The following is a 56,916-nucleotide window of genomic DNA, read 5'->3' as shown; positions in this document are numbered from 1 at the left end:
AGCTGGTTCAACTTCACCTCGCGCACCGCCATCGCCCGCCTGGGCGCCAAGCAGGACGGCGTGCTGCGCAACCACAAGCGGCACGCCGACGGCACGCCGCGCGACACCGTCATCTTCTCCATCATCGATACGGAATGGCAGGGCGTGAAGCGCCACCTGCAGTACCGCCTGGACAGCCACGCATGAACGATTCGACTTTCACCCTGGGCATCGTCGGCGCCCGTGGCCATACCGGTGCCGAGCTGATCAAGCTGGTGGCCGCACATCCGCGGCTGAAGCTGGCCTTCGTGTCCTCGCGCGAACGCGCCGGGCAGCGCCTGTCCGACCACCATCCGGAGTTCCAGGGCGAGCTGCAGTACGAGAATCTGGACGCCGACGCGGTGGCCGCCAAGGGCGTGGACGCGGTGATCCTGGCCCTGCCCAACGGCCTGGCCGCACCGTTCGTGGCCGCACTGGAAGCGGCGAAGCCGGACACCGTCATCGTCGACCTGTCGGCCGACTACCGCTTCGACAACAGCTGGTACTACGGCCTGCCGGAGCTGACCCGAGGCCGCTACAACGGCCAGAAGCACATCAGCAACCCGGGCTGCTATGCCACGGCGATGCAGCTGGCGGTGCATCCGCTGCTGGACCTTCTGGCCGGCCCGCCGCAGTGCTTCGGTGTGTCCGGCTATTCCGGCGCCGGCACCACGCCGTCGGACAAGAACAACGTCGAACTGCTCGCCGACAACCTGATGCCTTATGCGCTGACCAACCACGTGCACGAGCGTGAAGTGTCGGTCCAGCTGGGCGTGGCGGTTGAATTCATGCCGCATGTCGCGCCGCATTTCCGGGGCATCACGCTCACCGCCAACCTGTGGCTGAACCGCGTGCAGACCCGCGAACAGATCGTCGAGCGTTTCCAGCAGGCCTATGCGGGCGAACCGCTGATCGAGGTAGTGGATGAAGCGCCGTGGGTCAGCCGCATCGCCGGCCGCCACGGTGCGCAGGTCGGTGGCTTCACCCTGGCCCCGGGCGGCAAGCGGGTGGTGGTGGTGGCGACCCTGGACAACCTGCTCAAGGGCGCGGCCACCCAGGCCATGCAGAACCTCAACCTCGCGCTGGGCATCGACGAACTGACGTCGATCCCGCACTGAACACGTATTCCGGAGCCCCCATGGCAGACCTTCTTTGGCAGAAGCCCGGCGTCGCCGTCGACGCCCAGATCCAGACCTTCCTCGCCGGCGATGACGTGATCCTCGATCGCGAATTCTTCCTGCACGACATCGCCGCCAGCGCCGCGCATGCACAGGGTCTGCAGCACATCGGCATCCTCAGCGCCGATGAACTGGCCGGCCTGCTGCGCGAGCTCGACGTGCTGGCGCAGGACTTCCGCGAAGGCCGCTTCGTGCTGGACACGCAGTACGAAGATGGTCATTCGGCGATCGAAGCGCGCTTGACCGAACGCCTCGGCGATGCCGGCCGCAAGATCCACACCGGCCGCAGCCGCAATGACCAGATCCTGGTCGCCACCCGCCTCTGGCTGAAGGAGAAGCTGCAGCGTGTGGCCCAGCTCAGCGCCGAGGTTGCCAAGGTCGCGCTGGACCGTGCGCAGGCCGAGAAGGATCTGCCGATCCCCGGCTACACCCACATCCAGCGTGCCGTGGTGTCCTCGGCCGGCATGTGGTGGGCCGGCTGGGCCGAGGCCTTCATCGACAACGCCATCCGCGCGCGCGACACCCATGCGCTGGTCGACGCCAATCCGCTTGGCACGGCTGCCGGCTACGGTGTGAACCTGCCGCTGGACCGTGAGCACACCACGGCCGCGCTCGGTTTCGCCCGCATGCAGGTCTCGCCGATCTACGCGCAGCTGTCGCGCGGCAAGTTCGAACTGGCCGCGCTGGAAGCGCTGGGCGGCGCCACGCTGGACCTGCGCCGCATTGCCTGGGACCTGTCGCTGTTCACCAGCGCCGAGTTCGGCTTCGTCGCGCTGCCGGCGCAGTACACCACCGGCAGTTCGATCATGCCCAACAAGCGCAATCCGGACGTGATCGAGCTGATGCGCGCGACCCACGCCAGCGTCGCCGCCGCGCGTACCGAGATCGAGCAGCTGCTGTCGCTGCCGTCGGGCTATCACCGCGACCTGCAGTCGTCCAAGGGCGCCATCTTCCACGGCTTCGGTCGCGGCCTGTCGGCGCTGGAACTGCTGCCGGCGCTGCTGGCCAACCTGGAATGGCGCGACGACAAGGTTCGCGCGGCAATCGACTCGGGCATGTACGCCACCGACGTGGCGGTGGAAGCGGCGGTGGCCGGCGTGCCGTTCCGCGAGGCCTACAAGGCTGCTGCCGCCGGTGCCGACAGCGCAGGGCAGGGGCGTACTCCGGAAGGCAGCCTGGCCGCACGCGTATCGCCGGGTTCGGCCGCCGACCTGCGCCTGGACGAACTGCACGCGCGCTGGCAGGCGCTGTCCTGATGGCCGGCACCGTCTACCTGGTGCTGGCCATGCGCCGGCCCGATTTCAACGCCGCCGCCGTGCAGCCGCACCGTGACTTTCTCGATGCGTTGCAGGCACAGGGCAAGCTGCAGCTGACCGGCGGTTTTGCCGATGGCAGCGGTGGCGCCTATGTGCTGTGCAACGTGGACAGCCTGGCGCAGGCGCAGGCCATCGCCGCCACCGATCCGCTGGTGACGATGCAGGCCTCCGCGCTGACCGTGCACGAATGGAACACCCGCTGAGAGCCTGACCGATGATCCAGCACGCTGCCCACGTCGCCTCGCCGTTCCCCGAACAAGCGCTGCCGCCGTGGCGGCGTGCGGTGCTGAAGGTCGGCAGCAGCCTGCTGGCTGCCGATGGCGGCGGCCTGTCACCTCGCCACGCGCTGGGCCTGGCACAGTTCGTGTCGGCCAATGTACTGGCCGGGCGTGAGGTGGTGATCGTCTCCTCCGGTGCGGTTGCGGCGGGGCGCGCGATCCTGCCGCGGGCCGATGAGCCGGGCGCAGCGATGGCAGCGCGGCAGGCGCTGGCTGCGCTCGGTCAGGCGCAGCTGATCGGGCTCTGGCAGCGCTTCTTCGAGCGCCCCGTGGCGCAGGTGCTGCTGACCCACGACGACCTGCGCAACCGCCGCCGCTACCTCAACGCACGCGCCACGCTCAATGAGTTGCTGCGGCTGGGCGCGTTGCCGGTGGTCAACGAGAACGACACCGTGTCGGTGGACGAACTCAAGCTCGGCGACAACGACAACCTGGCTGCCACCGTGGCCGCGCTGGTCGATGCCGATGCACTGTTCATTGCCACCGACATCGACGGCCTGTACAGCGCGGACCCGCGCACCGTGGCCGATGCGCGGCCACTGCACGACGTGCCGGAACTGAGTGACGAGGTGCTGGCGATGGCCGGCGGCGCAGGGTCGCGCGCCGGTACCGGCGGCATGCGGACCAAGCTTGAGGCGGCGGCCAAGGCGGGTCGTCTCGGCATCGAGACCTACCTTTTCAACGGCCGCAGCAGCGACGTGGTGCGTGCACTGGCGCAGGACCGCCTGTTCGGCACCCGCATCCACGCCGCGCGCAGCCGCGAGGCGGCCCGCAAGCACTGGCTGCGGCATGCACCGCTGACCGAAGGCGCGATCGTGATCGATGCCGGTGCGGCACAGGCCATGCGCGAGAAGGGCGCCTCGTTGCTGCCCGGTGGCATCACCGGTGCGGAGGGCACGTTCCGGCGTGGCGATATGGTGCAGGTGTGCTGGAATGCACCACAGGGCCGTGTCTGCATCGCCCGCGGTGTCAGCCAGTACGCCGCCGATGATGTGCGCCGGATCGCCGGTCGCCATTCGCGCGACATCGAGGCCGTGCTGGGCTACAACTACGGTGGCAGTGTCGTCCATCGCGACGATCTGGTGCTGCCATGACCGGTTTGAAGGACACCCCGATGAGCGAAATCGAAGCGCAGGCGCGTGCCTGCCGTGACGCGGCCCAGATCGTTGCCGGCCTCGACAGTGCGGCGCGCCGCACGCTGCTGCTGGCGATGGCCCAGGCACTGGAAGTGAATGCCGGGCTGATCCTGGCCGGCAATGCGCGTGACCTCGCCGCCGCGCGCGACAAGGGCGTTGGCAGTGCCATGCTCGACCGCTTGGCGCTGGACCCGGCACGCCTGTTCGCGATGGCCGAAGCCGTGCGTGAGGTCGCCGCGCTGCCCGATCCGGTCGGCCAGATCACCCGCGACGATGTGCGTCCAAACGGCATCCGGGTGCAGAAGGTGCGCGTGCCGCTGGGCGTGATCGCGATGATCTACGAAGCCCGCCCGAACGTGACCGCCGAAGCGGCCGCGCTGTGCCTGAAGGCCGGCAATGGCGTGATCCTGCGCGGCGGTTCCGAGGCGATCCACTCCAACACCGCCATCGCCCAGGCGCTGTCCGGCGCATTGAAGGCCAACGGCGTACCGCCGGCTGCGGTGACCGTGCTGACCGACCTGCGCCGCGAAGCGATGCTGGGACTGCTGCAGTTGCATGAGCTGATCGACCTGGCCATTCCGCGTGGCGGCGAAGGCCTGATCCGCTTCGTCGCCGAGCATGCGCGGGTGCCGGTGATCAAGCATTACAAGGGCGTGTGCCATCTGTTCGTGGATGCCAGCGCCGACCTCGGCAAGGCCATTGACCTGCTGGTGGATGGCAAGTGCAGCCGCCCTGCAGCCTGCAACTCGCTGGAAACGCTGCTGGTGCACCGCGAGGTGGCCGAAGCGTTCCTGCCCCGCGTGGCGCAGGCGCTCGGCGAGCGCGGCGTGCAGCTGCGCGCCGATGCGCAGGCGCAGCCGCTGCTGCCGGGCAGCATGTTGGCCACTGAAGACGACTATGCCGCCGAGTTCCTTGATCTGGTGCTGGCGGTACGCGTGGTTGACGATCTCGACGCTGCCATTGCGCACATCCGTGCCTACACCTCCGACCATACCGAAGTGATCGCCACCGAAGACGCGGGCAACGCCGAGCGCTTCGTCACTGCGCTGCGCTCGGCGGTGGTGATGGTCAATGCGTCCTCGCGTTTCTCCGACGGCGGCCAGCTGGGCCTGGGCAGCGAGATCGGCATCTCCACCACGCGCCTGCACGCGTACGGCCCGATGGGGCTGGAGGCACTCACCGTCGAACGATTTGTCGTGCGCGGTGAAGGGCAGACCCGCAAATAGATCCACGCCATGCGTGGATGCTCTTCGCGGTAGACCCCGGTGCCGACCAAGGTCGGCACCCACCAGGCCCAAGCGCCGACTGAGGTCGGCATCTACCGTGCAGCAGGGCTACACCACCTCGCGGCGGATGCCGATCGGCCGCGCGTGATCGTCCATGTGCAGCGTGGCGGCCTTGCAGCCCAGCAGGCGCTCGGCCAGCCCGGTGCTGGCCCCCAGGTCGGCGGCCACTTCGTTGAGGCTGGCCAGCGGCCGCGGCAGGCGCCGGTCGTGGCCGCGGAAGCGCGCGCGGTTGTACTCGGCCCAGCCGATCAGCAGTACGCTGGCGCACAGCAGCATCAGCGGCAACGCCACCAGCACATAGGGGTCGAACTGGCTTTGCCGTTCGTACAGCTGCTGCCAGGCCAGCTGGCCGCCGACCAGCCACGACACCAGGGTGACCAGTGGGGCCCACAGGTAGAAGTAGAACCCCCAGAACGCGAGGGTGACGAAGCCCCAGGCGGTGCGTTGGAAGCGTGGTTGGCGATGCGGCTTGCGGATCATCCGCGAGTCGAAGCGGTTGGACGGGCGTTGTGCGTTCATCGGATCCCCCGATCGGGACTGGTCCAGGTGGCGCGCTTGCTGCGACGGCGCAGCAGGGTTTTCGGCAACGCCACCAGGGTGGTGGAAAGGCTGATCAACCAGTACGCCATCGGGTACCAGATGACCCAGAAGTAGTTGCGTCCAATCTGTGTTTCGTAACGACGGTCGATGATCAGGCTGCTGGCGAACTGCAGCAGGCAGACCAGGGCCAGGATCACGCCATGCCACTCCGGCAGCAGGCTGGCGATATGCAGTTGCGGGGGCAGTTCGATGAACTTGCCCAGCGCCCACAGCACCACGATGAACAACATGGTGTAAGCCCAGATCACGCTGAGCACGTACTCCAGCAGTACGCCCCACATGCGCCGCTCCTTCCAGTGCAGCAGCGAGCGGGCGTGGCGCAGCATCACCTCCACGCCGCCCTGGGCCCAGCGCAGCCGCTGCCGCCACAGCCCCTTCAGGGTTTCCGGCATCAGGATGAAGCATAGTGCGTTGGGTTCGTAGCGGATGTCCCAGTGCGCGCGCTGCAGGCGCCAGCTGATGTCGATGTCTTCGGTCACCATGTCATCGGACCACCAGCCGACCTGGTGCAGGGCGGTGCGGCGGAAGCCGGCGATCACGCCGGAGATGGTGAAGATGCGCCCGTACACCCGCTGCGCGCGCTTGATCATGCCGATGATCGAGGAGAACTCGGCCACCTGCAGGCGTCCGAGCAGGGTGGAGCGGTTGCGGATGCGCGGGTTGCCGGTGACCGCGCCGACCCGGTTGCCGCTGACCAGGTGCCAGATCATCCAGTGCAGCGCGTGTTCTTCCAGCATCGCGTCGCCGTCGATGCACACCAGGTATTCCGAGCGTGCGGCGAGCGCCCCCATGCGCAGCGCATTGGCCTTGCCGAGGTTGCGGTCCAGGTGCAGCACGCGCAGCCGTGGGTGCTTTGCCGCCAGGGCGTCCAGCCGCGCACCCGTGTCGTCGCTGCTGCCGTCGTCGATGGCGATCACCTCATAGTCGGCCGGGTAGCGCTGGGCCAGCGCCGCGCCGAGTGTGTCGTCGAGGTTTGCCGACTCGTTGTGGCAGGGAATCAGCAGGCTCGCGAACGGTGGATCGACCATCAGCGGCGGGTCGTTGCGTGGGCGCGAATGGCGTTCGCGCCGGAAGTAGTAATACAGGCCGCCCGACATCCAGAAGAATGCCATCACCATCGGGTAGTAGAAGGCGAACTGGAACAGGACCTGCAGCAACGGATGCATGTCCATGTCACTTCTCCGGGTACGGGAAGTTGCCGGCGGACATTGCCGCGCGGGCATCGCGGGTGGAGGGCTGGTCGGCGATGAAGTCGTCCGGGTACCAGGCGAAGTGGTGCACGCCCTGCGCCTGCAACTGGCGGATCTGCGCGCGCAGTCGCTCGGCGGGAATCGGTTGCCCGCTGCGCCAATCGACGGTCTGCAGTTCGAACAGGGTGTGCTGCAGCTGTGGGTCATGTGCACGCACCGCGGCCAGCAGCTGGTCGAGCCAGCGCTCCGGATGCCTGCTGCCTTCCATCCACGGCATCGCCATCAGTGCGGTCTGGTCGTAGGCCTTGTTGAACAGGTCCAGGCGCTGCGCGAACCAGGCTTCGCTCTGCGGGCGCAGCACCGGCTCCGCGTACAGGTTGCGCACCGTGGCCAGCTTCGGCCGCCAGCGCTGCGCGCTGTTGCGCAGCGCCAGGGTGAAGTCGATCAACGCCTGCGTGCGTGCGCTGCCCCCATCGCCGGGTGCCAGCGTGGGCAGCTCGGTATCGCGCAGGTAGCCATCGTCATGGAACAGCAGGCCCTCGAAGTAGGAGTTGACCGCCAGATCCTCGTAGAGGTCGAGCATGACCTGGCGCGCCTGGGGATTGGTGAAGTCCAGCCGGTACATGCCGTCGGCATCGCCGTTGTGGATCGCCAGTGCCTTGCGCTGCACGGGGTCGGGCAGCTCGAAGCCGAGCACCGGCAGCCATGCGTAGACCTTCACCCCCGCGCGCGATTTCAGCTGCCAGGCGACGCGACTGAACAGGTCCGCGCGCATCGGCATGTGGCGGTTGGGGAAGTACAGTGCATCGGCGGTGTTGTTGCCGTCCGGATCGGCGAACGCCTGCAGGTAGACGTGCGTCGGTGCGATGCGCTTGACCCGCTCGATCAGTGCATCCAGATTGCGCGCCTGCTGTGCGGGCTCGGGGTCGTAGACATCATCCAGGTCGATCTGCAGGGCACGGATGCCATCGAGTGCGACGTCGCGGCGCAGCTCGTAGGCCAGTCCTTCCACGGTCGGGTTGTCGCTGACCAGGAAGCGCGCCAGGCCATGCAGGTCGCTGGCCACCGGCGTGCTGCGGCCCTCCAGATCGAAGGACACCGGCATGCCCAGCTGCTCGGCGATGTCGTTGCTCAACTGGTTGTAGGCCGCGTATGGCCAGACGATGGCGCGCGGGCGCACGCCCAGATGCTGCTCGATGCGCTGCACGCTGCGCGAGAGATCGGCGCGCAGGCGTTGCGCGTACTGCGTCTCGCTCTCATAGCTGCGCGTGGCGGGGTTGTAAACGCGGGTCACGACAGCCGGGGTGGAGTTCCCCTGTGGGTTGGCGAGCACCCCGTGGTGCAGGTCGTCGGTATGGCTGGCCACTTCGATCAGGCCGCTGTCGTGCATCTGCTTCAGCTGTGCCCAGGTGATGAAGTCGTCGCGGCCGAACGGCCGGTAGCCATAGTCGATGGTGCGGCCAGGTGCCATGTCCACGTAGTCGGTGATCACCGCCACCAGCGCCGGATAGCGGTAAGCCTGCAGCAACGGGAAGGCCTTGTCGTAGACGCTGCGCAGGCCGTCATCGAAGGTCAGCAGTACCGGTTTCGGTGGCAGCGTGGCGCGCCCCAGGGAGGCGTCGATCACCTGCGACAGCGACACCGGGTGGTAACCGTGTGCCCCCAGCCAGTCCAGATGGGCGGCGAAGTTCTGCGTGTTCACCGCATAGGTATCGGCATCCCCCTTGGCTGCGACCTGGTCGCGGATGTCGTGGTAGCTGAGGATCAGCAGGCCGTTGTCGATCGCATCGAGATGCAGGGCCTGCTGCGCGAAGGCCGGCGGCGCAGCCGACAGCAGCAGGAGCACGATCAGGCGCAGGATGCGGGTCATGTCAGTCTCCCCAGCGCAGTGCGGCTTCGAAGCCGATATGGCGTTCGCGATGGCCGTCGTAGACCGGCCGCGACCAGCGCACGCCATACTCGAACACGCGGCCCTGGCCCAGCTGCCACTCGTGCATGTATGACACCGACGGCACCAGTGCACTGCCGAAGCCCTCCTGCCAGTAATCGCCCAGCGAGACGGTCAGCCGGTGGCGGAAGTGGCGTTCGTAGTGGCGCCACAACTGCTGGTCGATGCGCAGGCCGATCTCGACCATGCGATCACGCTTCGGGTTGAAGTAGGGAGCATCATCACGGCTGCCGCGACTGGTGTAGGCACTGCCCAGGCTATCGATCAGCCACCGTGGGCGTGTCAGTAGCCGCTGCTCGACGCTGGTGCTGAACAGTTCGCGATGGTTGCCATCGTCGTAGCGGAAGCGGCTGGCGCCGAACATCCAGTGCGTGCGTTCGCTGCGCCGGTAGTCGACCTGCGCGCTGACGCTGTCGGCAGTGATGCCGGCCACGCGCGCCTGCATTGATGCATCCGGATCATTGCGTGCGGCGGTCAGTCCGGCATGCCAGTAGTCGTTGAACTGCCAGCCCGCGCCGACGCGCAGGCCGGTATCACCGATGTGGTCGTTGGCGCGCAGCACTGCAGCTTCCGCATCCAGACGGCCGAATCGGTAGCGTACGCCCGCGCCCAGCCACAGCGGGTCGATGCGCTGGTCCTGGAAATCGACCGAGCGCCGGTCGGCGAAGGCGAACAGCCGCCAGCGATCGTCGAGTACGGGTGTCTGGACTTCCATGCCATAGCGGCGGTCGTCGTTGCCCAGTGGCGAGGTGCCACCACCGCCGGAACTGCGTCCGATGTCGGTCCATGCCTTCAGCTGCCAACCGCGGTGCGCGCGCCAGGCCTGGTCCATGCGTTCGACGGCGGGCTGGGTGGGGTAGCGCGCGACCAGATCGTCGTGCAGCGGTCGCGCCAGGTCATCGCGTTGCAGGGCGACGTAGGCTTCCTGCATGCCCAGCCGTGGCTCGATGTCGCGCGGGTCCAGCGCATGCGCCATCTGTTGCCGTTGCAGCGCCCTGCGTGGCCAGCCGCGCATCATGTACATGCTGCCCAGCGCGCTCTGCAGGCCGCCGTTGCCCGGTGCGATGTCGACCATCGATTCCAGATCGCGCTGCGCGGTGGGCAGGTCACCGCTGTAGGCGCGCACCATCGCCAGGTTGAGGTCGGCTTCGTAGCGCGACCAGTTTGGATACGGCGACTTGCCGTTGCTCCAGCGCCAGGCAGGTTCCTTGTCGCGCCACGCCTGCAGCAGGTCGACGGCCTTTTCCTGCTGCTCGCTTTCCAGGTAGGCGTAAGCCAGTTCCGAATGCGAGGCGTCGCGCGTCGGATCGCCTGCGACGGCCGCCTGCAGCACCGGAATGGCTTCTTCCGGATGCAGCGTGCCCATCAGCGAATCGCCGACCGCAGGCAGAACATAGTCGGGCAGGGCATGGCCTTCAGCCTGCAGTGCGCGGGCTTCCTCTCGCACCTGCGCATGGCGGCCCAGCCGGTTGAGCAGGATCAGCCGGTCCATGCGGATGCGCAATGGCGCCTGCACAGGTGGGGTGCCTTCGCTGCCCAGATAGCGCTGCATGCGCGCCAGGGTCGATTCGGCTTCTTCCAGCCGGCTGTCTTCGCTGCTGCTGTAGGCCAGGTTCCAGACCACCAGCTTGGCCAGGTAGTCGCCTTCGATGCGTTGCTTCTGAGCAGCGTCGAACAGTTGCGGGCGCTGCTGGTACAGCTCCCAGGCGCGCCAGGCATTGCCGATGTCGCCCAGGGTCAGCACGCGCAGCTTGAACAGCAGGTCGTCGTTGGGCTGCTGCTGGCTGGCGCGCTCGATCGCGCCGAGCGCATCCAGCCAACGGGCCTGGTCGCGGTAGCGGCCGATCTCGGCCAGGGCCGCCTCGCGGTCAGGCGGGGCAGCGCTGCTGGCCCAGGCCAGGGCGGTACAGGCAAGGCCGACGCAGAGCGCCAGCCGGCGGTGGACAACCATTGGGGACCCCCTTGGCTTCCGAACCAGACAACCTGAAAAATGTGACGCACATCACATGCCAGATTTTGGGATGGCCGTGGCCTGCGTCACTCCCCTCGCGAACTCCCATCCAGCAGGGATGGGCGAAACCAGGACAGCGACCTGCAATGTCTTGTCTGAAACGAGAGTCCCCCGCACACCGAGTGGTGGCCTGGGCGGCGCTGCCGCCCCCATGCCCGATGCCGGCACGCGGCAAGGATGGGCATTCGTGGGCACTATCCGCCCGGAATTGTCAGCCCGGCGTCAAAATGCGCAGACGGGCTGACGAGCGGTAGGTGGGGCCGGTTGCGAGGCCCCACGTGGCTTACCAGAGGTCTTCCAGCTTGCGCGGCTTGCAGGCCACCCAGGAGGCGCACAGCATCAGGGTGGCGCAGCCGAACAGGAAGCTGAATGGGATCGTCCAGCCGTCGCTGACGGTGTGCAGCCAGCCGACCAGGAACGGCCCCAGGCAGCTGAAGCTGTAGCCCACGCCCTGCATGAACCCGGACAGCGCGGCCGAGCCGGTGGGGGTGCGGGTGCGCAGGTTGATCAGGGTCAGCGCCAGCGGGAAGGTGGACGGACCGACGCCGAGCAGGCAGGCCCACAGCAGCGGCGCCTTCATCGGGGCCACAAGCAGGCCGGTGAAGGCGATCACGAACGAGAAGAAACCGATCAGCACCAGCGGGAACGGGTTCTGCAGGCGCACCGCCATCGACGGAATGACCAGCGACGGCAGCAGGCCCAGTGCCGAGAACACGGCGACCATCACGCCGCCGAACGCGGGCGTGCCACCGGCCTCGACCACGATGCGCGGCAGCCAGGTGAACATCGAATAGGTCATCAGCGAGGTCATGCCGAACATGAGCGTCATGCTCCAGCCCAGCGACGTGCGCCAGACCTTGCCGTGCGGCTGTGCGGTGGGATCGGTGGCGTCGGCCTGCGGCTTCGGTGCGCGCCTGGCCAGCAGCAGCCACGGCAGGGCGGCGGCCAGCGCCAGCAGCGCCCACATGCCCAGCGACACGCGCCAGCCCGCAGCATTCGCCACCGGCACTGCCAGCAGCGCCGGCAGCATCGTGCCCAGCTGCAGCACGCTGATGTACAGCGTGCTCATGGTGCCAACCTTGTTGGCGAAATAGCGCTTCACCAGCGGCGGCACCACCACGTTGCCGATGCCCATGCCGGCCAGTGCAACCACCGAACCGAGCAGCAGCGTGCCGACGTTGCCGGCGCTGGAACGCAGCAGCAGGCCGGCCATCGCCATCACCATCGCCAGCAGCGTGGTGCGTTCCAGGCCCAGGCGCCGCGCCAATGCCGGCGTGGCCACGCCGAACAGCGCGAACGAGGCGGTCGGCAGCATGCCCAGCACGCCGGTCATGGTGGTGCCGAAGCCGAACTGCTGGCCGAGCACGTCCAGCAGCGGGGTGATCGAGGTGACCGCAGTGCGCAGGTTGACCGCTGCCAGCAGGATCGCGGCAAACGCGAGGACACGACCGTGCAGCAGCGACGGCGAATCGGAAGGGGAGGAACTCATCGGTGGTCCTTGCAGGTGTCGCACGCCGCAGCAACGGCATGCAGCGCCGGCATCGGTCTACGCCGAAGCGGCAGGTGGGGGGGCTGCAGGAGGGCCGGCAGCGCGGCCATTGTACGTGCGCTGCGCGGCAAGGTCCCGTCACGCGGGCGGCCTGGCGCTTGATACAAAAAAACCCGGAGGACAGTGATGTCTTCCAGGCTTCTTGGTGACCACCGAAGTGGTCGGGGAGACAGGATTCGAACCTGCGACCTCTACGTCCCGAACGTAGCGCTCTACCAGACTGAGCTACACCCCGAAGGGAGCCGCCTATTCTAGCGATTCACCCCGATGGCGGCAAGGGGTGAATGCTGTTTTCTTCACACTGCCGAAGCAGTACCACTTCAGGGAACAAAAAAGCCTGGACGACTTCACCAGGCTTCAATGCGACCACTTGAGTGGTCGGGGAGACAGGATTCGAACCTGCGACCTCTACGTCCCGAACGTAGCGCTCTACCAGACTGAGCTACACCCCGAAGGAGCCGCCTAAGATACCGTGTGAAGGCCAAGGCGGCAAGGTTTTTTTACAGCTCAGCGACGATTTTCTTTCTCGATGCGGTTCTGCTCGCGGGCTTCGAACCACATGCCATTGAGGATGGCCACCGTCGAGGCGAGGCCGGCGCCGAGAATCCAGGCGAAATACCACATGATCAGTCTCCTTCATTCCGGGTAGGTGCCGACCGTTGGTCGGCACACGTGCAAGCAATCAATATGCGTTCGGGTTGTTGCCCATCTCATCGGTGGTGGTCTTGCCCTTCAGCACGCGATACACCCAGGTGGTGTAGGCGAGGATGATCGGCAGGAACACCGCCGTGGCCAGCAGCATGATCCACAGGGTCAGGTGGCTGGACGAGGCATCCCACACGGTCAGGCTGGAAGTGGGCTGGCTCGAGGACGGCAGCAGGAACGGGAAGATGGCGAAGCCGACGGTCAGGATGATGCCGGCGATGGCCGCACCGGAGGCGATGAAGGCCAGGCCACCGCGACGGGCCCGCAGCAGCACCGCACTGGCCAGCAGGCCGGCCAGGCCCAGCAGCGGGGCCAGGATCGTGGCAGGCATCGTGCTGTAGTTGCGCATCCAGCCACCGGCGGCACCGAGTTCGGCCGCCTTCAGCAGCGGATTGGTGGCGCCATCGGTGACCACCTGCGAGGTGATCTGGTAACCCGGCAGGCCAAATGCCACCCAGGCGCCACCGACGGCGAACAGCACGAAGGCGATGATCGCCGCGATGCTGCCGAAGCGGGCTGCACGCTCGGCCACCGGGCCGTCGGTCTTGATCACCAGCATGGCGGCACCGTGGGCGACCAGCATCGACACGCTGAGCAGGCCGGCCAGCAGCGCAAAGGGCATCAGCAGGCCGAAGAACGAGCCGGTGTAGAAGATGCGCATGCTGTCATCGAAGTGGAACGGCACGCCCAGCACCACGTTGCCCACCGCCACGCCCATGATCAGCGCCGGGATGAAGCCGCCGATGAACAGCGCCCAGTCCCAGGTGTTGCGCCAGCGCTCGCTGGGCATCTTGCTGCGGAACTTGAAGCCGACCGGGCGCAGGATCAGGGCGAACAGGATCACGAACATCGCCAGGTAGAACCCGGAGAAGCTGACCGCATACAGCGGCGGCCAAGCGGCGAAGATCGCACCGCCACCAAGCACCAGCCATACCTGGTTGCCTTCCCAGACCGGGCCGATGGTGTTGATCACCAGCCGGCGCTCGGCATCAGTGCGGGCGACGAAAGGCAGCAGGGTGCCTACGCCGAGGTCGAAACCATCCATCACGGCGAAGCCGATCAGCAGGATGCCGAGCAGCAGCCACCAGATCACGCGCAGCGTGGTGTAGTCCAGAAGAATGAAATCCATCTTGGTTCTCCTGCCTCAGGCCTGGCCGGCGGCCGGCGCCGAGGCATTGTGGGAAGCATGCGGCTGGGGCGACTGCAGCGACGGCAGTACCTCGTCCGGGCCCTTGCGGATCGCCTTGAGCATCAGCTTGATCTCGACCACGATCAGCGCGGTGTAGATCGCGGTGAAGCCGGCCAGGGTCAGCACGATTTCATGCAGGGCCAGGCCCGATGCCGCATAGAAGGTCGGCAGCACGCCGTCGACCGCCCACGGCTGGCGACCATATTCGGCGACGAACCAGCCACACTCGATCGCGATCCACGGTGCCGGCAGCGTCCACAGGGCCAGCTTGAGGAACCAGCGCTTGTCCTGGAAGTTGTTGCGGCAGGAGTAGTAGAAGGCCAGTGCGAAGAAGGCGATCAGGTAGAAGCCCAGGCCGGCCATCACGCGGAAGGTCCAGAACAGCGGCATCACGCGCGGAACGGTGTCCATCGCCGCCTGCGAGATTTCCTGCGGGGTGGCGTTGAGGATGTCATCGCGGTAGCGCTTGAGCAGCAGGCCGTGGCCCAGGTCCTGCCAATGGCGGTCGAACATTTCGCGCGCCTCGACGTCGTTCTTGTTCGCACGCAGGCGTTCCAGCGCACCGTAGGCCAGCTGGCCGCCGCGCACGCGGTGTTCGGCGCGCTCGACCAGTTCCAGGATGCCCGGAATCGGCTGGTTCAACGAGCGGGTGGCGATCAGGCCCATCAGGTACGGGATCTTCACCGCGTAGTCGTTCTGGTGGGTTTCCTGGTTCGGGATGCCGAAGGCGGTGAAGTCGGCCGGCGCACGCTCGGTCTCCCACATCGCTTCGATCGCGGCCAGCTTCATCTTCTGGTGCTCGCTGGCGGCGTAACCGCTCTCGTCACCCAGCACCACCACCGACAGCGAGGACAGCAGGCCGAACGCCGCGGCCACCGCGAACGAACGGCGGGCCAGGTCCTTGTGCTTGTTGCGCAGCAGGAACAGGGCGCTGATCGCCATCACGAACACCGCGCCGGTCACGTAGCCGGCGCTGACGGTGTGCACGAACTTGGCCTGCGCCACCGGGTTGAACACCACGGCCATGAAGTCGACGACTTCCATGCGCATGGTTTCCGGGTTGAACACTGCGCCGGTCGGGTTCTGCATCCAGCCGTTGGCGATCAGGATCCAGATGGCCGACAGGTTGGTGCCCAGCGCCATAAGCCAGGTCACCATCAGGTGCTTGACCTTGGTCAGGCGGTTCCAGCCGAAGAAGAACAGGCCGACGAAGGTGGCTTCCAGGAAGAAGGCCATCAGGCCTTCGATGGCCAGCGGCGCACCGAAGATGTCACCCACGTAGTGGCTGTAGTAGGACCAGTTCATGCCGAACTGGAATTCCATCACGATGCCGGTGGCAACGCCCATGGCGAAGTTGATGCCGAACAGGACGCCCCAGAACAGGGTCATCCTGCGCCAGATCTCCTTGCCGGTCATCACGTACACGCTCTCCATGATGGCCACCATGAAGGACAGGCCGAGGGTGAGCGGTACGAATAGGAAGTGGTACATCGCGGTCAGCGCGAATTGCAGCCGCGACAGTTCTACGACTGTCTGATCAATCATGGCCTGGCTACCTCGTGGATAGTGCCGTTGCAGGTGGCGGGAAGGGTGGTCTACGACGTGAATGATGTGACCGACTACTTCAAACAGCCTTGATCCAGATCAATGTATGAACAGGTGCCCCGGTTGATCGTATGCCAACCTGATGAAGACTGCGACCGCTGGCCGCAGAGGCCGGCTATTGCCTGCGCCTACAATGCCGTGTCTCCCCCGTTGCCCGTGAAGACCCCTTGAGCGCTGCCGAAACGACCCCCGACGGCCTGTCCCCGGAAGCTGAAACCGCCCGCCAGCGGCGTGCCCGCACGGCCTGGCTGGCCGATCTGGCACGCTCCGCCCGGGGCCGCCAGCGTCTGGCAGCCCTGTGCATCAGCCTGTCCGGCGCGCTGTTGATCGGCCAGGCCGCCGCCATCGCCTGGCTGGTGCAGCAGGTACTGGTTGAGCGCGCACCGCTGGCCTCGGGGCTGCCGGTGCTGGGTGGGCTGGCCGTGATCCTGGTGCTGCGCACCTTGCTGGGCAGCGCCACCCAGGCCGCTGCCGGTGACGTGGCCGATGCCGCCCGCCTGGCACTGCGCGAACGCGTGTTCGCGCGCCTGCTGGGCCATGGCCCGCTGTGGCTGCGGCAGCGCCGCACCGGTGAACTGGGCGAACTGATGCTGCACCACGGTGATGCGATCGAGAGCTATTACAGTGGCTTCCTGCCGGTACGCACCGAAGTGGTGGTGGTGCCGCTGCTGATCCTGGCCGCCGTGGCCTGGGTCGACTGGGTGGTGGCACTGATCCTGCTGTTCACCGCGCCGCTGGTGCCGTTCTTCATGATGCTGGTGGGCTGGGGCGCTGAAGCCGCCGGCCGCGCGCAGCTGGGTGAGCTGGCGCGCATGAGCGGTCATTTCGCCGACCGGATCAAGGGCCTGGGCCTGCTGCGCCTGTATGGCCGCGGTGACGCCGAGCTGGAGGGCATCGAGGCTGCCGCCGAAGGCGTGCGCGTGCGCACGCTGAAGGTGCTGCGCATCGCGTTCCTGTCGTCCACGGTGCTGGAATTCTTCGCCTCGGTGAGCGTGGCGATGGTGGCGCTGTACCTGGGCCTGAGCTATCTGGGCATGATGTCGCTGCATGCAGCGGTGCCGACGCTGGGCGCGGGCCTGTTCTGCCTGCTGCTGGCGCCGGAGTTCTATGCGCCGCTGCGACGGCTGGCCGCGCACTACCACGATCGTGCCAATGCACTGGCTGCCGCCGCCGAAGTGGAGCGCCTGCTGCAGTCGCTGCCGGACGAGCAGGGCCTGATCGAAAACGAGGTTGCACCGCTGGCAGTCGAGCCGGCCGAGGCCGCCTTGCCACCACTGCAGGCACAAGGGCTGGTGCTGCGCCCGTTGGGTGCGCCGCAGGATGTGCTGCAGGATCTGGACCTGCTGCTGGAGCCGGGCCAGCGCCTGGCCCTGGTCGGTCCCAGCGGCTCCGGCAAAAGCACGCTGTTGGAGGCGCTGGCCGGCTGGTTGCCACCGCGTGCCGGCAAGCTGCAGTTGCGGCCCGGCGTGCAGGTCGCCTATGCCAGCCAGCGACCGTACCTGTTCCATGGCAGCATCGCCGAGAACCTGCGCCTGGCCGATCCCGGCGCCAGCGATGCGCGGTTGCGCGCGGTGGCCGAGGCTTCGCAGGTCCTGCAGTTCGCGCAGCGCCTGCCGCAGGGATTGGACACGGTGATCGGCGAGCGCGGCTTCGGCCTGTCCGGTGGCGAAGCCCGCCGCATCGGCCTGGCCCGCCTGCTGCTGCGTGACCCGCAGGTGCTGCTGCTGGATGAACCCACGGCCTTCCTCGATGCCGATACCGAAGCGGCCCTGCTGCGCAGCCTGGCCGCGTATGCACGTGGCCGCAGCGTGGTGGTCGCCACCCACAGCCCGGCGGTGATCGCCTGGGCCGACCGTTGCCTGCTGTTGCCGGAAGGCCGCCTGGTCGAGCCGGCACAGGCGGTGCGCGCATGAGCCGTTCGCCCGATTCGTTGCGCGCGGTGTTCCTGCGCCATCGCCCGCGCCTGTTGCTGACCGTGCTGTTGCTGTGGACCACGATGCTGGCAGGCACCGCGTTGCTCGGCCTGTCGGGTGGCTTCCTCACCGCAGCCGCGCTGGCAGGTGCAGCCGGCCTCGGCCAGGGCTTCAATTTCTTCTCACCGTCGGCCGGAATCCGCGGCCTGACCATGGCGCGCATCGTGTCGCGCTACTTCGAAAAGCTGGTTGGCCACGATGCCACGCTGCGCATTGCCCGTGACCTGCGCGTGTGGTTCTTCCGCCGCGCGTTGCCACTTGCCCCGGCACGGTTGGGGGCTACGCGTACCGGCGAGCTGCTGGCGCGGCTGCTGGGGGACATCGGCGAAGTGGATGGGCTGCTGGTGCGCGCGATCGGGCCGCTGGTGGCGCTGGGCGCGCTGTCACTGGTGGCGGTCGCCTCGGCGGCGCTGATCCTGCCCTCGGCAGCGATGCTGCTGGCGGTGCTGGCACTGCTGATCGCCTTCGGTGTGCCGTGGCTGGGCGTGCGTGGCCACGACGATGAAGAGGCGGACCGTGCCGCGCACCGCGCCGCATTGCGCACCGCCGCGTTCGAAGGGCTGGAAGGGGCCGGTGATCTGGCCGCGCTGCATGCCGATGCGGCCTGGCAGCTGAAGGTGCGCGTGGCCGCCAAGCAGCTGGCCTCGCGGGATCGTCGTCGGCGCTGGCGCCTGATCGCGGCCTCGACCCTGCACGGCCTGGTCGCCGGGCTGGGGCTGGTGGCGATGCTGGCGTTGGCCCTGCATGCGGCCGAACAGCAGCGCATCGCGCCGGAAATGGCCGCAGGCCTCGTGTTCCTGACCGTGGCGCTGATCGAACTGTGGGCCGGCATGGGCCTGGCCTGGCAGTCGCTGCAGTCCGGGCGCATTGCTGCCGATCGCCTGCAGGCCATCGTCGAACAACCGCCGACGGTGCAGGATCCGCAGGCGCCGCAGCCGGTGCCGCAGGCGGCGCGCGTGCATTGGGATGACGTGCACTTCCAGTGGCCCGGCGCGGCGCGGCCGGTGTTATCCGGCCTGCAGCTGACCTTGGCGCCGGGCGAGCGGATCGCGATTCGCGGCGACAGCGGCAGTGGCAAGACCACCCTGTCGAGCCTGCTGCTGCGGCTATGGGATCCGCAACAGGGGCGAATCACCTATGGTGGCCGTGACCTGCGCGACGTCGCCCAGGCCGAGTGGCACCGCCAGCTCGCCTGGCTGCCGCAGAACGCACCGGTTTTTGCCGGCACGGTGGCCGAGAACCTGCGGCTGGGTGATCCCGATGCCAGCGATGCCGCGTTGTGGTCGGTGCTGCGTCGCGTGCGCCTGGGTGACTGGGCCGAGCGCAACGGTGGCCTGCAGGCCTGGGTCGGCGAGAACGGCGCAACGATGTCGGCAGGCCAGGCGCGACGGCTGGCGCTGGCGCGCGCGCTGTTGCGCACTGCGCCGATCCTGCTGCTGGACGAACCGACCGAAGGCCTGGACGTGGATACCGCACGTGCGTTGCTGCAGGACCTCTCCGGGTTGCTGGACGGGCGCAGCCTGCTGATGATCACCCACGACGACCTGCCGGACGGCGTGGTGGATGCGCAGTACCGGGGGGGTGTGGGGTGTGTGGTACGCGAAGCGTGAAGGGTTGGGCCGGCCGCGGGCCGGCAACCTCATGGCGCTTGATATGGATACGCAATTGCCGGCCAGCGGCCGGCACTACCCATTCGAACGGTTACCGCGAGAACTCGCGCAGCATCACCGCGATCGAGGCCACGTTGGCCAGCACGCACAGCCAGAACACCCACTGAAATCCGGCTTTGCGATGCTTGTGGCGGAACAGCGCCTGGCCCAGCAGCGCGCCCGGCCAACCGCCGGCAAAGGCCAGCAACTGCAGTGTGCGCTCGGGAACACGCCACTGCTTTCGCTGCGCCGCGCGCTTGTCGTGGCCGTACAGGCCGAACGACACCGCGCTGGCGAGCAGGCACCAACCGCCCAGCCACAGCGGCAGCACGCCGCTGACCGTCAGTGCGATCAACGCACCGAACGCGGCCAGCGCGAGGTTACGCCGCCATGCCACTTACAGCGCGTCGAGGAAGCCGCGCACGGCCGGGCCGAAACGCTCGAAATCGACGAGGAAGGCGTCATGGCCCTGTGGCGACTCCAGGCCGATGAAGCGCGCGTCGGCACCGCCTGCGCGCAGGCCGTCGGCGACCTGTTGCTGCTGCTGCACCGGGAACAGGATGTCGGTGTTGGCGCCGATCGCCAGCGCCTTCTCCACCCGGATCTTCGCCAGACCGGCCAGCACATCACCGTCGGCGTATTCGGCCAGGTCGAACCAGTCCATCGAGCGGCTCAGGTAGAGGTAGCAGTTCGGATCGAAGAAGCGCACGAAGCGCCGGGCATGGCCTTCCAGGTAGCTTTCCACCTGGAATTCCAGGCCGAACGGATCGTCGTCGGCCTGGTCCGAATCCAGCCGCACGCGGCCGAAGCGGCCATCCCATTCCAGTGCCGAGCGGTAGGTGATCACGCCCAGCTTGCGCGCCATGCGCATGCCGGACTCGGGGTACTCGGCATCGTCGTAGCGACCGCCATTCCAGCGCGGATCAAGGCGGATCGCCTCGCGCTGCAGCGAGCGGATCGCGATCGAGAACGGCAGTGCCTGCGCGCTGCCGGAAATGTTGACGTGGCTGCGCGCGATGCCCGGGTGCAGCATCAGTACCGCCAGCGCGGTCATGCCGCCCATTGAATTGCCGACCACGCAGGCCAGCTGTTCGATGCCCAGTGCACGCACGACTTCAATGGCGGCGCGTGCGCCGTCTTCGATCGACAGCTCGGGAAAGTCCAGGCGGTAGGGTTCGCCGTTGGCAGGATTGAGCGAGGCCGGACCGGTCGAGCCCTTGCAGCTGCCCAGCGAGTTCACGCAGACCACGAACCAGCGGCCGGTATCGATCGGCTTGCCCGGGCCAACCATCGTTTCCCACCAGCCTGGTGCCGGGTTGGCCTCGTTGGCCGCCGCATGCGCGTCCGGCGACAGCCCGGTCACGATCAGGATCGCGTTGCTGGCGTCGGCAGCCAGTGTTCCCCAGGTTTCGTAGGCCACGCGTGCGCCATGCAATGCGCCACCGCGCTTGAACGGGAATGGCGAGGGCAGGGCGTGGAAGCGGGTGCCGGGCGGGATGAATTCGGTCATGCAGTCATTCTAGCGGGGCCGCATGTGGAGCTGGCGACACGCTGGTTTCCATCGGCGATGCCCCCGGCAGTGCCGTGCGGCGCGTCAAGGGAACCGCAGTTCCACCACGCCTTGATGTGGCAGGCTCACCTTCACCGGAACGCTCTGCAGGTCGTCCTCGCTGCGGTTGGCGCTGCCGCTGCGCGAGATGCGTGCCAGCACTTCCACTTCGCGATGGGCCGACAGCGGTGCGGTGGGCATCGGGCTGTCACCGTCGCCCAGCCCGACCGTGGCCGGGAAACCTGCCAGGGGCAGCTTGCGCGCGGCCACCGGCATCGGCGGTCCACCCACGGCGCGGGCCAGTACGAACACCTGGGTGCTGGCGGGCCACTCGGCGTTCTCCAGCGCAGGCAACTGCACGCGCACCTGCAGCAGCGCCGGTGGCGCCGCAGCGGCGGCATCGGGCGCCTGGCCGGCGGCCTCGCGGGCGATGGCGATCTGTGCCTGCAGCGCCTGCGCAGCACCCGGTTCAAGCCGTGGCAGCAGGCCGCTCCAGACGTCGGCAGCCTCGGCATTCTTTCCGCGTTGGCGCAGGGCGATGCCCAGTAGCCAGCTGGCGCGCTCGGCGTCCGGGGCCAGCGTGCGCGCCTGCTGCAACCAGGCCATTGCGGTGTCATCGAACTGCTTGCCGGCATCAGCCTGCGCGCGTGCTTGTGCGGCTTCCACCAGCACGCCCGGATCATCCGGTGCCAATGCGGCGGCCCTCGCGAAGGCGTCTGCCGCGGCCGAGACATTGCCCAGTTCGGCCTGCGACCGGCCCAGCAGTGCCCAGCCATCAGCCCGCTGCGGGTCGCGCTTCAGTGCGTCCTGCAGGGCCTGCACGCCATCGCGCAGGGTGGCTGCCGATGGCGTCGGTTGTACCTGTGCCGCACGCGGATCACCAACCAGCAGATACAGGCAGGCACCGGCCACGCCCAGCGCGAGCACGCCCACCACGAAACCGCGGCGACCGTGGTGGCGCAGCGGCCACAGCACCAGCGCCGCCATCAGTGCGGCCACCAGTCCAGCCAGCATCGGCAGCCAATGGCTCACCATCCGTCTCCTTCATCGGTCTTGCTGGCGGGGGCGGCAGCAACCGTGCGGCCACGGCGGCGGACGATGCCCAGTACCACCAGCGCGCCGGCGCCCAGCACCAGCAGCGGACCGCCCCACAGCAGCCAGGTGCCCGGCTGTAGAGGCGGTTGATAGAGCACGAACTCACCGTAGCGGGCGACCAGGAACTGCTTGATCTGCGCGTCGTCGTGGCCCTGCTGCATCAGCTGCAGCACCTCGCGGCGCAGGTCCTGCGCGATCTGCGCGTTCGAATCGGCCAGCGACTGGTTCTGGCACTGCACGCAGCGCAGTTGTGCGGCCAGGTCATGGAAGCGGCGTTCTTCGGCGCCATCGCGGAACTGCAGTGGCTGCGGATCATGCAACGGCTGCTGCGCCAGCACGGCCAGGGGCAGCATCAGAAGCAGCAATGCCAGCAGCCAGCGCATGGGCTCAGGGCGCCGTGTGCAGCGTGCTGCCGGCATTGCCCTGGGCCTTCTCGATCTTCTCCAGTGCCGGGATCAACTTCTCGTCGACCACGCGCTGGGTCATCGCACCGCTGTACTTCCAGCGCACGACACCGCTGCCATCGACCAGGAAGGTTTCAGGTGCCGCGGTCACGCCCCAGTCGATCGCGGTGCGGCCTTCCACGTCGCTGAGCACGACCATGAACGGGTTGCCCAGCTGTTCCAGCCAATGCAGGGCATCGGTCGGTTCATCCTTCCAGTTGTAGCCGATCACGCGCACGCGCTTGCTCTCGGCGAAACGGGTCAGCACCGGGTGTTCCTCGCGGCAGGCCGCGCACCAGCTGCCCCACACGTTCAACAGGTAAGGCGCGCCGCGCAGTTCGTCGCTGTGCACGATCATTTCCGGGTCGTGCAGCACCGGCAGCGCGAACGCCGGCGCCGGCTTGTCGATCAGCGCGGATGGCAGCACGTCGCGCTGCGGGTCACCCGATTTCATCACCCCGTAGATCATCAGCCCGAGCAGGCCGAAGAAGAACAGCACGCCGATCACGATGGCTACCGGCGGCAGCGGGCGGGAGGGGCGCGGGGTTGGGGACTCGGACATGGGAACTCCTACGGACGACGGAAGCGGCGGTCGGCGGCGGTGATGAATCCGCCCAGGGCCATCAGCAGCGCGCCCAGCCAGATCCAGCGCACGAACGGCTTGATGTGCACCCGGACCGCCCATGCATTGTTGCCCAGCGGCTCGCCCAATGCCACGTAGACATCACCATCGAAGCGTGCATCGATGCCGGCCTCGGTCATCACCTGGCCGCCGCTGGCGTACTGGCGCTTCTCCGGATGCAGCAGGGCCAGCTCGCGGCCGTCGCGGAACACGCGCAGGTGGCCGCGGTCGGCGATGAAGTTCGGTCCTTCGCGATGGTCCACGCCCTCGAAGCGTACTTCGTGGCGGCCGACCACCACCTGCTGGCCCGGTGCCAGCGCCACTTCACGCTGTACATTGAGGGCTTCCACCAGCAGCGCACCGGCCAGGAACACGGCGATGCCGGCATGGGCGACGATCATGCCGAGCATTTCGGCGGTGAAGCGGCCATTGCCGCGCAGTCGCTGCCAGACGAAACGTGCGGTACCGAAGCCGACCCAGACCGCGGCAGCGACACCGAGACCGGCCTTCCAGCCGTTCTGCGGCGCCTGCCACCAGGCCAGCGCACCCAGCAGCACCGCCAGCCCCAGCCAGGGTGCCAGCAGCGCGAACGAGCGCGAGGGCTGGTCGCGTTGCCACTTCACCAGCGGGCCGAACGGCAGCAGCAGGATCATCGGTGCCATCAGCAGCAGGAACAGGCTGCCGAAGTAGGGCGGGCCGACCGAGATCTTGCCCAGCGACAGTGCATCGGCCAGCAACGGATACAGTGTGCCGAGCAGCACCATCGCGCAGGCGGTGGCCAGCAGCAGGTTGTTGGCCAGCAGCAGGGTCTCGCGCGAGGTGGCGGTGAAGCCACGGCGCGGATCGTCGGCGTCCACGCTGAGCTGGCTGGCGCGCAGTGCGTACAGCAGCAGGCTGCCGCCGACCAGCACCGACAGGAACACCAGGATGAACAGGCCGCGCGACGGATCTGCAGCGAACGAATGCACGCTGGTCAGCACACCGGAGCGCACCAGGAAGGTGCCGAGCAGCGACAGCGCGAAGGCCGCGATCGCCAGCAGAAGGGTCCAGCTGCCGAAAGTGCCGCGCTTCTCAGTGACCGCCTGCGAATGGATCAGTGCCGCACCGACCAGCCACGGCATGAAGCTGGCATTTTCCACCGGGTCCCAGAACCACCAGCCGCCCCAGCCCAGCTCGTAATACGCCCACCAGCTGCCCAGCGCGATGCCCAGGGTCAGGAAGCCCCAGGCGACGTTGGTCCACGGCCGCGTCCAGCGCAGCCAGCGCGCGTCGACGCGGCCTTCCAGCAGTGCCGCCACCGCGAACGCGAACGGCACAGCAAAGCCCACGTAACCGATGTACAGCATCGGCGGATGGATGATCAGGCCCGGGTCCTGCAGCAGCGGGTTGAGATCACGGCCTTCCAGCGGGGCCGGATTCAGGCGCAGGAACGGGTTGGAGGTGAAGATCAGGAAGGCGAGGAATCCGACGCTGACGATGCCCATCACCGCCAGTACACGCGCCTGCACCGGTGCCGGCAGGTGCCGCGAGAACAGCGCCACCGCGCCGGTCCACAGCGCCAGCACCAGCGCCCACATCAGCAGTGATCCCTCGTGCGCACCCCACACCGCCGAGTAGCGGTAGATCATCGGCAGCAGCGAATTGGAGTTCTCGGCCACGTAGCGCACCGAGAAGTCCTGCTGCACGAACGCAGCGGTGAGCACCGCGAAGGCGCCGGCGAGCAGCAGCAGCTGTGCGAAGGCGGCTGGCCGTGCCACCGCCATCCATGCCGTGTTGCCGCGATGCGCGCCGACCAGCGGCAGGCCGGCCTGCAGCAGCGAGGCGAGCAACGCGCACAACAACAGGATCTGACCCAGTTCGGGCAGCACTCAGCGCACCTCGGGTGCCGTCACCGGCACGTCATGCTTGCGATGGGCGTCGCCCATCTTGTCGGCCACTTCCTTGGGCACGTACTTCTCATCGTGCTTGGCCAGCACCTCGTCGGCGACGAACACATCGTCCTGCAGGCGGCCACTGGCGACCACTGCGGTGCCTTCGGCGAACATGTCCGGCAGGATCCGCGACGTGGTCACCGCCAGCTGGGCATCGCCGTCGGTCACTTCAAAACGTGCTTCCAGCGAACCCACCGGGCGGTTGAAGGAGCCCTTCACCACCATGCCGCCCAGGCGGAACCGCGACTGCGCATCGACATCGCCGCGCAGCACTTCCGAAGGCGTGTACAGGTAGGCGATGTTGCGTTCCAGCGCCATCGCCACCAGCGCGGTGGCCAGCCCGGAGGCGAGCAGGGCCAGTAGTACCCAGACCAGGCGGCGACGTTGTACCGGCGTCATCGTTCCAGCTCCGTCGACAGCGGCGCCGCAGCGTCCTGTTTGACGGCGCGGGTCTGCTGCCGCTGCTGGCGTGCCAGCGCCAACCGGCGTGCCACGCGCAGGCGCAGCCACGAACCGATGGCATCGGCGCCGAGTACCAGCACGAACACGGCGTAGGCGCCGATCACATAGGGCAGGTGGGTCATGATTGGGCCTCCCCGGCCGCACGTGCGGCATCGACGCGACCAGCGACCCAGGCCTTGCCGGCCTCGCGGTCGAGATTGTCGGCGCGGGCCTTGGCCAGCACCGAACCAGCGAACCAGAACTTGGTGCCGATCACCATCCACCACAGTGGCGCGATCATCGCGCTGCTGATCGCCGATTCACCGAACACGTTGATCGACTGGCGTTGGTGCAGGCCACCCCACCAGTCCACCGAATAGCGGATCACCGGCAGCAGGCTGACGCCGACGATGGCCAGCAGGCCGGCTGCGCGTGCGGCGCTGCGGCGGTCCTCGATGGCGTGATACAGGCCGATCACGCCCAGGTACAGGAACAGCAGCACCAGCTCGCTGGTCATGCGCGGGTCCCAGTCCCACCAGGTGCCCCAGGTGCCCTTGCCCCAGATGCTGCCGGTCAACAGGGTGATCAGGGTGAAGCCTGCGCCCATCGGCGCGCAGGCCATGGCCAGGATCTCGCAGACCTTGACCCGCCAGATCAGGGCGATGGCGGCATACAGCGCCATCAGCGCGAATACGAACAGGCTCATCCAGGCACTGGGCACGTGGATGTAGAGGATGCGGAAGCTGTCCAGCTGCTTGGCTTCCGGCGGCACCACCAGCAGCGCCTGCCACATGCCGACCAGCAGCACCGGCACCGCCGCGAGGTAGAACACCCGCGACCAGCGGGCAGCGAATCGGTCGAACGTGGGGGGCGAACCGAGTTGGTGGAACCAGCGGACAATCGGATTCATGCGTGGCGGCTATCCAGCAGGGGTGGATTGGCTCTCAGCTCGGTCAACTCAGAGAAATACGTATTGCAGCGGCGGTGGCCAACGGCGCCAGCACCAGCGCGACCAGCAGGCCGGCGCCCAGCATCAGCAGCGCACCGACCGGATCCTGTCCGCGCCCCGCCGCTGCCAGGCTGCCTGCACCGAACACCAGCACCGGCACGTACAGCGGCAACGACAGCAACGCCACGAGAATACCAGAGCGCCGGATGCCTACGGTCAGCGCGGCGACCACGCCACCGATCAGGCTCAGCAACGGCGTTCCCAGCAGCAACGATGCCAGCAACATCGGCAGCTGGTCATGCGGCAGATGCAGCATTTCCGCCAGCAACGGGCTGACCACGATCAGCGGCAGCGCAGTGGTGGCCCAGTGCAGCAGCACGCGCACCAGCACCAGCCAGGCCAGCGGCACCGGCGCCAGCAGCCATTGCTCCAGCGAGCCGTCTTCGGCATCGGAGCGGAACAGCGAATCCAGCGACAGCTGGCCGGCAAGCAGTACCGCCAGCCACAGCACCGCGCCGGCGGTGGCGGCCAGCAGTTGCGGTTCGCGGCCCTGGGCGAGCGCGAACAGCACCACCACCAGTACCGCGAACAGCAGCGGCTGCAACGCATCGCCGCGGCGGCGCCAGAGCAGGCGCAGGTCGCGCTTGAGCAGGGCCGCTGCGGTCTGCCACAGGCCCGGTTCGGTGCCTGGCGCGATCATGCGGTACCGCCGAGGTCGAGCTGGCGGGTACGCACCGGTGGTGCGGCATAGGCGCCGTGGGTGGTGACCAGCGCCGCGCCGCCGGCACGCAGATGCGCGGAAATCATCCGGTTAACCAGGGTGATGCCCTCCAGGTCGAGGTTGGCATAGGGTTCGTCGAGCAGCCACAGCGGCGCCGGTGACAGCCAGATGCGTGCCAGTGCCAGCCGCCGCTTCTGTCCGGCGGACAGATGCCGAACGAGAGTGTCCTCATAACCGGCCAGGCCGACAATGGCCAGCGCGTTGCCCGGCATCTGCCGTGCGCGACGGCCGTGCAGGCCGCACAGGAAATGCAGGTTCTCCAGCGTGTCCAGATCGGGCTTCAATGCGGGCAGGTGGCTGAGGTAGGCGACGTAACGCGCGCGCTCGGCATTGCCGGCCGGCCTGCCATCGATCTGCACCTGCCCGGCACCAGGCCGGGCCAGGCCCGCCAGCACGCGCAGCAGGGTGGTCTTGCCGGCGCCATTGCCGCCCTGAACCAGCAGGGCTTCGCCGGCGTCCACATGGAAGTCCAGCGGGCCGAACACCGGCTCGTCATTGCGGGAAAAGCTCAGGCCGCTGGCGGCCAGCAATGCAGGGGTGTTCAAGGGGCAAAGGTCTTCATGCCGGAGTGCGGCGGCAATTGTAGCGGTGAATTCACAGGGTAGTACCGGCCGCTGGCCGGCAGGTGCGACCCAGCGTCGCAGATTGCCTGGGGTTGCCGGCCAGCGGCCGGCACTACCGAAGCAGGGATTGCGTAAACTCAGGGGTCTGTCTCCCCATATCCCCAGGCCGATGCAACCCACCACCAAGCTGCCCAAGGTCGGTACCACTATCTTCACCGTGATGTCCCAGCTCGCCGCCGAACACGGCGCAGTCAACCTCGGTCAGGGGTTCCCGGACTTTTCCGCACCGCAGCGCCTGATCGACGAGACTGCAAAGGCGATGGCCGCCGGGCTGAACCAGTACCCGCCGATGACCGGTGTGGCGCCGCTGCGTCAAGCCATCGCGCAGAAGGCGCTGGACTGCTACGGCGCGCAGGTCGACGCGGACAGCGAAATCACCGTCACCAGCGGCGGCACCGAGGCCATCTTCAACGCCATCCATGCCGTGGTGCGTGCGGGCGAGGAAGTGATCGTGCTCGACCCGGCGTATGACTGCTATGAACCGGCGATCGATCTGGCCGGCGCCAAGGCCGTGCACGTGTCGCTGGATCCGCAGACCTTCGCCGTCGACTGGGACCGCGTGCGTGCGGCGATCACCCCGCGTACCCGCATGCTGATCGTCAACACCCCGCACAACCCGTCCGGCGCGATGCTGTCGGCGCAGGACATGCAGGCACTGGCCGAGCTGCTGCGTGGCACGCAGATCTACCTGATCTCCGATGAGGTGTACGAACACATCATCTATGACGGCCGCCGCCATGAATCGGCGCTGCGCTACCCGGAACTGCGCGAACGCGCGTTCGTCATCTCCAGTTTCGGCAAGACCTACCACTGCACTGGCTGGAAGATCGGCTATGCGATCGCCCCGCCGGCGCTGACCGCCGAGTTCCGCAAGGTGCACCAGTACAACACCTTCACCAGCTTCGGCCCGGCGCAGTACGGCTTCGCCGCGATGATCCGTGACGAGCCCGAGCACCACCTGGAGCTGGGTGCGTTCTACCAGGCCAAGCGCGACCGCTTCCGCGAGCAGCTGGCCAGCACCCGGCTGAAGGCGCTGCCGGTGCCGGGCGGCTATTTCCAGCTGGTCGACTACTCGGCCATCAGCGACCTGCCGGACCATGAGTTCGTGAAGTGGCTGACCATCGAGAAGGGCGTCACCGCCATCCCGCTGTCGCCGTTCTACGAGAATCCGCCGGCCGGCCAGCGCCTGGTGCGCCTGTGCTTTGCCAAGAATGAAGCGACCATGGACGCGGCGATCGAACGCCTGCGCCTGCTCTGAGCGGAGGCGTGAACATGCAGGACCTGCGCATTTCCCTCGTCCAGGGCGACACCCGCTGGCATGACCCGGCGGGCAACCGTGAGTACTACGGCGCGCTGCTGGCACCGCTGGCCGGCACCACCGATCTGGTGATCCTGCCGGAGACCTTCACCAGTGGCTTCTCCAATGAAGCCATCGCCCAGGCCGAAGGCATGGACGGCCCGACCGTGGCCTGGGTGCGCGAACAGGCCAAGACGCTGGACGCGGCGGTGATCGGCAGCGTGCAGCTGCGTGATGGCGAAGGCGTCTACAACCGGCTGCTGTTCGCCACACCCGACGGCGAGCTGCAGTACTACGACAAGCGCCACCTGTTCCGCTATGGCGGCGAGCACGAGCGCTATGCGGCCGGCCGCGAGCGCCTGAGCGTGGAATGGAAGGGCTGGCGGATCAATCCGCAGGTCTGCTACGACCTGCGTTTCCCGGTGTTCTGCCGCAACCGCTTCAACGTTGAACGTCCGCAGCAGATGGATTTCGATCTGCAGATCTTCGTCGCCAACTGGCCGTCGGCACGCGCCTATGCGTGGAAGACACTGCTGCGTGCACGTGCGATCGAGAACCTGTGCTTCGTTGCTGCGGTGAACCGTGTCGGCGTCGATGGCAACCAGCTGCATTACGCGGGTGACAGCGCGGTGCTGGATTTCCTCGGCCAGCCGCAGGTGGAGATCCGCGAGCGCGAGCAAGTGGTCACCACCACCATCTCGGCCGAGGCGCTGGCTGCACACCGCGCACGATTCCCGGCGATGCTCGATGCTGATGCCTTCCACCTGGACGAGCAGGCCTGAGCGACGGCCTGAACGCCGCCGCACCAGCGCGCGCGCCTGCATTCAACGTGCACGCGCGCGCTGCTAGATTCGCCGCCAGTCCGACCGAACTGGAAGTCCTGCCATGAACACGTCCTTCGCCCTGCTGCTGGGCCTGTCCGCCGCATCGCTGGCCCCGGCCGCGCACGCCGCCGGCAACCTCGACTGCGAGCTGCGCTACAACCTGTCCGGCTGGTCGCTGATCTACAAGACCGCCTCCGGCAATGGCACGGTCACCTGCAGCAACGGCGCCAGCATGCCGGTGCGCATCCAGATGAAGGGCGGCGGCCTGACCGTGGGCAAGTCGAAGATCACCAACGGGCGTGGCAGCTTCACCGGCGCGGTCAGCGTCAACGAACTACTGGGTACTTACGCCTCGGTGGGTGCGCACGCCGGTGCGGTGAAGTCCAGCAACGCGCAGGTGATGACCAAGGGCGACATCTCGCTGGCCCTGTCCGGTACCGGCAAGGGCTGGGACCTGGGCGTGGACGGCACCGCGTTCACCCTCAGCCGGCGCTGAGGCGCGACGGCTCGGCAGATCCCCAGCTGATGCGGATGTAGTGCTGTTCGGAATCGCTCAACAACCGTTCGACACCGAAACCATTCTTGAGCAGTTGTGCGGTCACGTCTTCGACGAGCTGCTCGCTGGCCATCACCTGGCTGAAGCCGAACACGAGATAGCGGCGGCCATTCTCCGAGCCGATCTGGATCGAGTTGTCGAGGTCGCGGTAGAACTGTTCGATCGGGCGCTTGGCGGCATCGGCGTTGGCGCGTGCCTGTTCGGCGGTAATGGTGATCATGGGCATCTGCCTGGTGTGGGAGAGCGCGCACGATAGCCAGCGTCCTGATGTGAATTCCGGGCGTGGCGCACAATGCCTCGTGTTTGCAGCAATTCCTAACATGCGGTGTGAGCGTCGATCCGCGCCGGAAAAGTGCCGCGCCGCGGTGAGCATCCTGCATCGACATGAAGTCATCGGGCAGGGATAGGGGCCAACCGCAGTGGAGGCGGTGCAACGCACCGCCCAGAGCGGGTCCTGCAGCTATCCGACGCTGTGGGCGCGCAGTGCATTTACGTTTCCTTGACCCTGCAGTAACCCCACAATGCCTAACAGGGACGTCCCAGCGATTCTGCTGGGATCATTGGAGACGCTGGAATGGAGTTCAGAACGTCCGTGCTGCTCGTGGCCCTCATCGCCACGCCCGCCATCGCCCACGCCGAGGTCTGCCTGTCTGACAGCGGACTCGTTGTGCCGTGTCCCAGCCTGTTGCCGCATCCGGTGACGGCCAGATTCGAGATCGGCACCCTGCCGCGTGTGGCTGGCTCGCCGTCGGAAATCTACATCACAGGCGGCGGCCAGGTGGATGGAACGAGTAATTTCTCGGTCTATGCCAATGGTCAGTTCCTGTGCCGTACCAATGACAATTACGACGGTGGCAACACCACGCCCATCCGCCATTGCACCGCGACCATCGCAACACCCGGGACCTATGTGATCTCGGCGTCGCGCAACAGTCCTGGCAACTTCCTCGCGCCGATGGACGAAGTGATCAACGTGCAGTAACCCGCTGTTCGCTGATCCAGGCCCCGGGGCAGGGACCTCGGGGCCCCTGCTGCCCGCGTGGCAGCAGGAGCGAGTCCTTCATCGTTACGATCGGCAGCCAGGCCTTCCGCCGTCGACTGACCGATCCCGCTGCAGCCACAAGGCCAGCAGGCCACACACGATGAGGGTCGGTGCCAGCAGCTGCACTGCACCGACCAACGCCATTGCCGCGCCGATCAACAGGTAGTAAAGCAGGCCGAACAGCGCGCCTGCGCTGCCGAGACAGTGTGGATAGCCGCGCAGGGCCTGGCCGAGCACATTGGGAATGGCAAGACCGAAGCCCGTCACCACCGGCACCATCGCCGCGACCAGGGCAGGGTGATCATGCAGCAGCGCGGCCAGCAGGCCTCCCGTCAGAACCAGGCCTGCGGCGATGCGGATGCGCGTGGTTGCGGCAACGCCTGCACGCAGCAGGCGGCCATTGCCCCACGCGCCCAGTGCCGAGCCCAATGCCAGCACCGCGCCGCTGGCGCCGAACCAGGTGGCTGGCCAGTGCAGGCGTGCAAACACGAAGGGGCCGAGTGCATACCAGCTGTACATCGCCACGTTGAAGGCCATCACCAGCAACGCGTGTGACCAGATCCAGCGATCGCGCAGCAGTTCCCGCAGCAGCGGCAGCATGGGCGTGTGCGGGATATGTGCAGGGCGGCTTTCGCGCAGGCCTGCCAGGCATGCGACTGCCAGCAGGACAGCTATCAGCAGCAGGCCGGACTGTACGCCGACATAGCCATTGGCGGCGACCAGCAGCGTGCCCAGTGCAAGACCGATGGCCGGGCTCAGGGCCAGGGCCATGCCGATCCAGGAGAATGCCTGGGCCAACGCTGGCCCCTGCAGATGGTCGCGCAGCACGGTCTGGGTCACCACCGAAGCGGCGGCGGCGCCGACTGCGGCCAATGCCTGGGCCAGCAGCACCTGGCCGAAGCTGCCAGCCACCAGCCCGCCCAATGCGCCCGCTGCGAAAACGCCGAGGCCACAGAGAAGGGCAGGGCGACGACCGATACGATCGGCCAGGCGCCCCCACAGCAGCACGCCTGCAGCGAAGCCGAACAGGTACAGGCTCATGGCCTGGCTGGCGGCACTCGGCGGCAGGGCGAAGCGTTCGGCCAGATCGGCCAGGGCCGGGCTGTACAGGGTCTGTGCCAACTGCGGAAACATCAGCAGTGCAATGGTGAGCAGCAACAGGCGGCGCGACATGCGGGCGCTCCAGGAACAGGGCCGCGCATTGTGGTCGCGTCCGCAATGGCGCACTCTGTATATCCTGTCATCGAATACATGAAATAAGACATGGCTTGGTTGCAGCCGGATGCACACTTCGACGCCGATGCCTGGGGCGCTCCGGTGCTGGGTATCGCGGCCTCATTGGCGGATCACGACTCGGGTTGGCACCAGCATGCGCGCGCGCAGCTGCTGTACACCCGGCAGGGCTGTACGCGCCTGACCTATGGAGATCGCGTCAGCCTGCTGCCGCCCGCGCGCGCAGCGTGGATTCCGGGTGGGCTGCGCCATCGCGCGCAGATGCGCCAGGCGGTCGACTACCGTTCGTTGTACTTCGACGCCACCCTGTCAGCCCAGCTGCCCCGCCAGCCGGCCATCATCGGCGTAGGTCCGCTGCTGCAGGCCTTGCTGGAGCCGATCGCGCAGGCACCGTTCGACCATGACTGGCAGTCGCCGCGCGCACACCATCAACTGGCGTTGTGCGTGCTGGAAATCGTCGCTGCACCGGTGGCGCCGATGGACCTGCCTCTGCCGCGTGATCCGCGGATCGCACGTTGTCTGCCGCTGGCCGAACAGTTGCCGCCCGAACTGGGCGAATTGGCCGCGCGTGCGGACCTGAGCGTGCGTACCGTTGGCCGGCTAATGCAGCGTGATACCGGCATGAGCTACCAGGCCTGGCGCCAGCAATGGCGCCTGATGCGGGCCATGGAGCTGCTGCTGCTCGGCCATCGCGTCGCGCATGTGGCGCAGGACACCGGCTTCTCCGCCGAGAGCCCGTTCATCGCCTTCTTCCGCAGCATGACCGGCACCACACCCGCCGCGTTCCAGCGCCACGCAAAAGGGGACGGAGGGGATTAAGTCGCTTTCGCCCCTTTGAGGCAAAAACGACTTAATCCCCTCCGTCCCCTTTTAAAGAAAAACCCCGGCCGGAGCTGGGGTTTTTCATTTCAGTCGGATCGCTGATCAGCCGCCGCGCGGGCCGCTGCGGCGCGGGCCGCCCGGACCGCGGTTGCCGCCGGGGCCGCCCGGGCCTCGGTTGCCACCCGGACCACCGGGACCACGGTTACCGCCCGGGCCACGGTTGTTGCCACCGCCCGGACCGCGACCGCCCGGACGGGCGCCCTGTGCCGGCTTCGGGCTGCCATACGGGTTGAAGCCCGGCGTGGCGTGGTCGGACGGGAAGCTCGGGGCGTTGCCAGGATGACCGTACGGGTGCTTGTTGCCCTGGCCCTGCGAGCGGTTGCCCGCACCGGCCGGACGACCCTGGCCGCCTGCGCCGCCTCGGCCTTCACCACCAAAACCGCCACGGCCCTGGCCGCCACCGGCGCCTGCGCCCGGGCCCTTCGGCTTGCCGTACGGACGGCCCTGGCCGCCTGCACCCGGACCACGGGCACCGGGGCCGCGTGCGCCCGGACCGGCGTTGCGATGGCCGCTCGGGCCGGTGCTCACGCCATCCGGCACGTACCAGGTGCGGAACGCGGCCGGGTTGCCTTCCGGCAGCGAACGATCGTTCTTCTGGGCACGCTGCTTGAACGGCTTCTGCGACTGCTTGGCCGCCGCTTCGCCGCTGACCGTCAGGCCGCCCTTGAAGCCGCCGCCCTTGCCGCCGCGACCACGGCCGCGGTCTTCGCGGACGTTGTCGAAGCGACGCAGCTCGCGGCCTTCGTCAGCGGTGTTGTGACCGTTGACGTAGGCGTTGCCGCGGCCACCTTCGCGCACGCGCACGGTGGTCTTGGCGGCACGGCGCTGGCCGATCACCGGCTGCAGGGTCAGTGCCGACGGTGCGCCTTCTTCCAGCTTCAGCTGCGCACGCAGGGCTTCCACCTGCGCGGTGCCCAGTTCCACTGAATGGCCACGGGCCAGTTCGCGCGGCAGGCTCACCTTGCCGTAGCGGGTGCGCTTCAGGCGGCTGACCTGGCAGCCCTGCGACTCCCACAGGCGACGCACTTCGCGGTTGCGGCCTTCCTTCACCACGACGCGGAACCAGTCGTGCGAGTCGGTGCCGCCGATACGTTCGATCTCGTCGAACTTGGCAGGGCCATCTTCCAGTGCCACGCCACGGGTGAGGCGGTCGACGATGGCGTCGGAGACCTTTTCCTCGCCTTCCGGCGCGCGCACGCGCACCACGTATTCGCGCTCGACCTCGAACGACGGGTGCATCATGGCGTTGGCCAGTTCACCGTCGGTGGTGGCCAGCAGCAGGCCGGTGGTGTTGATGTCGAGGCGGCCGATCGCGATCCAGCGCGCGCCCTTCAGCGGCGGCAGCGACTCGAACACGGTCGGGCGGCCTTCCGGATCATCGCGGGTGGTCACTTCGCCTTCCGGCTTGTTGTAGACCAGCACGCGCGACGGCTCGGCCAGGGCGGTGGCGACGAAGCCACGGCCATCCAGTTCGATCTTGTCGCCGCTCTTGACCGACATGCCGGTCTGCGCGACTTCACCGTTGACCTTGACCAGGCCTTCGGCAATGCGCTGTTCCAGCGCGCGGCGCGAGCCAAGGCCGGCCTGGGCCAGCACCTTGTGCAGGCGTTCTTCCAACTTGAACTGTTCGGAGGTGGCTTCGCGCTTCAGCGAGAGCTTGTTCAACGACAGCTTGCGAGGGGTGTCACTCATCAGTTTTGCTCCGGCCGACGGTTTCGAGGTCGGCCTCTGGTTCGGAATCGGCTTGGTCAACAGCCACGGTCGTCATCGCGACGGCGTTGTCTTCGCGTTCGTTCACTGGCACCGCGCGCTCGCCCGGCGCGGAATCGGGGTGCCCATCATCGAGGGGCGAAGGTGCTTGCTCATCGGAAGCCGGCGCAGGGGCTGCGTCGGCGGAATCGGGGGTGTCACTGCCGGCCAGGCCGGCATCATCGTTCGCGGCAGCGCTTTCGTCGCCGGCCGAGAGGTCAGGACCGTCGGCGCTTGCCGCTGCCGGTGCATCGCGGTCCAGGGACAGCTGGGGTTCCAGCTCGCCCAGGTCCTTCAGTTCCGACAGTGGCGGCAGCTCATCCAATCGCTTCAGGCCGAAATAATCCAGAAAGCCCTTGGTGGTGCCGAACAGCGCCGGCTTGCCGGGTACGTCTCGGTGGCCGACCACGCGGATCCACTCGCGTTCTTCCAGCGCCTGGATGATGTTGCTGCTGACCGCCACGCCGCGCACCTGCTCGATCTCGCCGCGGGTGATCGGCTGCCGGTAGGCGATCAGCGCCAGGGTTTCCAGGGTGGCGCGGGTGTAACGGGTCTTGCGTTCGGTCCACAGCCGGCTGATCCAGCCATGCACTTCGCCGGTGACCTGGTAGCGGAAGCCGGAGGCGACCTCGACCAGTTCCACGCCGCGGCCTTCGCAGGCTTCGCGCAGGCGTTCCAGTGCGCGTTCGATGCTGCCCGGCGGTGCCGGTTCCTCTTCCGGGAACAGGTCCTTCAGCTGGGCCAGGGTGAGCGGCTGGCTGGAGGCCAGCAGCGCACCTTCGACAATGCGGTTGATCAGCAATTGATCCATCGGCAGTCAGCGCTCACTCGTCTGCATTGGCGGCGTCGTTGTCGTCGAACTCGCTGCTGAACTGCAGCGGGGCGTTGGTGTTGCCGGCGGCCAGCGATTTCACGTAGATCGGCGCCAGCGGTTCTTCCTGGACGATGTCCAGCAGCTGTTCCTTGGCCAGTTCCAGCACCGCCAGGAACGTGACCAGCACGCCCAGCTTGCCTTCTTCGGCCGTGAACAAGCCTTCAAAACGATAGAACTTGCCATCTTCCAGGCGTCCCAGCACTTCGCCCATGCGTTGCCGCACGCTCAGTGCCTCACGCTTGATGGCGTGACCGCTGAACAGCTCGGCGCGCTTGAGCACGTCGTGCAGGGCCAGCAGCATCTCCTTCAGGTCCACCGGCGGCGGCAGTTTCACCGTGGCGCGTTCGGGCATGAAGGCATGGGCCAGGCTGGTGTCGCGGTCCTGGCGGGGCAGGGCGTCGATGTCCTCGGCGGCCTGCTTGAAGCGTTCGTATTCCTGCAGCCGGCGCACCAGTTCGGCGCGCGGGTCGGCTTCATCGCCTTCCTCGCTGACCGGGCGCGGCAGCAGCATGCGCGACTTCACCTCGGCCAGGATCGCGGCCATCACCAGGTACTCGGCGGCCAGCTCGAAGCGCAGCTCGCGCATCACGGTGATGTATTCCACGTACTGCCGGGTGATCTCGGCGACGGGAATGTCCAGGACATCCAGGTTCTGGCGGCGGATCAGGTACAGCAGCAGGTCCAGCGGGCCTTCGAAGGCATCCAGGATGACTTCCAGCGCGTCCGGCGGAATGTACAGGTCCTGCGGAATCTGCAGGACCGGTTGCCCATGCACCACGGCCAGCGGCATTTCCTGCTGCTGGGGGGCGGGCGGCCGGGTTGGCGGGTTCGCGTCGAGCGCGAGTTCGGAAGTCATCTAATGGACATCAGGATTGCAACGGACCAGTCGCGGCACCGGGTTCGCCGGGCCAACGCCACGGAGCCCCAAGGCACCAGACACGCCGGGATCGGCGCGATTCCACACATATCAAACAGCAGGACGCGCCGCAGGAAACGGCAGCGACGGAACTACGGGGAGGTCGTCTACGTGGCCCGGCCAGGTGGTCCGGTTTGAAGCAGCGGGACGGTCGTCGGGGGCTGCGTTGGCCGCAAAAACCGACGGGCTGCTGCATCCAGCCACGTGCAATGGAGTCTAGGGTAAGCCTTTGTTGCGCCAGTGTCCAGCCGGGCCGGGGCAGGGGCCGCATTGGCTAGAATCTGCGGACCCGACAACGCAAGCGAGGAAATGCCGGTGTGGTATGTGATCGAAGGGTATGACGGCCAGGATGTGCTGGCGCAGCGGCTGCAGGCGCGGCCGGAACACCTGGCGCGGTTGTACGCGCTGCGCGACGAGGGACGCCTGCTGCTGGCCGGCCCCTGCCCGGCGGTGGACAGTGAAGACCCCGGCCCGGCCGGTTTCAGCGGCTCGGTGGTGATCGCGCAGTTCGAGTCGCTGCTGCAGGCCCAGGCCTGGGCCGACGCCGACCCGTACGTGGCCGCCGGCGTCTACACCCGCGTGCAGGTGCGACCGTTCCGGAAGGTGTTGCCGTGAACGCGGAACGGATCTCGCGAATGCGTGATGCGCTGCAGCATGCGCTGGCGCCGAGCGTGCTCGAGATCGAGGACGACAGCCATCGCCACGCCGGCCATGCCGGTGCGCGCGATGGCCGCGGCCATTTCAACGTACATGTGGTCAGTGAACGCTTCGCCGGCCTGGGCCCGCTGGCCCGGCATCGCGCGGTGTACGCCGCGCTGGGGACGATGATGGAGACCGATATCCACGCGTTGTCCATCCGCGCGCAGACCCCGTCAGAACAGGGCTGAGCCCTTGTCCCACGCTGTCCTGGCGGGTCCCTGCGGGGGCTCGCTGCAGACAGATTTCCATGTCCATTTCGGGACATTCGCCTAACGGACTGTTTACAAGCCCAGATGGAAACGCTTACATTCCGCGCCAATGCTGGTAGGTCCAAGCCGTGGAGGGCGGCTTCGTGAACAAGGCAGCTATCACAATCAAAGACGTCGCTCGCGAAGCCCGGGTCTCCGTGGCCACGGTTTCCCGCGCGCTCAACGGGCATGAAAATGTCGCCGAACCGGTCCGCCAGCTTGTGCTGGAGGTGGCCGCACGGCTGCGTTACACCCCGCACGCCGCCGCCCGCAGCCTGAGCAGCCGCCGCACCAATACGGTGGGCGTGGTACTGCCTGACCTGTACGGCGAATTCTTCTCCGAACTGATGCGTGGCATCGACAATGTCGCCCGTAGCCGTCGCCAGCACCTGCTGGTGTCCAGCTACCACGGTGACCAGGAGCAGCAGGGCGCGGCCCTGCGCGCCATGCGCGGCCGCGTCGACGGCCTGCTGGTGCTCTCGCCCTATGCCGAGAGCCCCGGTTTCCTGACCGACAACCTGCCGCAGTCGTTGCCGACGGTGTTGATCAACACCTATCTGCCCGGGCAGGACCACCCGGTGCTGAGCATCGACGACCATGCCGGTGCGATGGCGATGACCCGCCATCTGCTCGACGCGGGCCACCGTCGCATCGCTTTCATTTCTGGCCCGGATCTCAACTTCGACGCGCGCGAGCGCCTGCGCGGCTTCCGTGACGCGCTGGCGGCTTTTGGCGGTGGCGCCGAGGGCATCGAGCTGCCCGGTGATTTCGACGAAGCTTCCGGCCATCGCGCCGGTCAGGAGTTGCTGGCAGCCGGAGCGCTGCCTGATGCCGTGTTCGCCGCCAACGACATGATGGCCCTGGGATGCCTGTACGCGTTCACGCAGGCCGGTGTCCGTGTTCCGACCGATGTCGCCCTGGCGGGTTTCGATGACATTCCACTGGCGCGTTTCGTCCACCCGTCGCTGACCACCATGCAGGTCAGCATCGCCGAGCTCGGCGACCGGGCCATGACGCGCCTGCTGCAGTTGATGGACGGCACCTCCACGGACGGGACAGGGGACAAGCAGACCCTGGTTCCCCGCTTGATAGTTCGCGATTCCACCACTCCGCCATCGGGCCATTGAAGCCAGAGGCGTTCCTTCTTTTTTTGATTGATCGCAGGGACCGCACAAGCGGTTACCGCCACCCGGAGATTGAGTTGATGATGCACACCACCTTCCGCACGCCGGCACGCCGGCTGCTGAGCACCGCACTGGTCAGCTGCCTGATGCTGGCCGCCGCTCCGAACGTCATGGCGCAGTCGGCCAATGCCAGCCTGCGCGGCCAGGTATCCGGCGCCCAGGCCGGCGCCGAAGTGACCGCCACCAACGTCGCCACCGGCACCGTCCGTCGCGGTACCGTGCGTGCCGACGGCAGCTACTCGCTGATGGGTCTGGACCCGGGCACCTATGACGTGGTCGCCAACGGCCAGTCGCAGAAGGTCACCGTCACCGTGGCCTCGACCGCTACGCTGAACTTTGCCGGCGCCGCCAGCAGCACCCCGGGTTCGACCGCGGCCACCAACCTGGACACCGTCAACGTCGTCGCGCCGACCCTGCTGCAGGAAGTGCGCACGTCCGAAGTCGGCAAGACCGTCAGCCTGCAGCAGATCCAGACCACCCCGCAGGTCTCGCGCAACTTCCTGGAGTTCGCCGACGCGGTGCCGGGCATGATCTTCACCCGCGATGCCAAGGGCAACACCTCGCTGCGCGGTGGTGCCACCAACGCTGACGGCACCAACGTCTACATCGACGGTGTGGGCCAGAAGAGCTACGTGAAGGGCGGCGGCATCTCCGGCCAGTCCGGCAGCGCCGGCAACCCGTTCCCGCAGCTGGCCATTGGCGAGTACAAGGTCATCAGCGGCAACTACAAGGCCGAGTACGGCCAGGTCTCCAGCGCCGCGATCACCGCCGCGACCAAGTCCGGTACCAACGAGTTCAAGGGTGAGACCTTCTACCGTTATACCAACGAAAGCATGCGTGCGATGACCCCGGCCGAACGCCAGCCGGGCAAGCGCAAGGAAGACTCGGCCGAGAAGGAATACGGCTTTGCGCTGGGTGGCCCGATCATCAAGGACAAGGCCCACTTCTTCGTCACCTATGAAGCCAAGCGCTTCGATCTGCCGGTGACCATCGCGCCGGACGGTGCGGTGACTGCGTCGGCCGCCAATCTGCCCGCTGACGGTGCCGCCGGCCTGGGCCCGGCCAGCCAGCCATTCCAGCAGGACCTGATCTTCGCCAAGATCGATTTCGAGCCGACCGATAACGATCGTATCGAGCTGACCTTCCAGGACCGTGACGAAACCCAGGAGCAGTTCAGCGGCCAGACCGCCAAGGTGCACGGCAAGGTGGTGGACAACACCGACCGTCGCTATGCCCTGCGTTGGAACCACAGCGGCGAGCGCTTCTACAACGAGTTGATGGTCACCCATGAAGAGGCGTTCAACAATCCGCTGCCGTTGAACTACGGCAACGGCATCATCTACACCGCGCCTGACTTTGGTGACAAGAACCGGAACACCCCGCAGGAAAAGACCCTCGTCCAGATCGGCGCAGCCGATGCGTTCGCCTCGCAGGTAAAAGGCCAGAAGGGTTGGGCGATCGAAGACAACCTGACTCTGGATGGCCTGCAGTGGGCGGGCGATCACACCATCAAGATGGGTGCCAAGTACAAGCAGATCGATCTGTACGCCTCCGACGCGGCGCAGATCAATCCGCAGTTCTTCTACACCATCGACAATCCTGCCTTCTCGTCCGGTACCCCTTACAAGGCGCAGTTCACCAAGGCCAGCACCGGTGTCACCGGCGTGCAGTCTGAAGTGCGCGCCAAGGTCAAGCAGATCGGCTTGTTCATCCAGGACGACTGGCAGGTCAATGACCACCTGCAGCTGAACATCGGCCTGCGCTGGGATTACGAAAAGAACCCGGTCTATACCGATTTCGTGACCCCGCCGGAAGTTGTGAACGCATTGTTCTCGCAGGACAGGCATGCACCTCCGGGTCAGACCTATGCGCAGACGCTGGCGCTCAGTGGTTTGAACGTCAACGACTACATCAGCACCGGTCACAATCGCAAGAATTTCAAGGATGCATGGCAGCCGCGCCTGGGCTTCTCGTATGACGTCAACGCCGACGAGCAGCACGTGTTCCATGGTGGCGCCGGCCGGTCCTATGATCGCGATCTGTTCGACAATCTCGCGCTGGAGACCACCAAGCTGGCACTGCCGCAGCCGACCGTGTTCTTCCGCAACCCGACCACCGGCAGCTGCATGTACGGGCAGACCCCGTGCTTTGACTGGAACCCGAACCTGCTGAACGGCATCGAGAACGTGCAGGCACTGCTGGGCGCCACCAGCAATGACGGCATGGAAGTCGACCTGCTGAACAACAACATGAAGGTGCCGTACGCCGACCAGTTCAGCCTCGGTATGAGCAATCAGTTCGGCGAGTGGCTGACCGACGCGACGATTTCGCGCACGCTGACCTACGATGGCTTCGCCTACACGCTGGGCAATCGCTTCAACAACGGCAATTTCTTCGACAACCAGATGCTGTGCGGTGCTGAAGAACCGACCTATGGTCAGCCGTGGGGCTGCAACATTCCGGGCTTCGGCAGCCTGATCATCGGTCAGCAGGGCATCAAGACCCGCTCCACCCAGATCCTGCTGTCGGCGCAGAAGCCGTACAGCAAGGAAAGCGGCTGGGGCACCTCGATCGCCTATACCTGGACCAATGCCCGCCACAACCGCAACATCAACGAGCACTATTCGTTCGATCGCGGCACCATCGGTGAGTACCCGACCATCAAGTCCAACGGCGCGCCGCGCCACCGCCTGGTGGTCACCGGTTCATACGATGGCTTCTGGGGCATCACCTTCGGCGGCAAGCTGACCCTGGCCACGCCGACCCCGGGCAACGACTGGTCCTGCATCGCCCAGGCCGGCAATTCCAATTGCCTGCCGACCCCGGCTGCCGGCACGCCGTCGGGCAATGGTCACTTCCTGCTTGGCGGCAAGATCTTCGGCTACCGCTCGCTCGACCTGCAGGCGACCAAGACCTTCAAGCTGGCCGGCGATACCGAGCTGTACGCGCGTATCGACATCATCAACGTACTCAACTTCGACAACTTCTCGAACCTGAACTACGTGAAGAGCGATGGCAAGCTGCTGGTTAGCTACAACGAGACCGGCGACATCATCGGTACGCCGCGCCAGGTCAAGGCGGAGGTCGGCTTCCGCTTCTAAGCGGAACCGCTCGATGCAGTACCCCGATGCCGCCGTTCCGCCGGCGGCATCGGCTGCGTGAAAACGGCAATGGCCGGCCCCGTGCCGGTCCATTGCCCATGCCGCTGCCGGCCAGGCGGCAGCGGCATGGGCAATGATCGCGGTGTCAAACCACGTTTTTCGTGGTTTTTTCAGAACGCATCTTGTAAACGATTTCAGATCATTGGACGGTATGCTTTCCCATCGATCAGACCACCGGAGAAATCGCGCCATGCAGGCACGCCATCTGTTGTCCGCCGCAGCGTTGAGCCTGGCCGTGGCCGCCTGCCAGCCGGCCCAGCAGGAACCTGCCAAGCCGCGGCCGCCGGTGATCCTGATCGAGGCCGACGCACCGCCGCGGCCGATGAAGCCGGTGCTGCCGCCGCTGTTCGATGACATCGAGCGCCGTACCTTCCAGTTCTTCTGGGATACCACCAACGAGATCAACGGCCTGACCCCGGACCGCTATCCGTCGCGGCCGTTCGCCAGCATCGCCTCGGTCGGCTTCGCGCTGACCGCCTATCCGATCGGCATCGAGAACGGCTGGGTCAGCCGCAACCAGGCGATCGACCGCACCCTGACCACGCTGAAGTTCTTCCGCGACGTGCCGATGGGGCCGCAGCGCACCGGCAAGGCCGGCTACAAGGGCTTCTACTACCACTTCCTGGACATGCAGGAAGGGCGTCGCTACGACAGCTGGGTTGAACTGTCCTCGGTGGATACCGCGCTGCTGATGATGGGCGTGCTGTTCGCGCAGTCGTACTACGACGGTGACGATCCGCGCGAGAAGGAGATCCGCCAGATCGCCGACACGTTGTACAAGAAGGTCGACTGGCCGTGGCTGCAGCAGCGTGCGCCGCTGATCTCGATGGGCTGGTTCCCGGAGAGCGGCTTCATCGACCACGACTGGATGGGCTACAACGAGGCGATGATGGTCTACATCCTCGCCCTGGGTTCGCCGACGCACCCGGTCAGCCCGGATGCGTGGACGGTGTGGACGCGCACCTACGACAACGACTGGGGCGTCTACCAGGGCCAGGAATACCTGTCGTTCGGCCCGCTGTTCGGCCACCAGTACAGCCATGTCTGGATCGACTTCCGCGACATCCAGGACGCGTACATGCGCGAGCGCGGCAGCACCTACTTCCTCAACAGCCGCTCGGCTGCCCTGGCCCAGCGCGAGTACGCCATCGCCAACCCGATGCAGTGGAAGGACTATGGCGAGAACGTATGGGGCCTGACCGCCAGCGACGGCCCGCAGAACACCACCCAGGAGTACCGCGGCGAGCAGCGCCAGTTCCGCCACTACTCCTCGCGCGGCGCCGGCCTGCGGGAGAACTTCGACGACGGCACCATCGCTCCCACCGCTGCGATCGCGTCGGTGGTGTTCGCCCCCGAGCAGGTGATCCCGGCCACGCTGGAGATGCACAAGCGCTTTGGCGACTACATCTATTCCAGCTACGGCTTCCTGGATTCGTTCAACCCCAGCTTCAACTACGACATCCCGATCAAGACCGGCCGCCTGGTGCCGGATCGCGGTTGGGTCGCCAGCGACTACATCGCCATCGACCAGGGCCCGATCCTGACCATGATCGCCAACTACCGGAATGATTTCGTGTGGGAAGTGATGAAGAAGAATCCGTACATCCGCAAGGGACTGGAGCGGGCCGGGTTCAGTGGTGGCTGGCTGGCACCGGAAGGTTCGTTCCAGCCGCTGGAACTGCAGAAAGACGAAAAGGCCGCGGCGGCACGCGCGGTGGGTATCGCCGAATCACGCGCGGCTGCCGCGCAGGAACAGAAGAACAATGCCAACCGCAATACAGGCCAGGGCAAGTAACCCGATGCCGAACTGGATCGACCGCCTGCGCCGCTGGGCGCTGCCTGCCCTGGCCGTGTTGGCCATGGCCGGCTGCGCCCGTACCGAACCGGGCACCACCACCGTGCGCTTCTGGGCGATGGGACGCGAGGCGGAGGTGGTCAGCGAGCTGATCCATGAATTCGAGGCCGAGAATCCGGGCATCAAGGTGGATGTGCAGAACATTCCGTGGACGGCCGCGCACGAGAAGCTGCTGACCGCGTTCGCCGCCGACGGCCTGCCGGACGTGTGCCAGCTGGGCAACACCTGGGTGCCGGAGTTCGCCGAACTGGACGCGCTGACGCCGCTGCAGCCGTTCGTGCAGCGCTCGGCCGTGGTCGACCCGAAGGACTATTTCCAGGGCATCTGGGATACCAATGTGATCCACGGCGAACTGGTAGGCGTGCCGTGGTATGTCGATACCCGCCTGATCTACTACCGCAAGGACCTGCTGGCCAAGGCCGGCTACGACCACCCGCCGCGCACCTGGCAGGAGTGGGACGAGCAGATGGCGGCGATCAAGCGCATGCAGGGCCCGAACCGCTATGCGGTGCTGATGCCGATCAACGAGTTCGAGCAGCAGCTTTCGCTGGCACTGCAGCAGCCTGATCCGTTGCTGCGCGACGACGACACCCGCGGCAATTTCGCCAGCCCGGGCTTCCGTCGCACGCTGACCTTCTACGCCAACATGTTCGAGCAGGGCTGGGCGCCGAAGATGTCCGAGACGCAGATTTCCAACGTCTGGGATGAGTTCTTCCGTGGCTTCAACGTGTTCTACATTTCCGGCCCCTGGAACATCCGCGAGTTCAAGAAGCTGCAGCCGAAGGAACTTGAAGGGCAGTGGGGTACGGCCGCGCTGCCGGGTCCGGACGGACCGGGCGCCGGCATCGCCGGAGGCACCAGCCTGGTGATCTTCCGCAAGTCGCAGCAGAAGGAAGCCTCCTGGAAGCTGATCGAGTTCCTGTCGCGCCCGCAGATCCAGGCGCGCTTCCATTCCATCATCGGTGACCTGCCGCCGCGTCGCAGCACCTGGTACGCCCCGTCGCTGGCCAACGATCCGCTGGCCGCTGCGTTCCGTGACCAGCTGGAGCGGGTCAAGCCGACGCCGAAGGTGCTTGAGTGGGAGCGCATCGTGCAGGAAATGCGCATCGTCACCGAGAAGGTAGTGCGTGGTGGCCTGGCGCAGGACAAGGCCGTGGAAGAGCTGGACCAGCGCGTGGACAAGGTGTTGGCCAAGCGCCGCTGGATGCATGAACAACAACGCCTGCAGCAGCGCGTGCCGTCGCCGCAATCGAGCAGTGCCGTGGCCGCCGGGAGCGCGCAATGAAACGTACCTCGCTTGCCGGCTGGATTTTCGCCGGTCCCTCGCTGATCGTGCTGGGCATGTTCTTCGGCCTGCCGGTCGCCTCGGCGCTGGCGCTGAGCGTGACCGATTTCGACCTGTATGCCTTGGCCGACAGCAGCAACCTGCGCTTCGTCGGCCTCGGCAACTACATCGATCTGCTGCAGACGCCGATGTTCTGGAAGTCGCTGTGGAACACCACCTACTTCGTGTTGATCGGCGTGCCGTTGTCGATCGGCGTGTCGCTGGGCGCAGCGATGCTGCTGAATGCACCTGCCGCGCGTTTCAAGGCGCTGTTCCGCACCGCGCTGTTCGCGCCGGTGGTGACCACACTGGTGGCAGTGGCGGTGATCTGGCGCTACCTGTTCCATACCAGCTACGGCCTGGTGAACTACGGCCTGGGCCACCTGGGCATCAGCCCGATCGACTGGCTGGGTGATCCCAACTGGGCGATGCCGACCATCATGCTGTTCGCAGTGTGGAAGAACTTCGGCTACAACATGGTGATCTTCCTGGCCGGCCTGCAGGCCATCCCGCATGACCTGTACGAGGCCGCCCGCATCGACGGTGCCTCGCGCTGGAAGCAGTTCCTGCACATCACCCTGCCGATGCTCGGCCCGGTGCTGCTGGTGGTCGGCGTGATCACCGTGTCCGGCTACTTCCAGCTGTTCGCCGAACCGTATGTGATGACCCGCGGCGACCCACTGCAGAGCACCGTCAGCGTGCTGTATTTCATGTTTGAGGAAGGCTTCAAGTGGTGGAACCTGGGACGCGCCTCCGCGGTGGCGTTCCTGCTGTTCCTGATCATCCTGGCGGTGACCACCGTGATGCTGCGTTTCGGCCGCAAGAGGCAGTTGGTATGAGTCGTGAAATCGGCCAGTCGCGCTGGTACCCGTGGTTGATCAATGGTGCGTTGCTGGTGCTGGCCCTGGTCAGCCTGGCACCGCTGCTGTGGATGCTCTCGGTTTCGTTCATGCCACAGGGCGAGGCGACCCATTTCCCGCCGCCGCTGCTGCCGTCCAGCATCACCACGCGCAACTACCATGAGTTGTTCGCGCGCACCGGCATGGGCGGCAACTTCGCCAACAGCCTGCTGGTGTCGGTCGGCATCACCCTGGGTTCGCTGCTGCTCAACACCATGGCTGGCTACGCCTTCGCCAAGCTGAACTTCGTCGGCCGCGAGCGCCTGTTCCAGGTGCTGATGGCGGCGCTGGTGATCCCGGCGCAGGTGGCGATGCTGCCGCTGTTCCTGCTGATGAAGCAGCTCGGTCTGGTCAACAGCTTCGGCGGCGTGATCGTGCCGGCGCTGGCCAGCGTGTTCGGCATCTTCCTGGTGCGGCAGTACGCGCGTTCCATTCCGGACGAACTGCTGGAAGCGGCCCGCATCGACGGGGCAGGGGAGCTGCGGATCTTCTTCCAGATCGTGCTGCCGATGCTCAAGCCGGTGCTGGTGACCCTGGCGATCTTCACCTTCATGGGCGCATGGAACGATTTCATGTGGCCGTTGATCGTGTTGACCGACCAGGAGCACTACACTTTGCCGGTGGCGCTGGCCACCCTCTCGCGCGAGCACATCATGGACGTGGAAATGATGATGGCCGGCGCGGTGGTCACCGTGGTCCCGGTGCTGGCGCTGTTCCTGGTGCTGCAGCGGTACTACATCCAAGGTCTGTTGCTGGGGAGCGTCAAAGGATGAAGCGAGCGATCGCCGTTGGACTGGGCCTGTTGTGGACCTCCCTGGCGATCGCCGCACCACCGGCGCTGCCGGCACCGAAGGTGCTGGACGACTTCGACGACATCGCAGCCTGGAAGCTGGTGCTGTCCGACCAGGTCAGCGGTTCGCTGCGGCCGGTCAGCGGCGCCGGTGGTGGCCGCGCGCTGTGCCTGGACTATGACTTCCACGATGTCTCCGGTTACGTCGGCATCCGCCGCGCGCTGAACATCGAATACCCGGTCAATTACCGTTTCGGTTTCCAGCTGCGCGGTGATTCACCGGGCAACGACCTGCAGTTCAAGCTGATCGATGCCAGCGGCGACAACGTCTGGTGGGTCAATCGTCCCGGCTACAGTTTCCCCAAGGCGTGGATGCCGGTCGAGTATCGCCGTCGCCAGATCGACAAGGCGTGGGGGCCGTCGCCCGAGAAAGAGATGGCACGCAGCGCTGCGGTCGAGTTCACGATCTACAGCAAGGTCGGCGGCCGCGGGACCGTGTGCTTCGACAAGCTGACCCTGCAGGGATTGCCGCCGCAGGATGATTCGGCGCTGGTGCCGTCGGTGATCGCTGATACCGCCACCGCGCTGCAGGACCGCATGATCGACGGCAAGAGCGATACGTTCTGGATCAGTGGCGGGGTCAAGCAGCAGACCATCAGCCTGGATCTGCACAAGAGCCGCGAGATCGGCGGTGCGGTGATCGACTGGCTGCCGAACCTGGAGGCGCGCCGCTACACCGTGCGGACTTCGGAGGATGGCCGTGACTGGCGTACCGTGCGTGAAGTCACCAGTGGTGCCGGTGGCCGCGACTGGCTGGCCCTGCCGGACACCGATGCGCGTTACGTGCGCTTCGATCTGCAGGATGGCCCGAACTGGCGCTACGGCATCCGTGACATCGCGCTCAAGCCGCTGGCCTTCGCGGCCACGCCGAACGCATTCCTGTCCTCGGTGGCCGCTGACCTGCCGCGCGGCTCGCTGCCGCGCGCCTATGTGGGCGAGCAGCCCTACTGGACGCTTTTGGGTCTTGATGGCGGCCAGGAACAGGCGTTGATCAGCGAGGATGGCGCACTGGAGCCGGCCAAGGGCAGCTTCAGCATCGAACCGTTCATCCGCCTCGACGGCAAGCTGCTGGACTGGTCCAAGGTGGCCATCACGCAGTCGCTGCAGGATCACTACCTGCCGATCGCGAATGTCGACTGGGTGCATGAGAAGGTCGGCCTGGCGGTGACCAGCTTCGTGCAGGGCACGCCGGAGCGCGCGCAGCTGATCGGCCGTTACCGGCTGAGCAATCCGGACAAGGTCGCACACGAGTACACGCTGGCACTGGCGATCCGACCGTGGCAGGTCAACCCACCCACCCAGTTCCTCAACACCGTCGGTGGCTTCAGCCGCATCGATGCACTGGACGTGGGCGAGCAGCTGGTGCGGGTCAATGGTGAGCCGCGTATCTACCCGCTGCAGGTGCCGGATGCGCGCTTTGCCAGTACGTTCGACGGCAAGCTCGATGCGATGCATCTGGAAAGCGGCACGTACCCGGCGACCACGGCGGTGAAGGACAGCACCGGCATGGCGTCGGGTGCGCTGATGTACACGATCAAGCTCGAGCCCGGGCAGAGCCGTGAAGTGGCGGTGGTGCTGCCACAGACCGGTGGCTGGGCGCCGCAGGCGCTGGACGTGGCCAAGGCGCAGGCGCAGGTGGCCGAGCAGTGGCGGAAGAAGCTGGGCGTGGTCTCGCTGCAGGTGCCGGCTGCGGGCCAGGCGCTGGTCGATACCCTGCGCACCGCGGTCGCGCACATGCTGATCTCGCGCGTCGGCCCACGCCTGCAGCCGGGCACGCGTTCGTATGCGCGCAGCTGGATCCGCGATGGCGCGATGATCTCCGAGGGCCTGCTGCGCATGGGCCGCAGTGATGCGGTGCGCGACTACATCAACTGGTATGCGCCGTATCAGTTCGAGAACGGCAAGGTGCCGTGCTGCGTCGACGCACGTGGTAGCGACCCGGTGCCGGAGAACGACAGCCATGGCGAGTTGATCTACAGCATCGCCGAGTACGGGCGCTACACCGGCGACAGCACTTTCACCGAGCTGATGTGGCCGCACGTGCAGGGCGCCTACGGCTACATGGAGCAGCTGCGCGCCAGCGAGCGCACCGAGGAGAACCGGGCACGCAACCCGGCCTTCTACGGCATGATGCCGGCCTCGATCAGCCACGAAGGCTATTCGGCCAAGCCGATGCACTCGTACTGGGACAACTTCTGGGCACTGCGCGGCTACAAGGACGCGGCCCTGCTGGCGACCCAGCTGGGCAAGGTCGAGGCGATGCAGATCACCGAGTCGCGCGACCAGTTCCGGGATGATCTGCAGGCCTCGCTGCTGTCGGCGATGCAGCAGCACAACATCGACTACCTGCCGGGCTCGGCCGAGCTGGGTGACTTCGACGCGACGTCGACGACCATCGCACTGGCCCCGGGCGGCGAACAGGGCAGGTTGCCGCAGCAGGCGCTGGAGGCGACCTTCGAACGCTACTGGAACGAGTTCGTTGCCCGTCGCGACGGCAAGCGCGAGTGGAAGGACTACACCCCGTACGAGTGGCGCAACGTGGCCGCGTTCGTGCGCCTGGGCTGGCGCGATCGCGCCTGGCAGGCCACCGAGTTCTTCTTCAAAGACCGCGCACCGCAGGCCTGGAACCAGTGGGCCGAAGTGGTTTCGCGCACGCCGCGCAGGCCGTTCTTCGTCGGTGACCTGCCGCATGCCTGGGTGGCCTCGGACTTCGTGCGCTCGGCCCTGGACATGTTCGCCTACAACCGCGACATGGACGAGTCACTGGTGCTGGCCGCCGGCGTACCGACCGCGTGGCTGCAGGGCGAGGGCATCGCTGTGCAAGGCCTGCGCACGCCGCAGGGCCAGCTCAACTACCGCCTGCAGCGCAGCGACAAGCAGCTGGTGCTGGAGGTGCAGCCGGGCCTGGTGCCACCGGTGGGAGGCGTGGTGCTGCCGTGGCCATACGCCGGTGATCCGGGCGAGGCGAGCATCAACGGCGAAGCAGCCGAGTGGTTCAACAAGGAACTGCACGTGCACCAGCTGCCGGCGCGGGTCGAGATCGATGTACCGAGCGCGGTGCGCCGCGCCGAACGCAAGGGGCAGTAACGATGAAGCAACAGGGGGCAGGGGTGCGCACGTCGGTGCGTGCCCTGGGGCTGGCAATTGCATTGGCAGTGCCGGGCGCGGTGATGGCGGCCGGGCCGGCTGCCGCGAACGCGGCGCCCGACGTTGCCAGCGCAGCGGGTATGAGCATGGTCACCTTCAACCTGCATCATGACCGCGAAGACTGGCCGAGCCGGCGCCGCACCATCCTGGCCGAGCTCAAGCGCCTGCAGCCGGATGCGGTTGCCCTGCAGGAGGTGATCCAGCGCCGCAACGTGCGAAACCAGGCGCAATGGCTGGCCAGCCAACTCGGCTACAAGTACGTGTTCGTGTCCACCGATCCGGTCGGGGCACCCAAGCGCTACGGCAATGCACTGCTGACCCGGCGGCCGATCCTCGCCCAGGGGGATCATCTGCTGCTGCCGTTGGACGACTACCGCACCGTGGCTCACCTGCGCATCGACGTCGACGGTACGCCGGTGAACGTCTACGCCACGCATCTGAACGAGCGCAGCGATGAGAGTGGGCAGCGCATCCGTCGCACCCAGGTCGAGGACCTGCTGCGCTTCATCACCACGGCGTCGGCCGGTGCGCCGGTGGTGATCGCGGGCGACTTCAATGCGCTGGTGGATGCCGGCGACCTGAGCGAGCTGCGCAGCCACTACGGCGACAGCTACGGTAGCGTGCACGTCAACACCGACCTGGCCGGGGTCAGTACGCTCAATCGTCATTACTACCAGGCGCCTTCGCGGATCGACCACATCTTCTTCCAGCAGGACGAGATGGTCGCGCGCGAGGCGAAGCTGCTGTTCGACCAGCCCGACGACAGCGGTCGCTGGGCATCCGATCACTACGGCGTGTGGACCCGGTTGCAGTTCGCACCTGCGCGCTGATGTCCTGGTAGCTGCCAACCTTGGTTGGTACGGGTGTGTCCAGGTCCGCTCCAACAACGGCGCCAACCGAGGTCGGCCTCTACCAGAGCGCTTCACGCGCCTGAAGCACAAACAAAAACGGCGGGGATCATTGATCCCCGCCGTTTCGCTTTCACGCGATCAAAGCGCGATCAGTTCGCCGGCGGCGTGCGCTTGGCGGCCTCTTCGTCTTCTTCGTCGGCCTTGGCTTCTGCAGCCTGGGCTGCAGCGTCAGCATGGCCATCGGCGACCGGGTCGATCGACGGCGTCACCACCGCTTCGGCGACCGGGGCAGCGGCTTCGATCGGCGCGGCTTCCACCGCCACCGGAACGACCGGCTCGACGACCGGCTTGGCATCAACCACCGGCGCGGCCTCAACGGCCACCGGCTTGGCTTCGACTACCGGAGCGGCTTCAACGATCTCTGGCTTGGCTTCAACCACCGGCGCAGCCTCGACCGCCGCCGGCTTCGCTTCGATCACCGGAGCGGCTTCAACCACCGGGGCGGCTTCAACCGCGACCGGCTTGGCTTCGGTCGCCGGCGCAATGGCTTCGATTGCCGGCGCGGCAGCGGTCACCGGCTGGGCCGGGGTCGCAGCGTCGATGGCATCGAGCATGCTGGTCTGCACCGGCGAGGACACCGCCTCAGCCTTGGCAGCGGCTTCCACCGGGGCCTGCGTTTCGGCCACGGCCGGCGCGGCGGCTTCGACTACGGCGCTGCTCACCACGGCAACCGGTGCGGCGGCAACGGCGGCGGCAGCACGGACCGGCTTCGCGGCGTCGGCAGCGGCCGGCTCGGCTTCGTCATCGAAGTCGAACTCCGGCTGCGAACGGGCCGGCTGCGCAGCAGCGACCGGCGCAGTGCCGGCAGTGCTGTCGACGTTCGGCTCGGCGTCATCACCGTCGTCACCATCGTCCTGGTCATCGCCCAGGGCGTCGCTGCCGGCGGCGTTCTCGGCGCCACCGCGACGACGACGACGGCCACCACGACGGCCACGACGACGGCGGGTCGCGCCTTCGCCTGCCTGCTCGCCATTGGCGTCGGTTGCAGCCTCTTCACCGGCAACCACAACCACCTCGGCCTCGCTGGCAGTGTTGGCAGCAGTCTCGGCCGGTGCTGCGGTGTCCACCGGAGCGGCGGCCACCGGCGCAACCGGGGCGATCGGCGCGGTGGCTTCCTGCGCGGTCACCACATTGGCGGCGACGGCGGTGGCGGCCACGGCTGCAGCCGTGGTCACGGCTTCGGCCGGTGCTTCGGCGGCGTTGCGCTGCGGCTTCTCGGCCGGCTTGTCACCGTCCTGCTGCGGGCGCGGCTGCTTCGGCTGCTTCAGCTTCGGCTGCTGCGGGTTCTGGCCCTGCTGCTCGTTGCGCGGCTTGTTCTGCTGCTGCGGCTGCTGCTGGCCATCCTTCTGCTGCGGCTCCTTCTGCTTGCCCTGCTGCGGCTGCTGCTGGGCATTGCCGTTGTTACCGTTGCGGCCGTCCTTGCTGCGCTGCTCACCGCGTTCCTTGCGGTTGCCGCCGTCCTTCTGCTGCTGCGCGTTGCCGTTGCCGCCGTTGCCACGGTTGTCGTCGCGACGGTCCTTGCGGTCCTTGTTGCGATCCTTGTTGCGGTCCTTGCGACCGCCGTCCTGCTGCTGGCGGGCGACCGGAGCCGCCGGTGCCGGTGCCGGCGCCGGTTCGCCACCGAACACGCGCTTGAGCCAACCGATCACGCCGCCGCTCGGGGCCGCTGCAACCGGCGCTGCCACGACCGGGGCCGGTGCCGCTGCGGCCGGCTCCACTTCCTCGCGCACCGGGGCGGGGGAGGTGTGCTTGACCTGGGTCACCGCCGGCGGCGGGATGTTCAGCTGACCCTTGGTCAGCGCGTGCACCGGCAGCTTGCGCGGGGTGCCGCGCTGGTAGCTGGGCTTGTTGCTCTCTTCACCCAGCTCGTTCTCACGCAGGCGGGTGACGGTGTAGTGCGGGGTGTGCAGCTGCTCGTCGGCGACGATCACGATCGGCGCCTCGTGGCGCTGCTCGATCTCACGCAGGGCGCTGCGCTTTTCGTTCAGCAGGTAATTGGCGATCTCCACCGGGGCCTGCACCAGCACCTGCCCGGTGTTCTCCTTCATCGCATGCTCTTCGGCGACGCGGATGATCGACAGCGACAGCGACTCGACGCTGCGCATGCGGCCGTGGCCGTCGCAACGCGGGCAGACGATCTGGCTCGACTCGCCCAGGCTCGGGCGCAGGCGCTGGCGGCTCATTTCCAGCAGGCCGAAGCGCGAGATGCGGCCGACCTGCACGCGCGCACGGTCGTACTTCAGCGCGTTGGCGAGGCGGTTCTCGACTTCGCGCTGGTGCTTGTTGGAGGCCATGTCGATGAAGTCGATCACCACCAGGCCGCCCAGGTCACGCAGGCGCAGCTGGCGGGCCACTTCCTCGGCCGCTTCCAGGTTGGTCTGGAAGGCGGTGTCCTCGATGTCGCTGCCCTTGGTGGCGCGCGAGGAGTTCACGTCGACGGCGGTCAGCGCTTCGGTCTGGTCGACCACGATCGAGCCGCCTGACGGCAGGCGCACGTTGCGCTCGTAGGCACCTTCGATCTGCGATTCGATCTGGAAGCGGTTGAACAGTGGGATGTCGTCCTTGTAATGCTTGAGCTTGCGCAGGGTCTGCGGCATCACCTGCTGCATGAACTCGCGGGCGTGCTCGTACATCTCCTCGGTGTCCACCAGGATCTCGCCGATGTCGGCGCGCAGGTAGTCACGCAGGGCGCGCACGATCAGGCGCGATTCCTGGTAGATCAGGAACGGGGCCGGCTTGCTCAATGCGGCTTCGGCGATGGCGCGCCAGACGTTGAGCAGGTAGTCCAGATCCCACTGCAGCTCTTCCGCATCGCGGCCGACGCCGGCGGTACGGATGATCACGCCCATGTCGTCGGGGATGTTCAGCTTGTCCAGGGCGTCCTTCAGGGCGGCCCGGTCTTCGCCCTCGATGCGACGGGAGACACCGCCGGCGCTGGGCGAGTTCGGCATCAGCACCATGTAGCGGCCGGCCAGCGAGATGAACGTGGTCAGGGCGGCGCCCTTGTTGCCACGCTCTTCCTTGTCGACCTGGACAACGATCTCCTGGCCTTCCTTCAGCAGTTCGCGGATGCCGGCCTTGTTGTGGTCGACACCGGCCTGGAAGTAATCGCGGGAGATTTCCTTCAGCGGCAGGAAGCCATGGCGGCCGCCACCGTATTCAACGAAGGCCGCTTCCAGCGAGGGCTCGATGCGGAAGATCCGGCCCTTGTAGATGTTGGATTTCTTCTGTTCCTTCGACGGCTGCTCGATGTCGATGTCATACAACGACTGGCCATCCACGATGGCAACACGCAGCTCTTCAGCCTGCGTGGCGTTGATCAGCATTCGCTTCATTGTTGCGTTCCTCGCAAGCGGCTACCGCGCGGAACGCCATGGGGTTTCGCCTCTGGACACGGTTCGCCGCCCATTCGCGCAAGCGCGGGGAGGGCGGCTTGGGTTTCCAGCGCTACGACACCACGGCAGGCCGCGGGAGCGCTTCACTCTTATGGGTTTTGGGGTGTTACAGGCCGCAGGCAGCTGTCAGCCAGGCTGGAGCGCCACGCGGGACATGTTCAGCACGGTTGCGTGTCAGGCATCCGGCGATGGCCGGGAAGGCCGGTGAGCCGCTAACATGGCCGCCCCGCGGGCGGTGGTCGCGCACTGTGCCGGATTCGTCGGAAGCTGGGCTTCTGGCCCTGAGTAACTTCCAACGAAATCAATCCCTTATATCGCCCCCCGAGTGTAACAGAATAAACAGCCTGATGACTGCCCAAGACCCCACCAAGCCCGCTGGCGACAAGCCTTCCGTGCGCATGATCACCGTTCCCGCCGACCGTGCCGGCCAGCGTCTGGACAACTTCCTGCTCGGCCAGCTGAAGGGTGCCCCGCGCAGCCTAGTCTACAAGCTGGTGCGCAGCGGCCAGGTACGGGTGAATGGTGGCCGCGCCAAGGCCGAACGCAAGCTCGAGGCGGGTGATGAGGTGCGTGTGCCGCCGGTCCGTCTCACCGAAGAGGGAGACAAGGCCGGTCCGCCGGAGGCGTTCATGCGCCGCCTGGAGCAGGCCATCGTCTTCGAGGATGCCCGCCTGCTGGCCCTGAACAAGCCCACCGGCGTGGCCAGCCACGGCGGCAGCGGCATCAGTTTCGGTGCCATCGAGACCCTGCGCGCCCTGCGCCCAGGCCAGACCCTCGAGCTGGTCCACCGGTTGGATCGCGACACCTCGGGCCTGCTGATCGTGGCCAAGAAGCGCTCCGCGCTGAGCGAACTGCAGGCGCTGCTGCGTGAAGATCACGGCGCCGGCATCCGCAAGCGCTACCTGACCCTGCTGGCCGGGCGCATGCCCGACGGCGTGATGACGGTCGATGCGCCGCTGCACGTGGGCTTGCGCCAGGGCGGCGAGCGCCATGTGCAGGTCAATGCGATCGGCAAGGAATCGATCAGCCACTTCCGTGTGCTGGAGCGTCGCGGTGGTCATTCCTACTGCGAAGTCCGCATCGAGACCGGCCGTACCCACCAGATCCGCGTGCATGCCCAGCATCTGGGGCATCCGGTGGCCGGAGACGACAAATACGGCGATCCTGCGGTCAACAAGCGGCTTCGTGAGCAGATCGGGCTGAAGCGTCTGTTCCTGCACGCGGCCTCGCTGGAGTTCGCGCTGGATGACGGCAAGAGCCCGTACGTGCTGAACGCGCCGCTAGCCGATGAGCTGGTCGAGGCACTGGACCGGCTGCGCTGACGGCGGTTCGGCGGCGCCGGGTGCTTGGTCGGCGCCGTCGCTTCCCTGCGATGAGTGGGCTTGTCACTTTCTTTGCTCGTGCAAAGAAAGTAACCAAAGAAACACGCCGCCATCCGCGAGCCGGCGCTGCGCGCCGGTGCCCTGCGCTCCTCGGTCCGCCGAGGGGCGGCGCGGAACTCGCTGCGCTCAGACACCCGCGCCTCTTCACCCTCGCCGGACCTGCGGTGCTCGGCTAGCTACAAGGCGGACCAGACAGCCGCAGCGTAGACCCATACCCGCACGTAGCCTTTGTAGAGTCGAGCGACGCTCGACTCGCGCGCGCAGCGCGGGCTTCGCTTTCTTATTCTTTCATCGCGTGGCTGGCACGCACAGAAAAATGACGGGGCACGGGCGGGGGGGGGGGGGGGGGGGGGGGGGGGGCGGGGGGGGGGGGGGGGGGCGCCGGGGGGGGGGGGGGGGGCGGCGGGGGCAGAGGCCGCCCCC

General features: G+C 66.9%; 49 protein-coding genes and 2 tRNA genes (1 of these 51 running past the window's edge). 24 read left to right on the top strand and 27 right to left on the bottom strand.

Annotated elements, in window-relative coordinates; all coding sequences use genetic code 11:
* The 6 genes in view from V3B25_RS01900 to V3B25_RS01875 are tightly spaced (at most 20 nt apart) and all read left to right on the top strand, a layout consistent with a single transcriptional unit that may run on beyond the window.
* Positions 1-186, top strand: the 3' portion of a protein-coding gene (locus V3B25_RS01900; protein WP_049401159.1) for a GNAT family protein. Its footprint begins 417 nt before the window's first position; only the last 186 of its 603 coding nucleotides appear in the window; its start codon lies off the left edge, out of view; the stop codon is at positions 184-186.
* Positions 183-1,136: an N-acetyl-gamma-glutamyl-phosphate reductase gene (gene argC / locus V3B25_RS01895; protein WP_032129402.1), complete on the top strand. Its 954-nt coding sequence runs from the start codon at positions 183-185 to the stop codon at positions 1,134-1,136. Before V3B25_RS01900 ends, argC begins: the two co-directional genes overlap by 4 nt.
* A gap of 20 nt (positions 1,137-1,156) precedes the next feature.
* The gene (gene argH / locus V3B25_RS01890) at positions 1,157-2,452 is read left to right on the top strand and encodes an argininosuccinate lyase (RefSeq protein WP_049423947.1); all 1,296 of its coding nucleotides are present in this window, start codon (positions 1,157-1,159) and stop codon (positions 2,450-2,452) included.
* Positions 2,452-2,715 (top strand): YciI family protein, encoded by a 264-nt coding sequence (locus V3B25_RS01885; protein ID WP_329809909.1) that lies wholly within the window; start codon positions 2,452-2,454, stop codon positions 2,713-2,715. The genes argH and V3B25_RS01885 overlap by 1 nt, the downstream gene beginning before the upstream one ends.
* Positions 2,716-2,726: 11 nt before the next feature.
* Positions 2,727-3,884, top strand: a complete 1,158-nt coding sequence (proB, locus tag V3B25_RS01880) for a glutamate 5-kinase (RefSeq protein ID WP_049423949.1) — start codon at positions 2,727-2,729, stop codon at positions 3,882-3,884.
* The gene (locus tag V3B25_RS01875; RefSeq protein ID WP_049423951.1) at positions 3,881-5,152 is read left to right on the top strand and encodes a glutamate-5-semialdehyde dehydrogenase; all 1,272 of its coding nucleotides are present in this window, start codon (positions 3,881-3,883) and stop codon (positions 5,150-5,152) included. The genes proB and V3B25_RS01875 overlap by 4 nt, the downstream gene beginning before the upstream one ends.
* Positions 5,153-5,260: 108 nt before the next feature.
* Here the strand turns inward: V3B25_RS01875 and pgaD are convergent, their stop codons facing one another.
* The 10 genes from pgaD to V3B25_RS01825 all read right to left on the bottom strand — a co-directional run bounded on the left by pgaD (position 5,261) and on the right by V3B25_RS01825 (position 15,949).
* Positions 5,261-5,731, bottom strand: coding sequence for a poly-beta-1,6-N-acetyl-D-glucosamine biosynthesis protein PgaD (gene pgaD, locus V3B25_RS01870; RefSeq protein ID WP_032129407.1), 471 nt, complete (start codon positions 5,729-5,731; stop codon positions 5,261-5,263).
* Positions 5,728-6,984, bottom strand: a complete 1,257-nt coding sequence (pgaC, locus tag V3B25_RS01865) for a poly-beta-1,6-N-acetyl-D-glucosamine synthase (RefSeq protein WP_010486660.1) — start codon at positions 6,982-6,984, stop codon at positions 5,728-5,730. The genes pgaD and pgaC overlap by 4 nt, the downstream gene beginning before the upstream one ends.
* Position 6,985: 1 nt before the next feature.
* Positions 6,986-8,872 carry a poly-beta-1,6-N-acetyl-D-glucosamine N-deacetylase PgaB gene (gene pgaB, locus V3B25_RS01860; RefSeq protein ID WP_329809908.1) on the bottom strand — a complete coding sequence of 629 codons (1,887 nt, stop codon included), beginning with the start codon at positions 8,870-8,872 and terminating at the stop codon, positions 6,986-6,988.
* A 1-nt stretch (position 8,873) separates the two neighbouring features.
* Positions 8,874-10,901, bottom strand: coding sequence for a poly-beta-1,6 N-acetyl-D-glucosamine export porin PgaA (pgaA, locus tag V3B25_RS01855; protein ID WP_329809907.1), 2,028 nt, complete (start codon positions 10,899-10,901; stop codon positions 8,874-8,876).
* Between the two features lie 343 nt (positions 10,902-11,244).
* Complete coding sequence (locus V3B25_RS01850) at positions 11,245-12,450, bottom strand: MFS transporter (protein WP_032129410.1); 1,206 nt, start codon at positions 12,448-12,450, stop codon at positions 11,245-11,247.
* A 218-nt stretch (positions 12,451-12,668) separates the two neighbouring features.
* Positions 12,669-12,745: transfer RNA gene (locus V3B25_RS01845), tRNA-Pro, on the bottom strand.
* Positions 12,746-12,885: 140 nt separating this feature from the next.
* Positions 12,886-12,962 (bottom strand) — tRNA-Pro (locus V3B25_RS01840).
* A 55-nt stretch (positions 12,963-13,017) separates the two neighbouring features.
* Positions 13,018-13,134 carry a cytochrome bd-I oxidase subunit CydX gene (gene cydX / locus V3B25_RS01835; RefSeq protein ID WP_005410354.1) on the bottom strand — a complete coding sequence of 39 codons (117 nt, stop codon included), beginning with the start codon at positions 13,132-13,134 and terminating at the stop codon, positions 13,018-13,020.
* A gap of 58 nt (positions 13,135-13,192) precedes the next feature.
* Complete coding sequence (cydB, locus tag V3B25_RS01830; protein ID WP_262082727.1) at positions 13,193-14,344, bottom strand: cytochrome d ubiquinol oxidase subunit II; 1,152 nt, start codon at positions 14,342-14,344, stop codon at positions 13,193-13,195.
* A gap of 15 nt (positions 14,345-14,359) precedes the next feature.
* Positions 14,360-15,949 (bottom strand): cytochrome ubiquinol oxidase subunit I, encoded by a 1,590-nt coding sequence (locus V3B25_RS01825; protein WP_049423960.1) that lies wholly within the window; start codon positions 15,947-15,949, stop codon positions 14,360-14,362.
* Positions 15,950-16,176: 227 nt separating this feature from the next.
* Between V3B25_RS01825 and cydD the strand changes: the two genes are divergently transcribed.
* Both cydD and cydC read left to right on the top strand, forming a co-directional pair.
* Complete coding sequence (gene cydD / locus V3B25_RS01820; protein ID WP_100473382.1) at positions 16,177-17,922, top strand: thiol reductant ABC exporter subunit CydD; 1,746 nt, start codon at positions 16,177-16,179, stop codon at positions 17,920-17,922.
* Entirely contained in the window at positions 17,919-19,592 is a 1,674-nt protein-coding gene (cydC, locus tag V3B25_RS01815) for a thiol reductant ABC exporter subunit CydC (protein WP_329809906.1), read from the top strand. Before cydD ends, cydC begins: the two co-directional genes overlap by 4 nt.
* A 91-nt stretch (positions 19,593-19,683) precedes the next feature.
* Here cydC and V3B25_RS01810 read toward each other — a convergent pair whose 3' ends face one another.
* The 11 genes from V3B25_RS01810 to ccmA form a co-directional block, all read right to left on the bottom strand.
* Positions 19,684-20,028 carry a DUF1294 domain-containing protein gene (locus V3B25_RS01810; RefSeq protein ID WP_329809905.1) on the bottom strand — a complete coding sequence of 115 codons (345 nt, stop codon included), beginning with the start codon at positions 20,026-20,028 and terminating at the stop codon, positions 19,684-19,686.
* Positions 20,029-21,141 carry a homoserine O-acetyltransferase gene (locus tag V3B25_RS01805; protein ID WP_329809904.1) on the bottom strand — a complete coding sequence of 371 codons (1,113 nt, stop codon included), beginning with the start codon at positions 21,139-21,141 and terminating at the stop codon, positions 20,029-20,031. It lies immediately after the preceding gene.
* 84 nt (positions 21,142-21,225) lie between these two features.
* On the bottom strand, positions 21,226-22,215 hold the full coding sequence (locus V3B25_RS01800; protein WP_100473378.1) for a cytochrome C biogenesis protein: 990 nt from the start codon (positions 22,213-22,215) through the stop codon (positions 21,226-21,228).
* Positions 22,209-22,658, bottom strand: a complete 450-nt coding sequence (locus V3B25_RS01795) for a cytochrome c-type biogenesis protein (protein ID WP_049401127.1) — start codon at positions 22,656-22,658, stop codon at positions 22,209-22,211. Before V3B25_RS01795 ends, V3B25_RS01800 begins: the two co-directional genes overlap by 7 nt.
* A 4-nt stretch (positions 22,659-22,662) precedes the next feature.
* On the bottom strand, positions 22,663-23,280 hold the full coding sequence (locus tag V3B25_RS01790) for a DsbE family thiol:disulfide interchange protein (RefSeq protein ID WP_049423972.1): 618 nt from the start codon (positions 23,278-23,280) through the stop codon (positions 22,663-22,665).
* 8 nt (positions 23,281-23,288) lie between these two features.
* Positions 23,289-25,208, bottom strand: coding sequence for a heme lyase CcmF/NrfE family subunit (locus V3B25_RS01785; protein WP_329809903.1), 1,920 nt, complete (start codon positions 25,206-25,208; stop codon positions 23,289-23,291).
* The gene (gene ccmE, locus V3B25_RS01780) at positions 25,209-25,670 is read right to left on the bottom strand and encodes a cytochrome c maturation protein CcmE (RefSeq protein ID WP_032129787.1); all 462 of its coding nucleotides are present in this window, start codon (positions 25,668-25,670) and stop codon (positions 25,209-25,211) included.
* Positions 25,667-25,855 (bottom strand): heme exporter protein CcmD, encoded by a 189-nt coding sequence (locus tag V3B25_RS01775; protein WP_032129786.1) that lies wholly within the window; start codon positions 25,853-25,855, stop codon positions 25,667-25,669. Before V3B25_RS01775 ends, ccmE begins: the two co-directional genes overlap by 4 nt.
* On the bottom strand, positions 25,852-26,622 hold the full coding sequence (gene ccmC, locus V3B25_RS01770) for a heme ABC transporter permease CcmC (protein ID WP_329809901.1): 771 nt from the start codon (positions 26,620-26,622) through the stop codon (positions 25,852-25,854). The genes V3B25_RS01775 and ccmC overlap by 4 nt, the downstream gene beginning before the upstream one ends.
* 43 nt (positions 26,623-26,665) lie before the next feature.
* On the bottom strand, positions 26,666-27,361 hold the full coding sequence (ccmB, locus tag V3B25_RS01765; RefSeq protein ID WP_032129785.1) for a heme exporter protein CcmB: 696 nt from the start codon (positions 27,359-27,361) through the stop codon (positions 26,666-26,668).
* A complete protein-coding gene (gene ccmA, locus V3B25_RS01760; RefSeq protein ID WP_032129784.1) occupies positions 27,358-27,987 on the bottom strand; it encodes a heme ABC exporter ATP-binding protein CcmA in 630 nt (209 codons plus the stop codon). The genes ccmB and ccmA overlap by 4 nt, the downstream gene beginning before the upstream one ends.
* A 187-nt stretch (positions 27,988-28,174) precedes the next feature.
* Here ccmA and V3B25_RS01755 point away from each other — a divergent pair, with 187 nt between their 5' ends.
* From V3B25_RS01755 to V3B25_RS01745, 3 genes are all read left to right on the top strand, one after another.
* Positions 28,175-29,323 carry a pyridoxal phosphate-dependent aminotransferase gene (locus V3B25_RS01755; protein ID WP_049423978.1) on the top strand — a complete coding sequence of 383 codons (1,149 nt, stop codon included), beginning with the start codon at positions 28,175-28,177 and terminating at the stop codon, positions 29,321-29,323.
* Between the two features lie 14 nt (positions 29,324-29,337).
* A complete protein-coding gene (locus V3B25_RS01750) occupies positions 29,338-30,144 on the top strand; it encodes an amidohydrolase (RefSeq protein WP_329809900.1) in 807 nt (268 codons plus the stop codon).
* 103 nt (positions 30,145-30,247) lie between these two features.
* Positions 30,248-30,682: a hypothetical protein gene (locus V3B25_RS01745; protein ID WP_329809899.1), complete on the top strand. Its 435-nt coding sequence runs from the start codon at positions 30,248-30,250 to the stop codon at positions 30,680-30,682.
* Here the strand turns inward: V3B25_RS01745 and V3B25_RS01740 are convergent.
* Positions 30,669-30,962, bottom strand: coding sequence for a hypothetical protein (locus tag V3B25_RS01740; protein WP_032129780.1), 294 nt, complete (start codon positions 30,960-30,962; stop codon positions 30,669-30,671). The genes V3B25_RS01745 and V3B25_RS01740 overlap by 14 nt on opposite strands.
* Before the next feature lie 354 nt (positions 30,963-31,316).
* On the opposite strand from V3B25_RS01740, the gene V3B25_RS01735 reads away from it, so the two are divergent.
* Complete coding sequence (locus V3B25_RS01735; protein WP_010486702.1) at positions 31,317-31,724, top strand: hypothetical protein; 408 nt, start codon at positions 31,317-31,319, stop codon at positions 31,722-31,724.
* An 84-nt stretch (positions 31,725-31,808) separates the two neighbouring features.
* Here V3B25_RS01735 and V3B25_RS01730 read toward each other — a convergent pair whose 3' ends face one another.
* Positions 31,809-32,957 (bottom strand): MFS transporter, encoded by a 1,149-nt coding sequence (locus V3B25_RS01730; RefSeq protein ID WP_329809898.1) that lies wholly within the window; start codon positions 32,955-32,957, stop codon positions 31,809-31,811.
* Positions 32,958-33,047: 90 nt separating this feature from the next.
* Here V3B25_RS01730 and V3B25_RS01725 point away from each other — a divergent pair, with 90 nt between their 5' ends.
* The gene (locus V3B25_RS01725; protein ID WP_049401109.1) at positions 33,048-33,836 is read left to right on the top strand and encodes a helix-turn-helix transcriptional regulator; all 789 of its coding nucleotides are present in this window, start codon (positions 33,048-33,050) and stop codon (positions 33,834-33,836) included.
* Positions 33,837-33,941: 105 nt separating this feature from the next.
* On the opposite strand, the gene V3B25_RS01720 is transcribed toward V3B25_RS01725, so the two are convergent.
* From V3B25_RS01720 to V3B25_RS01710, 3 genes are read right to left on the bottom strand one after another with little or no spacing between them, the layout of a single operon-like run.
* Positions 33,942-35,591 carry a pseudouridine synthase gene (locus V3B25_RS01720; protein ID WP_049401107.1) on the bottom strand — a complete coding sequence of 550 codons (1,650 nt, stop codon included), beginning with the start codon at positions 35,589-35,591 and terminating at the stop codon, positions 33,942-33,944.
* A complete protein-coding gene (gene scpB / locus V3B25_RS01715; RefSeq protein WP_049423988.1) occupies positions 35,584-36,459 on the bottom strand; it encodes an SMC-Scp complex subunit ScpB in 876 nt (291 codons plus the stop codon). The genes V3B25_RS01720 and scpB overlap by 8 nt, the downstream gene beginning before the upstream one ends.
* Positions 36,460-36,472: 13 nt before the next feature.
* Positions 36,473-37,378, bottom strand: coding sequence for a ScpA family protein (locus V3B25_RS01710; RefSeq protein WP_006456456.1), 906 nt, complete (start codon positions 37,376-37,378; stop codon positions 36,473-36,475).
* Between the two features lie 375 nt (positions 37,379-37,753).
* Here V3B25_RS01710 and V3B25_RS01705 point away from each other — a divergent pair, with 375 nt between their 5' ends.
* The 10 genes from V3B25_RS01705 to V3B25_RS01660 all read left to right on the top strand — a co-directional run bounded on the left by V3B25_RS01705 (position 37,754) and on the right by V3B25_RS01660 (position 51,635).
* Positions 37,754-38,053 (top strand): YciI family protein, encoded by a 300-nt coding sequence (locus tag V3B25_RS01705; RefSeq protein WP_329809924.1) that lies wholly within the window; start codon positions 37,754-37,756, stop codon positions 38,051-38,053.
* 20 nt (positions 38,054-38,073) lie between these two features.
* Positions 38,074-38,325, top strand: coding sequence for a BolA family protein (locus V3B25_RS01700; protein ID WP_032129775.1), 252 nt, complete (start codon positions 38,074-38,076; stop codon positions 38,323-38,325).
* A 149-nt stretch (positions 38,326-38,474) separates the two neighbouring features.
* The gene (locus V3B25_RS01695) at positions 38,475-39,512 is read left to right on the top strand and encodes a LacI family DNA-binding transcriptional regulator (protein ID WP_032129774.1); all 1,038 of its coding nucleotides are present in this window, start codon (positions 38,475-38,477) and stop codon (positions 39,510-39,512) included.
* Positions 39,513-39,589: 77 nt separating this feature from the next.
* Positions 39,590-42,670 carry a TonB-dependent receptor gene (locus V3B25_RS01690; protein ID WP_049423992.1) on the top strand — a complete coding sequence of 1,027 codons (3,081 nt, stop codon included), beginning with the start codon at positions 39,590-39,592 and terminating at the stop codon, positions 42,668-42,670.
* A gap of 250 nt (positions 42,671-42,920) precedes the next feature.
* Entirely contained in the window at positions 42,921-44,525 is a 1,605-nt protein-coding gene (locus V3B25_RS01685; protein WP_049423996.1) for a glucoamylase family protein, read from the top strand.
* A gap of 4 nt (positions 44,526-44,529) precedes the next feature.
* The gene (locus V3B25_RS01680) at positions 44,530-45,870 is read left to right on the top strand and encodes a sugar ABC transporter substrate-binding protein (protein ID WP_329809897.1); all 1,341 of its coding nucleotides are present in this window, start codon (positions 44,530-44,532) and stop codon (positions 45,868-45,870) included.
* Complete coding sequence (locus V3B25_RS01675) at positions 45,867-46,748, top strand: sugar ABC transporter permease (RefSeq protein ID WP_006378065.1); 882 nt, start codon at positions 45,867-45,869, stop codon at positions 46,746-46,748. The genes V3B25_RS01680 and V3B25_RS01675 overlap by 4 nt, the downstream gene beginning before the upstream one ends.
* Positions 46,745-47,581, top strand: a complete 837-nt coding sequence (locus V3B25_RS01670) for a carbohydrate ABC transporter permease (RefSeq protein WP_006378064.1) — start codon at positions 46,745-46,747, stop codon at positions 47,579-47,581. Before V3B25_RS01675 ends, V3B25_RS01670 begins: the two co-directional genes overlap by 4 nt.
* Positions 47,578-50,745, top strand: coding sequence for a discoidin domain-containing protein (locus V3B25_RS01665; protein WP_049424002.1), 3,168 nt, complete (start codon positions 47,578-47,580; stop codon positions 50,743-50,745). Before V3B25_RS01670 ends, V3B25_RS01665 begins: the two co-directional genes overlap by 4 nt.
* A gap of 2 nt (positions 50,746-50,747) precedes the next feature.
* Positions 50,748-51,635, top strand: a complete 888-nt coding sequence (locus V3B25_RS01660) for an endonuclease/exonuclease/phosphatase family protein (RefSeq protein WP_329809895.1) — start codon at positions 50,748-50,750, stop codon at positions 51,633-51,635.
* A 170-nt stretch (positions 51,636-51,805) separates the two neighbouring features.
* On the opposite strand, the gene V3B25_RS01655 is transcribed toward V3B25_RS01660, so the two are convergent.
* Positions 51,806-55,051, bottom strand: coding sequence for an Rne/Rng family ribonuclease (locus V3B25_RS01655; protein WP_329809894.1), 3,246 nt, complete (start codon positions 55,049-55,051; stop codon positions 51,806-51,808).
* Between the two features lie 407 nt (positions 55,052-55,458).
* Here V3B25_RS01655 and V3B25_RS01650 point away from each other — a divergent pair, with 407 nt between their 5' ends.
* Complete coding sequence (locus V3B25_RS01650; protein WP_049401092.1) at positions 55,459-56,433, top strand: RluA family pseudouridine synthase; 975 nt, start codon at positions 55,459-55,461, stop codon at positions 56,431-56,433.
* Positions 56,434-56,916 lie beyond the last annotated feature (483 nt).

The organism is Stenotrophomonas sp. SMYL8 (genome assembly GCF_036320065.1).
Lineage (GTDB): Bacteria > Pseudomonadota > Gammaproteobacteria > Xanthomonadales > Xanthomonadaceae > Stenotrophomonas > Stenotrophomonas maltophilia_A.
Note: the sequence above shows the minus strand (reverse complement) of the source record. Positions and strands in the feature narration are given on the sequence as shown.

What these genes read in the sequence shown, in the direction of transcription:
- V3B25_RS01720 (WP_049401107.1), bottom strand. Translation starts at nt 35,591, where the DNA reads ATGAGTGACACCCCTCGCAAGCTGTCGTTGAACAAGCTCTCGCTGAAG.
- V3B25_RS01735 (WP_010486702.1), top strand. Translation starts at nt 31,317, where the DNA reads ATGGAGTTCAGAACGTCCGTGCTGCTCGTGGCCCTCATCGCCACGCCC.
- V3B25_RS01875 (WP_049423951.1), top strand. Translation starts at nt 3,881, where the DNA reads ATGACCGGTTTGAAGGACACCCCGATGAGCGAAATCGAAGCGCAGGCG.
- V3B25_RS01670 (WP_006378064.1), top strand. Translation starts at nt 46,745, where the DNA reads ATGAGTCGTGAAATCGGCCAGTCGCGCTGGTACCCGTGGTTGATCAAT.
- cydB (WP_262082727.1), bottom strand. Translation starts at nt 14,344, where the DNA reads ATGGATTTCATTCTTCTGGACTACACCACGCTGCGCGTGATCTGGTGG.
- V3B25_RS01710 (WP_006456456.1), bottom strand. Translation starts at nt 37,378, where the DNA reads ATGACTTCCGAACTCGCGCTCGACGCGAACCCGCCAACCCGGCCGCCC.
- V3B25_RS01650 (WP_049401092.1), top strand. Translation starts at nt 55,459, where the DNA reads ATGACTGCCCAAGACCCCACCAAGCCCGCTGGCGACAAGCCTTCCGTG.
- V3B25_RS01805 (WP_329809904.1), bottom strand. Translation starts at nt 21,141, where the DNA reads ATGACCGAATTCATCCCGCCCGGCACCCGCTTCCACGCCCTGCCCTCG.
- V3B25_RS01740 (WP_032129780.1), bottom strand. Translation starts at nt 30,962, where the DNA reads ATGATCACCATTACCGCCGAACAGGCACGCGCCAACGCCGATGCCGCC.
- proB (WP_049423949.1), top strand. Translation starts at nt 2,727, where the DNA reads ATGATCCAGCACGCTGCCCACGTCGCCTCGCCGTTCCCCGAACAAGCG.
- V3B25_RS01800 (WP_100473378.1), bottom strand. Translation starts at nt 22,215, where the DNA reads ATGGTGAGCCATTGGCTGCCGATGCTGGCTGGACTGGTGGCCGCACTG.
- V3B25_RS01790 (WP_049423972.1), bottom strand. Translation starts at nt 23,280, where the DNA reads ATGTCCGAGTCCCCAACCCCGCGCCCCTCCCGCCCGCTGCCGCCGGTA.
- cydC (WP_329809906.1), top strand. Translation starts at nt 17,919, where the DNA reads ATGAGCCGTTCGCCCGATTCGTTGCGCGCGGTGTTCCTGCGCCATCGC.
- ccmE (WP_032129787.1), bottom strand. Translation starts at nt 25,670, where the DNA reads ATGACGCCGGTACAACGTCGCCGCCTGGTCTGGGTACTACTGGCCCTG.
- ccmC (WP_329809901.1), bottom strand. Translation starts at nt 26,622, where the DNA reads ATGAATCCGATTGTCCGCTGGTTCCACCAACTCGGTTCGCCCCCCACG.
- V3B25_RS01745 (WP_329809899.1), top strand. Translation starts at nt 30,248, where the DNA reads ATGAACACGTCCTTCGCCCTGCTGCTGGGCCTGTCCGCCGCATCGCTG.
- V3B25_RS01675 (WP_006378065.1), top strand. Translation starts at nt 45,867, where the DNA reads ATGAAACGTACCTCGCTTGCCGGCTGGATTTTCGCCGGTCCCTCGCTG.
- pgaB (WP_329809908.1), bottom strand. Translation starts at nt 8,872, where the DNA reads ATGACCCGCATCCTGCGCCTGATCGTGCTCCTGCTGCTGTCGGCTGCG.
- V3B25_RS01885 (WP_329809909.1), top strand. Translation starts at nt 2,452, where the DNA reads ATGGCCGGCACCGTCTACCTGGTGCTGGCCATGCGCCGGCCCGATTTC.
- ccmB (WP_032129785.1), bottom strand. Translation starts at nt 27,361, where the DNA reads ATGATCGCGCCAGGCACCGAACCGGGCCTGTGGCAGACCGCAGCGGCC.
- V3B25_RS01850 (WP_032129410.1), bottom strand. Translation starts at nt 12,450, where the DNA reads ATGAGTTCCTCCCCTTCCGATTCGCCGTCGCTGCTGCACGGTCGTGTC.
- V3B25_RS01750 (WP_329809900.1), top strand. Translation starts at nt 29,338, where the DNA reads ATGCAGGACCTGCGCATTTCCCTCGTCCAGGGCGACACCCGCTGGCAT.
- V3B25_RS01690 (WP_049423992.1), top strand. Translation starts at nt 39,590, where the DNA reads ATGATGCACACCACCTTCCGCACGCCGGCACGCCGGCTGCTGAGCACC.
- V3B25_RS01825 (WP_049423960.1), bottom strand. Translation starts at nt 15,949, where the DNA reads ATGATTGATCAGACAGTCGTAGAACTGTCGCGGCTGCAATTCGCGCTG.
- V3B25_RS01730 (WP_329809898.1), bottom strand. Translation starts at nt 32,957, where the DNA reads ATGTCGCGCCGCCTGTTGCTGCTCACCATTGCACTGCTGATGTTTCCG.
- V3B25_RS01655 (WP_329809894.1), bottom strand. Translation starts at nt 55,051, where the DNA reads ATGAAGCGAATGCTGATCAACGCCACGCAGGCTGAAGAGCTGCGTGTT.
- pgaC (WP_010486660.1), bottom strand. Translation starts at nt 6,984, where the DNA reads ATGGACATGCATCCGTTGCTGCAGGTCCTGTTCCAGTTCGCCTTCTAC.
- V3B25_RS01795 (WP_049401127.1), bottom strand. Translation starts at nt 22,658, where the DNA reads ATGCGCTGGCTGCTGGCATTGCTGCTTCTGATGCTGCCCCTGGCCGTG.
- pgaA (WP_329809907.1), bottom strand. Translation starts at nt 10,901, where the DNA reads ATGGTTGTCCACCGCCGGCTGGCGCTCTGCGTCGGCCTTGCCTGTACC.
- V3B25_RS01775 (WP_032129786.1), bottom strand. Translation starts at nt 25,855, where the DNA reads ATGACCCACCTGCCCTATGTGATCGGCGCCTACGCCGTGTTCGTGCTG.
- V3B25_RS01725 (WP_049401109.1), top strand. Translation starts at nt 33,048, where the DNA reads ATGGCTTGGTTGCAGCCGGATGCACACTTCGACGCCGATGCCTGGGGC.
- V3B25_RS01700 (WP_032129775.1), top strand. Translation starts at nt 38,074, where the DNA reads ATGCGTGATGCGCTGCAGCATGCGCTGGCGCCGAGCGTGCTCGAGATC.
- cydX (WP_005410354.1), bottom strand. Translation starts at nt 13,134, where the DNA reads ATGTGGTATTTCGCCTGGATTCTCGGCGCCGGCCTCGCCTCGACGGTG.
- V3B25_RS01660 (WP_329809895.1), top strand. Translation starts at nt 50,748, where the DNA reads ATGAAGCAACAGGGGGCAGGGGTGCGCACGTCGGTGCGTGCCCTGGGG.
- V3B25_RS01755 (WP_049423978.1), top strand. Translation starts at nt 28,175, where the DNA reads ATGCAACCCACCACCAAGCTGCCCAAGGTCGGTACCACTATCTTCACC.
- pgaD (WP_032129407.1), bottom strand. Translation starts at nt 5,731, where the DNA reads ATGAACGCACAACGCCCGTCCAACCGCTTCGACTCGCGGATGATCCGC.
- argH (WP_049423947.1), top strand. Translation starts at nt 1,157, where the DNA reads ATGGCAGACCTTCTTTGGCAGAAGCCCGGCGTCGCCGTCGACGCCCAG.
- V3B25_RS01665 (WP_049424002.1), top strand. Translation starts at nt 47,578, where the DNA reads ATGAAGCGAGCGATCGCCGTTGGACTGGGCCTGTTGTGGACCTCCCTG.
- V3B25_RS01685 (WP_049423996.1), top strand. Translation starts at nt 42,921, where the DNA reads ATGCAGGCACGCCATCTGTTGTCCGCCGCAGCGTTGAGCCTGGCCGTG.
- scpB (WP_049423988.1), bottom strand. Translation starts at nt 36,459, where the DNA reads ATGGATCAATTGCTGATCAACCGCATTGTCGAAGGTGCGCTGCTGGCC.
- V3B25_RS01680 (WP_329809897.1), top strand. Translation starts at nt 44,530, where the DNA reads ATGCCGAACTGGATCGACCGCCTGCGCCGCTGGGCGCTGCCTGCCCTG.
- argC (WP_032129402.1), top strand. Translation starts at nt 183, where the DNA reads ATGAACGATTCGACTTTCACCCTGGGCATCGTCGGCGCCCGTGGCCAT.